At 69.1% G+C, this 57,220-nt stretch carries 55 protein-coding genes and 1 pseudogene (1 of these 56 running past the window's edge); 45 read left to right on the forward strand and 11 right to left on the reverse strand.

The genetic code is table 11. The features are described 5' to 3' along the window. Both clpX and mobA read left to right on the forward strand, forming a co-directional pair. Positions 1–558 carry the 3' portion of an ATP-dependent Clp protease ATP-binding subunit ClpX gene (gene clpX, locus ABFX36_RS05020; protein ID WP_006896638.1) on the forward strand. It extends 732 nt beyond the left edge of the window, so the window shows 558 of its 1,290 coding nt (coding positions 733–1,290); the start codon falls outside the window, past its left edge; it ends in the stop codon at positions 556–558. A gap of 149 nt (positions 559–707) precedes the next feature. Beyond that, positions 708–1,319 (forward strand): molybdenum cofactor guanylyltransferase, encoded by a 612-nt coding sequence (gene mobA, locus ABFX36_RS05025; RefSeq protein WP_006896639.1) that lies wholly within the window; start codon positions 708–710, stop codon positions 1,317–1,319. A gap of 7 nt (positions 1,320–1,326) precedes the next feature. Here the strand turns inward: mobA and ABFX36_RS05030 are convergent, their stop codons facing one another. Both ABFX36_RS05030 and ABFX36_RS05035 read right to left on the reverse strand, forming a co-directional pair. Next, positions 1,327–1,638, reverse strand: a complete 312-nt coding sequence (locus ABFX36_RS05030) for a DUF202 domain-containing protein (RefSeq protein ID WP_006896640.1) — start codon at positions 1,636–1,638, stop codon at positions 1,327–1,329. Next, positions 1,635–2,024, reverse strand: coding sequence for a YidH family protein (locus ABFX36_RS05035; RefSeq protein WP_039867498.1), 390 nt, complete (start codon positions 2,022–2,024; stop codon positions 1,635–1,637). Before ABFX36_RS05035 ends, ABFX36_RS05030 begins: the two co-directional genes overlap by 4 nt. 103 nt (positions 2,025–2,127) lie before the next feature. Between ABFX36_RS05035 and ABFX36_RS05040 the strand changes: the two genes are divergently transcribed. The 11 genes from ABFX36_RS05040 (at position 2,128) to proB (ending at position 15,278) form a co-directional block, all read left to right on the forward strand. Beyond that, positions 2,128–2,604: a MarR family winged helix-turn-helix transcriptional regulator gene (locus ABFX36_RS05040; protein ID WP_006896642.1), complete on the forward strand. Its 477-nt coding sequence runs from the start codon at positions 2,128–2,130 to the stop codon at positions 2,602–2,604. 89 nt (positions 2,605–2,693) lie between these two features. Next, a complete protein-coding gene (locus tag ABFX36_RS05045; RefSeq protein WP_045537006.1) occupies positions 2,694–5,369 on the forward strand; it encodes a valine--tRNA ligase in 2,676 nt (891 codons plus the stop codon). After that, positions 5,366–6,772 (forward strand): bifunctional tetrahydrofolate synthase/dihydrofolate synthase, encoded by a 1,407-nt coding sequence (gene folC, locus ABFX36_RS05050; RefSeq protein WP_222111800.1) that lies wholly within the window; start codon positions 5,366–5,368, stop codon positions 6,770–6,772. The genes ABFX36_RS05045 and folC overlap by 4 nt, the downstream gene beginning before the upstream one ends. Continuing rightward, the gene (locus tag ABFX36_RS05055) at positions 6,769–7,182 is read left to right on the forward strand and encodes a DUF4233 domain-containing protein (protein WP_006896645.1); all 414 of its coding nucleotides are present in this window, start codon (positions 6,769–6,771) and stop codon (positions 7,180–7,182) included. The genes folC and ABFX36_RS05055 overlap by 4 nt, the downstream gene beginning before the upstream one ends. 132 nt (positions 7,183–7,314) lie before the next feature. Further along, positions 7,315–7,740: a hypothetical protein gene (locus ABFX36_RS05060; RefSeq protein WP_346075221.1), complete on the forward strand. Its 426-nt coding sequence runs from the start codon at positions 7,315–7,317 to the stop codon at positions 7,738–7,740. Positions 7,741–7,826: 86 nt separating this feature from the next. Continuing rightward, on the forward strand, positions 7,827–8,243 hold the full coding sequence (gene ndk, locus ABFX36_RS05065) for a nucleoside-diphosphate kinase (RefSeq protein WP_278127075.1): 417 nt from the start codon (positions 7,827–7,829) through the stop codon (positions 8,241–8,243). A 323-nt stretch (positions 8,244–8,566) separates the two neighbouring features. Then, a complete protein-coding gene (locus ABFX36_RS05070) occupies positions 8,567–11,725 on the forward strand; it encodes a translation initiation factor IF-2 N-terminal domain-containing protein (protein ID WP_346075224.1) in 3,159 nt (1,052 codons plus the stop codon). Between the two features lie 224 nt (positions 11,726–11,949). Next, complete coding sequence (gene rplU / locus ABFX36_RS05075; RefSeq protein WP_006896649.1) at positions 11,950–12,261, forward strand: 50S ribosomal protein L21; 312 nt, start codon at positions 11,950–11,952, stop codon at positions 12,259–12,261. 34 nt (positions 12,262–12,295) lie between these two features. After that, positions 12,296–12,559, forward strand: coding sequence for a 50S ribosomal protein L27 (rpmA, locus tag ABFX36_RS05080; RefSeq protein ID WP_006896650.1), 264 nt, complete (start codon positions 12,296–12,298; stop codon positions 12,557–12,559). Positions 12,560–12,664: 105 nt separating this feature from the next. After that, positions 12,665–14,170 (forward strand): GTPase ObgE, encoded by a 1,506-nt coding sequence (obgE, locus tag ABFX36_RS05085; RefSeq protein ID WP_222111797.1) that lies wholly within the window; start codon positions 12,665–12,667, stop codon positions 14,168–14,170. Then, the gene (proB, locus tag ABFX36_RS05090) at positions 14,160–15,278 is read left to right on the forward strand and encodes a glutamate 5-kinase (RefSeq protein WP_222111796.1); all 1,119 of its coding nucleotides are present in this window, start codon (positions 14,160–14,162) and stop codon (positions 15,276–15,278) included. Before obgE ends, proB begins: the two co-directional genes overlap by 11 nt. 242 nt (positions 15,279–15,520) lie before the next feature. Here proB and ABFX36_RS05095 read toward each other — a convergent pair whose 3' ends face one another. The 4 genes from ABFX36_RS05095 to ABFX36_RS05110 form a co-directional block, all read right to left on the reverse strand. Continuing rightward, entirely contained in the window at positions 15,521–15,943 is a 423-nt protein-coding gene (locus tag ABFX36_RS05095) for an ectoine synthase (RefSeq protein ID WP_006896653.1), read from the reverse strand. Further along, the gene (ectB, locus tag ABFX36_RS05100) at positions 15,940–17,238 is read right to left on the reverse strand and encodes a diaminobutyrate--2-oxoglutarate transaminase (protein WP_006896654.1); all 1,299 of its coding nucleotides are present in this window, start codon (positions 17,236–17,238) and stop codon (positions 15,940–15,942) included. Before ectB ends, ABFX36_RS05095 begins: the two co-directional genes overlap by 4 nt. Positions 17,239–17,275: 37 nt before the next feature. Then, positions 17,276–17,800, reverse strand: coding sequence for a diaminobutyrate acetyltransferase (ectA, locus tag ABFX36_RS05105; protein WP_006896655.1), 525 nt, complete (start codon positions 17,798–17,800; stop codon positions 17,276–17,278). A 106-nt stretch (positions 17,801–17,906) separates the two neighbouring features. Then, positions 17,907–18,809 (reverse strand): Sir2 family NAD-dependent protein deacetylase, encoded by a 903-nt coding sequence (locus tag ABFX36_RS05110; RefSeq protein ID WP_006896656.1) that lies wholly within the window; start codon positions 18,807–18,809, stop codon positions 17,907–17,909. Positions 18,810–18,870: 61 nt separating this feature from the next. Here ABFX36_RS05110 and rsmD point away from each other — a divergent pair, with 61 nt between their 5' ends. The 7 genes and pseudogenes from rsmD to ABFX36_RS05145 form a co-directional block, all read left to right on the forward strand. Further along, positions 18,871–19,416, forward strand: coding sequence for a 16S rRNA (guanine(966)-N(2))-methyltransferase RsmD (rsmD, locus tag ABFX36_RS05115; RefSeq protein WP_346075229.1), 546 nt, complete (start codon positions 18,871–18,873; stop codon positions 19,414–19,416). A 51-nt stretch (positions 19,417–19,467) separates the two neighbouring features. Continuing rightward, on the forward strand, positions 19,468–19,956 hold the full coding sequence (gene coaD / locus ABFX36_RS05120) for a pantetheine-phosphate adenylyltransferase (protein WP_006896658.1): 489 nt from the start codon (positions 19,468–19,470) through the stop codon (positions 19,954–19,956). 147 nt (positions 19,957–20,103) lie between these two features. Continuing rightward, positions 20,104–20,892 (forward strand): DivIVA domain-containing protein, encoded by a 789-nt coding sequence (locus tag ABFX36_RS05125; RefSeq protein ID WP_006896659.1) that lies wholly within the window; start codon positions 20,104–20,106, stop codon positions 20,890–20,892. Positions 20,893–20,980: 88 nt separating this feature from the next. Continuing rightward, on the forward strand, positions 20,981–21,529 hold the full coding sequence (locus ABFX36_RS05130; protein WP_006896660.1) for a YceD family protein: 549 nt from the start codon (positions 20,981–20,983) through the stop codon (positions 21,527–21,529). Continuing rightward, on the forward strand, positions 21,526–22,230 hold the full coding sequence (gene rnc, locus ABFX36_RS05135; protein WP_006896661.1) for a ribonuclease III: 705 nt from the start codon (positions 21,526–21,528) through the stop codon (positions 22,228–22,230). The genes ABFX36_RS05130 and rnc overlap by 4 nt, the downstream gene beginning before the upstream one ends. Before the next feature lie 12 nt (positions 22,231–22,242). Continuing rightward, the gene (gene mutM, locus ABFX36_RS05140; RefSeq protein WP_062367617.1) at positions 22,243–23,118 is read left to right on the forward strand and encodes a bifunctional DNA-formamidopyrimidine glycosylase/DNA-(apurinic or apyrimidinic site) lyase; all 876 of its coding nucleotides are present in this window, start codon (positions 22,243–22,245) and stop codon (positions 23,116–23,118) included. 419 nt (positions 23,119–23,537) lie between these two features. Next, positions 23,538–24,177: pseudogene (locus tag ABFX36_RS05145) on the forward strand (IS256 family transposase); the annotation flags it as partial. A gap of 116 nt (positions 24,178–24,293) precedes the next feature. On the opposite strand, the gene ABFX36_RS05150 reads toward ABFX36_RS05145, so the two are convergent. From ABFX36_RS05150 to ABFX36_RS05155, 3 genes are all read right to left on the reverse strand, one after another. Continuing rightward, positions 24,294–25,376: an IS30 family transposase gene (locus ABFX36_RS05150; RefSeq protein WP_423201250.1), complete on the reverse strand. Its 1,083-nt coding sequence runs from the start codon at positions 25,374–25,376 to the stop codon at positions 24,294–24,296. Beyond that, the gene (locus ABFX36_RS19030; RefSeq protein WP_428832041.1) at positions 25,259–25,891 is read right to left on the reverse strand and encodes a transposase; all 633 of its coding nucleotides are present in this window, start codon (positions 25,889–25,891) and stop codon (positions 25,259–25,261) included. The genes ABFX36_RS05150 and ABFX36_RS19030 overlap by 118 nt, the downstream gene beginning before the upstream one ends. 76 nt (positions 25,892–25,967) lie before the next feature. After that, on the reverse strand, positions 25,968–27,575 hold the full coding sequence (locus tag ABFX36_RS05155) for a DUF222 domain-containing protein (protein ID WP_346075235.1): 1,608 nt from the start codon (positions 27,573–27,575) through the stop codon (positions 25,968–25,970). A gap of 295 nt (positions 27,576–27,870) precedes the next feature. Between ABFX36_RS05155 and ABFX36_RS05160 the strand changes: the two genes are divergently transcribed. The 12 genes from ABFX36_RS05160 (at position 27,871) to ABFX36_RS05215 (ending at position 44,786) form a co-directional block, all read left to right on the forward strand. Continuing rightward, positions 27,871–28,278 (forward strand): OsmC family protein, encoded by a 408-nt coding sequence (locus ABFX36_RS05160; protein WP_045540633.1) that lies wholly within the window; start codon positions 27,871–27,873, stop codon positions 28,276–28,278. After that, a complete protein-coding gene (locus ABFX36_RS05165; protein ID WP_006896669.1) occupies positions 28,278–28,547 on the forward strand; it encodes an acylphosphatase in 270 nt (89 codons plus the stop codon). Before ABFX36_RS05160 ends, ABFX36_RS05165 begins: the two co-directional genes overlap by 1 nt. 20 nt (positions 28,548–28,567) lie before the next feature. Further along, entirely contained in the window at positions 28,568–32,206 is a 3,639-nt protein-coding gene (smc, locus tag ABFX36_RS05170) for a chromosome segregation protein SMC (protein ID WP_346075239.1), read from the forward strand. 16 nt (positions 32,207–32,222) lie between these two features. Further along, entirely contained in the window at positions 32,223–33,620 is a 1,398-nt protein-coding gene (gene ftsY / locus ABFX36_RS05175) for a signal recognition particle-docking protein FtsY (protein WP_346075241.1), read from the forward strand. A 225-nt stretch (positions 33,621–33,845) separates the two neighbouring features. After that, entirely contained in the window at positions 33,846–34,472 is a 627-nt protein-coding gene (locus ABFX36_RS05180; protein WP_045539699.1) for a TetR/AcrR family transcriptional regulator, read from the forward strand. Between the two features lie 46 nt (positions 34,473–34,518). After that, positions 34,519–36,141, forward strand: coding sequence for an acyl-CoA dehydrogenase family protein (locus tag ABFX36_RS05185; protein WP_278127097.1), 1,623 nt, complete (start codon positions 34,519–34,521; stop codon positions 36,139–36,141). 86 nt (positions 36,142–36,227) lie between these two features. Then, complete coding sequence (locus tag ABFX36_RS05190; protein WP_346075244.1) at positions 36,228–37,745, forward strand: class I adenylate-forming enzyme family protein; 1,518 nt, start codon at positions 36,228–36,230, stop codon at positions 37,743–37,745. Between the two features lie 144 nt (positions 37,746–37,889). After that, entirely contained in the window at positions 37,890–39,224 is a 1,335-nt protein-coding gene (locus tag ABFX36_RS05195) for an ammonium transporter (RefSeq protein WP_346075246.1), read from the forward strand. A 43-nt stretch (positions 39,225–39,267) separates the two neighbouring features. Further along, positions 39,268–39,606 (forward strand): P-II family nitrogen regulator, encoded by a 339-nt coding sequence (locus tag ABFX36_RS05200; protein ID WP_006896676.1) that lies wholly within the window; start codon positions 39,268–39,270, stop codon positions 39,604–39,606. Beyond that, on the forward strand, positions 39,581–41,998 hold the full coding sequence (locus ABFX36_RS05205) for a [protein-PII] uridylyltransferase (protein ID WP_346075248.1): 2,418 nt from the start codon (positions 39,581–39,583) through the stop codon (positions 41,996–41,998). Before ABFX36_RS05200 ends, ABFX36_RS05205 begins: the two co-directional genes overlap by 26 nt. A 66-nt stretch (positions 41,999–42,064) precedes the next feature. Then, complete coding sequence (ffh, locus tag ABFX36_RS05210) at positions 42,065–43,642, forward strand: signal recognition particle protein (RefSeq protein WP_006897915.1); 1,578 nt, start codon at positions 42,065–42,067, stop codon at positions 43,640–43,642. Between the two features lie 70 nt (positions 43,643–43,712). Beyond that, positions 43,713–44,786 carry an amidohydrolase family protein gene (locus ABFX36_RS05215; protein WP_346075251.1) on the forward strand — a complete coding sequence of 358 codons (1,074 nt, stop codon included), beginning with the start codon at positions 43,713–43,715 and terminating at the stop codon, positions 44,784–44,786. 22 nt (positions 44,787–44,808) lie between these two features. Here ABFX36_RS05215 and ABFX36_RS05220 read toward each other — a convergent pair whose 3' ends face one another. Then, positions 44,809–45,465, reverse strand: coding sequence for a hypothetical protein (locus tag ABFX36_RS05220; protein WP_006897913.1), 657 nt, complete (start codon positions 45,463–45,465; stop codon positions 44,809–44,811). Positions 45,466–45,746: 281 nt separating this feature from the next. On the opposite strand from ABFX36_RS05220, the gene rpsP reads away from it, so the two are divergent. From rpsP to ABFX36_RS05285, 13 genes are all read left to right on the forward strand, one after another. Continuing rightward, positions 45,747–46,211, forward strand: coding sequence for a 30S ribosomal protein S16 (rpsP, locus tag ABFX36_RS05225; RefSeq protein WP_006897912.1), 465 nt, complete (start codon positions 45,747–45,749; stop codon positions 46,209–46,211). Beyond that, positions 46,208–46,450 (forward strand): RNA-binding protein, encoded by a 243-nt coding sequence (locus ABFX36_RS05230; RefSeq protein WP_006897911.1) that lies wholly within the window; start codon positions 46,208–46,210, stop codon positions 46,448–46,450. The genes rpsP and ABFX36_RS05230 overlap by 4 nt, the downstream gene beginning before the upstream one ends. Before the next feature lie 22 nt (positions 46,451–46,472). Then, complete coding sequence (gene rimM / locus ABFX36_RS05235; protein WP_006897909.1) at positions 46,473–47,000, forward strand: ribosome maturation factor RimM; 528 nt, start codon at positions 46,473–46,475, stop codon at positions 46,998–47,000. 1 nt (position 47,001) lies between these two features. Next, entirely contained in the window at positions 47,002–47,682 is a 681-nt protein-coding gene (gene trmD, locus ABFX36_RS05240; RefSeq protein ID WP_346075255.1) for a tRNA (guanosine(37)-N1)-methyltransferase TrmD, read from the forward strand. A gap of 71 nt (positions 47,683–47,753) precedes the next feature. Beyond that, on the forward strand, positions 47,754–48,983 hold the full coding sequence (locus ABFX36_RS05245) for a hypothetical protein (protein WP_346075257.1): 1,230 nt from the start codon (positions 47,754–47,756) through the stop codon (positions 48,981–48,983). 178 nt (positions 48,984–49,161) lie between these two features. Then, a complete protein-coding gene (rplS, locus tag ABFX36_RS05250; RefSeq protein ID WP_006897906.1) occupies positions 49,162–49,503 on the forward strand; it encodes a 50S ribosomal protein L19 in 342 nt (113 codons plus the stop codon). Positions 49,504–49,637: 134 nt separating this feature from the next. After that, positions 49,638–50,504, forward strand: coding sequence for a signal peptidase I (gene lepB, locus ABFX36_RS05255; protein ID WP_006897905.1), 867 nt, complete (start codon positions 49,638–49,640; stop codon positions 50,502–50,504). Beyond that, positions 50,504–51,163 carry a ribonuclease HII gene (locus tag ABFX36_RS05260; RefSeq protein WP_062366791.1) on the forward strand — a complete coding sequence of 220 codons (660 nt, stop codon included), beginning with the start codon at positions 50,504–50,506 and terminating at the stop codon, positions 51,161–51,163. Before lepB ends, ABFX36_RS05260 begins: the two co-directional genes overlap by 1 nt. Further along, complete coding sequence (locus tag ABFX36_RS05265; protein WP_006897903.1) at positions 51,163–51,474, forward strand: DUF2469 domain-containing protein; 312 nt, start codon at positions 51,163–51,165, stop codon at positions 51,472–51,474. The genes ABFX36_RS05260 and ABFX36_RS05265 overlap by 1 nt, the downstream gene beginning before the upstream one ends. A 111-nt stretch (positions 51,475–51,585) precedes the next feature. After that, positions 51,586–52,002: a YraN family protein gene (locus ABFX36_RS05270; RefSeq protein WP_082781265.1), complete on the forward strand. Its 417-nt coding sequence runs from the start codon at positions 51,586–51,588 to the stop codon at positions 52,000–52,002. 6 nt (positions 52,003–52,008) lie between these two features. Then, the gene (locus tag ABFX36_RS05275; RefSeq protein ID WP_062366794.1) at positions 52,009–53,526 is read left to right on the forward strand and encodes a YifB family Mg chelatase-like AAA ATPase; all 1,518 of its coding nucleotides are present in this window, start codon (positions 52,009–52,011) and stop codon (positions 53,524–53,526) included. Then, complete coding sequence (gene dprA, locus ABFX36_RS05280) at positions 53,523–54,653, forward strand: DNA-processing protein DprA (RefSeq protein WP_346075262.1); 1,131 nt, start codon at positions 53,523–53,525, stop codon at positions 54,651–54,653. Before ABFX36_RS05275 ends, dprA begins: the two co-directional genes overlap by 4 nt. Positions 54,654–54,750: 97 nt before the next feature. After that, entirely contained in the window at positions 54,751–55,608 is an 858-nt protein-coding gene (locus ABFX36_RS05285) for a siderophore-interacting protein (protein WP_346075264.1), read from the forward strand. Positions 55,609–55,620: 12 nt separating this feature from the next. On the opposite strand, the gene ABFX36_RS05290 is transcribed toward ABFX36_RS05285, so the two are convergent. Beyond that, positions 55,621–57,078: an MFS transporter gene (locus ABFX36_RS05290; RefSeq protein ID WP_346075266.1), complete on the reverse strand. Its 1,458-nt coding sequence runs from the start codon at positions 57,076–57,078 to the stop codon at positions 55,621–55,623. Between the last annotated feature and the right edge of the window lie 142 nt (positions 57,079–57,220).

The following is a 57,220-nucleotide window of genomic DNA, read 5'->3' on the forward strand; positions in this document are numbered from 1 at the left end:
GACACGACCAATGTGCTCTTCATCGTCGCGGGTGCGTTCGCCGGCCTCGAGAAGGTGGTCGACGAGCGGATCGGCAAGCGCAGCATCGGCTTCGGCAACGACGTCCCGAGTAAGGACAAGGTCGACACGACCGACCACTTCGCCGAGGTGATGCCCGAGGATCTGATCAAGTTCGGTCTGATCCCCGAGTTCATCGGGCGCCTGCCGGTGGTCGCATCGGTCGCGAACCTCGACAAGGAGGCGCTGGTCTCGATTCTGTCGGAGCCCAAGAACGCGCTCGTCAAGCAGTACGTGCGCCTGTTCGAGATGGACAACGTCGAACTCGAGTTCAGTCAGGACGCGCTCGAAGCAGTGGCCGACCAGGCGATCCACCGGGGAACCGGAGCGCGTGGTCTGCGGGCCATCATGGAAGAGGTACTGCTGCCGGTGATGTACGACATTCCGAGCCGCGACGATGTGGCCAAGGTGGTCGTCACGGGGGAGACGGTGCGCGACAACGTGCTGCCGACCATCGTGCCGCGCAGCGAAGACGAGGGGCCGCGCGAGAAGTCGGCCTGACCGAGAATCACGACACGGCCGGTGTTCCCGTCGAGACGGGGACGCCGGCCGTCGTCGTGCGCGGCCCGGCTCCCGTGCGATGCAGCCCGCGGCCGACCGTTTGAACCAAGACGGACCCGGTTCCGCGGAGTCTTTGGGACACTGGGCAGATGACGCGCACGGGCGAAGACAGACTGGCCGGAATCATCCTCGCGGGCGGGCGTTCCCGCCGCATGGGGCAGGACAAGGCGGCGATGGAGTGGGACGGCGCGCCGATGCTCAGCCGGATCGCATGGGCGATCAGCGCCCGGTGCGAACCGGTGCTGGTCGCGGCGCCGCGGACATCGCAGGCGTACCTCGAGCTGAGCGACGAGACGGACCTCGACTGGGTCACCACGGAGAAGGCGGGCAGCGGTCCCCTCGGTGGACTGGTGGCGGCGTTGCAGGCGGCGGCGGACGCCGGTGCCGAGGCGGCCTTCGTCTGCGCCACCGACATGCCGCTCGTGGACACCGGGCTGATCGACGAGCTCCTGGACGGGCTGACCGAATCGACCGACGTCGTCGTCGCGCACGAGGGCGGGCGCGATCACCCGATGGCCGGCGTCTACCGCACTCGCTCCGCGCAGCAACTCGCCGACCTCGTGGAGAAGGGCGAGCTCCGGATGGGTGCGGCCCTCGATGCGCTCGTCACACGCCGCATCGGGGTCTCGGACCCGGACTGGCTCACCAACGTCGACGCACCCGAGGACCTGCATCGATTGCGCAGTTCGCGCGCATCGTGAGGGCCGGTCAGCCGAAGACCATATCGGCTATGGCGAGTGCGGTACCCGCTAGCGCGATGACGACCACCACGCCAACGGTCGCGACCATCGTCGGCCAGACCGAACCGGTCCCGGCGACACGGTCAGGCCCCTTCGGAAAGTGCCGGACGGCGACGTGGCACAGGACGACACCGGCGACGAACGTGCAGAGGGCCGCCGCCGGGAATCCGTGACGCAGGGCGGCGAAGCCGGCGGCCGCGCAGGCGAGCAGGACGGAGAGGCCGGTCCGCTGCCAGGCCAATGCGGTGCGCTGCGGTTGGAGGCCCGGGTCGATGCTCACGAGAGACGCAGAATCGACACGACGCCGAAGCCGACGAGCCCAGCGGCGACGACCGCGATGCCCATGACGAGCCAGGGCAGCGGCAGCGGAGGCGGCAAGGGCAGGCCGAGTCGCAGGGCCCGCTCGTTGCGCCGCCACGAGAGCAGTGCGACGATAGCGAGCGCGCCGCCGGCGACGCATGCCACCAGAGACAGCAGGTGGACGACCATCGGAGACGAGGTCAGGCCGGCGACGGTCGTCAGCGTGATACCGCCGGCGATCAGGGCGAGAGCGGTGCGGACCCAGGCCAGTGCCGTGCGTTCGTTCGCGAGGGAGAAGCGGACGTCCGGCTCCTCACCGACGGAGTAGACGGCGGCGGGTCGGCGTTGCGGGAGGGTATTGCTCATTGATCTCAATCGTCGTGGCCGGTGCCGGGGTACCGGCGCGGAGGCGTGTCGACATGAACAGCGTCGACGTAAATAGTTCTGTAGCAGACAGAAGTAGATTAACATGACTGAAACCGAGCCCGGTGTGGACCGGGTCACAGAAGACGACGGCGCGTGGGAGTTGACCGCTGTGATCACGCAGCTGCGCCGGTCGCTGCGGTCGAGCGTGCGCGAGGACTTCGCGTGGGAGTCGCTGCCGATGGCGCAGGTCGAGTTCCTGCAGCGCCTCGCGCGGGAGCCGGGACTGCGGATCGGCGAGCTGGCCCGCAAACACCGGATGGCGACCAACACGGTCAGCACTCTGGTGAATCAGATGGTGAAGAACGGGCTGATCGTCCGAGAACCGGTCCCTGACGACCGCCGCGCTGTCCAGGTACGGCTCACCGAGGTCGGGCGCACCCGGCTGGACGAGTGGACGCGGGCGAACGAGCGGCGGATCTCGGAGGCGCTGGCCGGGCTGGACGGCGACCAGCGCGCGGCGATCAGGGTCGCGGTGCCCGCGCTCGCAGCGCTCGCGGCGCGACTCGACGACCTCGGCTGACACCGGGACCGGGGCTCGGGGAGTGAGCCAGGCCGCTTACGGCGACATGGCGGCGACGGCGGTGCGCGGTGTTCTCTAGAATCACCCAGGTGACCAGTGCGCAATCCCGTGACCCAGAGACCACCGCCGAAGCCCTGCCGAAGAGCTGGGACCCGAGTGCGGTAGAGGCAGACCTCTACCAGGGCTGGGTGGACGCCGGGTACTTCACGGCCGACGCCTCGAGTGCCAAGCCGGGCTACTCGATCGTCCTGCCGCCGCCGAACGTGACCGGCTCGCTCCACATGGGCCACGCTCTCGATCACACCCTGATGGACACGCTGACGCGCCGCAAGCGCATGCAGGGCTACGAGGTGCTGTGGCTGCCGGGCATGGATCACGCGGGAATCGCGACGCAGACGATCGTCGAGAAGCAGCTCGCGGCGGAGGGCACCAGCCGCGAGGAACTCGGCCGTGAAGCCTTCATCGAGCGCGTGTGGCAGTGGAAGGCCGAGTCCGGCGGCACCATCGCCGGCCAGATGCGCAGGCTCGGCGACGGCGTCGACTGGAGCCGCGACCGCTTCACCATGGACGAGGGGCTCTCCCGCGCGGTCCAGACGATCTTCAAGCGGATGTACGACGACGGGCTGATCTACCGGGCCGAGCGCCTCGTGAACTGGTCGCCCGCCCAGCAGACCGCCATCTCCGACATCGAGGTCAAGTACGAGGACGTCGAGGGAGAGCTCGTCTCGTTCCGGTACGGATCGCTCGACGACGCCGAGCCGCACATCGTCGTCGCGACCACCCGCATGGAGACGATGCTCGGCGACACCGCCATCGCGGTCCATCCCGACGACGAGCGCTACCGCGATCTGATCGGCGTCGAGCTCGATCACCCGTTCCTGGATCGGAAGATCCCGGTCATCGCCGACGACTACGTCGACCCGGAGTTCGGATCCGGCGCGGTCAAGATCACGCCGGCCCACGACCCGAACGACTTCGCCATCGGGCAGCGGCACCATCTCCCGATGATCACGATCATGGACGAGACCGCCAGGATCGAGGGGACCGGGACGCGGTTCGACGGACTCGACCGCTTCGAGGCCAGGGTCGCGGTTCGCGAGGCCCTGGCCGAACAGGGGCGCATCGTCAAGGAGGTGCGGCCGTACCTGCACAGCGTCGGGCACTCCGAGCGCGCGGGCGAGCCGATCGAGCCGCGGCTGTCGATGCAGTGGTGGGTCAGCGTCGAAGCCCTCGCCAAGGCCGCGGGCGACGCCGTCCGCGATTCGGAGACGGTGATCCATCCGGCGAGCCAGGAACCGCGCTGGTTCGCATGGGTCGACGACATGCACGACTGGACCATCTCCCGGCAGCTGTGGTGGGGGCATCGGATCCCGATCTGGTACGGCCCGAACGGCGAGGTGGAGTGCTTCGGTCCGGACGACACCGTGCCCGAGGGCTGGGAGCAGGACCCGGACGTCCTCGACACCTGGTTCTCGTCGGGACTGTGGCCCTTCTCCACCATGGGATGGCCGGACAAGACCGCCGAGCTGGACAAGTTCTATCCCACCTCGGTGCTGGTGACCGGTTACGACATCCTGTTCTTCTGGGTGGCCCGGATGATGATGTTCGGCACCTACGTCGGCAAGCTCGACGCGAGCGGGTTCTCCGGCCGAGACGCACGGGTGCCGTTCCACGACGTCTTCCTGCACGGTCTGGTCCGTGACGAGCACGGGCGCAAGATGAGCAAGTCGAAGGGCAACGGCATCGACCCGCTCGACTGGGTCGACCGATTCGGCGCCGACGCACTGCGCTTCACGCTCGCACGCGGCGCCAATCCGGGCAGCGACATCTCGGTGGGCGAGTCCCACGCGCAGAGCTCGCGCAACTTCGCCACCAAACTGTTCAACGCCACCAAGTTCGCCCTGATGAACGGTGCGCGCGTGGGCGAACTCCCCGCCGGCGAACAGCTGACGGTCGCCGACCGCTGGATCCTGTCCCGGCTCGACGAGGTGCTCGCGGAGGTCGACGAGGGCTTCGAGAGCTACGAGTTCTCGAAGGCGTGCGAGGCGCTCTACCACTTCGCGTGGGACGAGGTCTGCGACTGGTACCTCGAGCTGTCGAAGGTCCAGGTGGCCGAGGGCGGTGAGCGGGCCGAGCGGACCGCGCTGGTCCTGGGCACCGTTCTCGACAAGTTGCTGCGGGCGCTGCATCCGGTGATGCCGTTCGTGACCGAGGTGCTGTGGAAGACGCTCACCGGGTCGGAGTCGGTGGTCGTGGCGCAGTGGCCGACGCCGTCGGGCGCGCCCGCCGACGTCGACGCCGCCCGCCGCGTGGAGGACCTGCAGAAGCTGATCACGGAGGTCCGTCGGTTCCGCAGCGACCAGGGTCTCAAGCCGGGGCAGCGGGTCGCCGCGACCGTCGACGGACTCGACGCCGCGGGGCTGGCCGAACTGCGCCCGCAACTCGATTCGCTGGCCCGGCTCGAGGGCGCGGGCGACGGCTTCGCGGCCACCGCGACCGTGGAGGTCCGCCTCTCCACCGGCACCGCGACCGTCGCGATCGACACCTCCGGGACGGTCGACGTCGAAGCCGAGCGCAAGCGCGCCGCCAAGGATCTGGCCGCCGCGGAGAAGGAGCTCGCGGGCACGTCCGCCAAACTCGGCAACGAGCAGTTCCTGTCGAAGGCGCCCGACGCGGTCGTCGAGAAGATCAAGACGCGCCGGGATCTCGCCGAGGCCGAGGTGGCGCGGCTGAAGGCCAAACTCGAGGGGCTGGCCGGCCGGTGACGCGCTCACGCGATTCCGCCGACGATCTCGCCGAACTCCACGCGCTCGAAGCCGAACTCGACACGCGTTGGCCCGAGACCCGGATCGAGCCGTCTCTGACCCGGATCAACGCGCTGATGGAACTGCTGGGCAACCCGCAGCACGCGTACCCCTCGATCCACGTGGCGGGAACCAACGGCAAGACCTCGGTGACCCGGATGATCGATTCGCTGCTCCGCGCCTTCCATCGGCGTACGGGCCGGATCACCAGCCCGCATCTGCAGTCGGTGACCGAACGGATCGCCATCGACGGCGCGCCGATACCGGCGCGCACCTACATCGACACCTATCGCGACATCGAGCCGTACGTGACGATGGTCGACGACTCGTCGACGGCCGGCGGCGGACCTCGGATGAGCAAGTTCGAGGTGCTGACCGCCATCGCGTACGCGGCCTTCGCGGAGGCCCCGATCGAGGTGGCCGTCGTCGAGACCGGTATGGGCGGGCGCTGGGACGCCACCAATGTGATCGACTCGCAGGTCGCGGTGATCACCCCGATCGCAATGGACCACGCCGACTATCTGGGCGATACCCTGGCCGCCATCGCGGGCGAGAAGGCCGGGATCATCAAGCCGGGGCCGTCGGACGCGGTGATCCCGATGGATCCGGTCACGGTGATCGCACCTCAGCAGCCCGAGGTGACCGATGTGCTGCTGCGGGCCTCGGTGGAGGCAGGCACCATCGTCGCCCGGCAGGACTCGGAGTTCACCGTCCTCGAGGCCACCACCGCCGTCGGCGGACAACTGCTCACGATCCGCGGTCTCGGCGGCGTCTACGACGAGATCTTCCTGCCCCTGCACGGTGCGCATCAGGCGCAGAACGCGGCACTCGCACTCGCCGCGGTCGAGGCCTTCTTCGGTGCGGGCGCCGACCGCAGGCTCGACGTCGACTCGGTGCGAGCCGGTTTCGCCGATGTCGCCAGTCCCGGCCGTCTCGAGCGGGTGCGCAGCGCCCCGAGCGTCTTCGTCGACGCCGCGCACAATCCGCACGGCGCCCGCGCGCTCGCCCGAGCGCTGGTCTCGGAGTTCGACTTCCGCAGGCTCGTCGGGGTGGTCGGCGTCCTCGGCGACAAGGACGCGCGCGGTGTGCTCACCGAACTCGAGCCGGTGCTCGACGTCGTCGTCCTGACCAACAACGGCTCGCCCCGAGCGCTCGACACCGACGCGCTCGCCGACATCGCGAACGACGTGTTCGGAGCCGAACGCGTGGTGGTGGAACCGTTCCTTCCGGACGCGGTCGAGGCCGCCGTCTCGCTCGCCGAGGAGGGCGAGGGGGGAGCGGTCTCCGGAGCCGGTGTGATCATCACCGGATCCGTCGTCACCGCGGGCGCGGGCCGTACACTCTTCGGCAAGGAGCCGTCATGACCGAGAAATCGATTCCGGAGAACGCCGCGCAGTTCACCCCGCCCGCCGCCGACCCGTGGAAGGGCTTCCGAGGGGTCATGGCGGGGACGTTGATCCTCGAGGTGATCGTGGTCGCACTGGCGTTCCCGGTGGTGGCGAAGCTGGCCGGCGGCGTCACCTGGGCGTCGGGACTCTACCTCGGCATCGTGACGCTGATCCTGCTGCTGTTGTCCGGCCGTCAGGGCAGGCCCCGCGCGCTGGAGGTCAACCTGGTGATGCAGGTGTTCGTGATCGCGGGAGGATTCTTCCACTGGTCCATCGCGATCGTCGGCGTCATCTTCCTGATCGTGTGGATCTACATCGCGTACATCAAGCGCGACGTCGAGAAGCGGATCGAGCAGGGGCGGCTGCCGGGCCAGCACCCGATCTGATCGGCCCGGACGCGCTCGGCTCCCGCGGAATCGTCGATTTCTGCGACCGTCGGTTACACTCACTCACCACTGTGTCGTACGACACGGCAGCAATCGAATCGATGGAGGCAGTGGATGGGGAGGACCGACAGGGTGACGAGTCGCGCAGGCCGGGTGGGGATCGTAGTCGGGGCCGTCGCTGCGGCGACGGTGCTGGCGGCGCCGATCGCGAGCGCGGAGCCTTCGTCGCAGCCGTCGCAGCCGTCGCAGCCGTCGCAGACACCGGAAGCGAGCATTCCGATGCCGGTGCGCGAGGGGGCGCTCGGCTATCTCGCGACGCGGTCCTCGACCCTGTGGCTCGCCGACCGCGGCGTCGACCAGGTGATCGCCAACCTGCCCGCGCCGCCCGCGTACTCCAGCGCCAACCGGCAGATGGCCAAGACGCTCAAGCAGGAGCTCGATGCGGCCGTCGACACGCCGGGCGCGTGCCTGCAGATCATCGTCGACGGTCCCGGCCAGGCGGGCGGGGTGTTCAACTACGGGTTCTTCGCCGTCGAGAAGCAGTACTGCCCGAAGTGACTCGGGCGCGGTGAGTCAGGCACGGTGAACCCGCCCGCGGGGGTGGGACGGTGCGGGCGGTGTCGTGCATCGCTACAGTGTCCTGCGTGACTGAACAGACTCTCGTCCTCATCAAGCCCGACGGCGTCCAGCGCGGACTGGTCGGCGAAGTGATCGCCCGCATCGAGCGCAAGGGACTGCGCCTGGCTGCCCTGGAACTGCGTGACGTGACCGTCGAGGTCGCGAGCGAGCACTACGCCGAGCACGCCGAGCGGCCGTTCTACGGCTCGCTGCTCGAGTTCATCACCTCGGGTCCGGTCGTCGCGGCCGTCGTCGAAGGTCCGCGGGCCATCTCCGCATTCCGCCAGCTCGCCGGCGGCACCGATCCCGTCGAGAAGGCCACGCCGGGCACCATCCGGGGTGACTTCGCGCTGGAAACGCAGTTCAACCTCGTGCACGGATCGGATTCGCCCGAATCCGCGGCGCGTGAGATCGCTCTCTGGTTCCCCTCTCTGAACTCCTGATTCGACGACGCCGACACGGCGCGCGGGAGCCTTTTCGTCACTCGTGTGCGGGTTACGGCCCGTGATGTGGGATACTTGCCTAGTCGTCGGAGTCACGCTTTGGCACCGACGATCGACGCACAGCCGTTTTGAGTACCCGGTTCCGTCCGACCCCAGCCTGGGGTCCGGCTTCGGTCCCAGGCCTGCGTCACGCAAGGCGTCTTGACGACGCGAAGACCACATAACACCCGGCCGTAGAGGCCGGCACACATTGGAAAGGCCCTCGCGTGGCCGCGTTGTCGAGTTCATCTGTGCGACGCGCCCGGGGGTCTTGAGGAGACCACGTGACAGATAACGGGTCGTCGGCTGATGCCACTTCGGCAGATCAGCCAGCGGAAAAATTCCCCCTTCGACTCCGCGTGCATGCGCTCGCCCGCACGCTCGGACTGACCAGCAAGCAGGTGCTCGCGCACCTGCAGGAGATGGGGGTGACGGCGCGCACCGCGCAGTCGTCGATCTCTCGAGCCGACGCCGAAGCCGTCGAGCTCCGTATCAGTGGTGCCGTCGAGGATGCGGCAGATGAGGCCGGAGAGCCGGGGGCGCCGTCGCTGTTCTCGGCGGTCGAGACGCCGCAGCCGGTGTCGACGGCGAAGGCCGAGGCGACCGCGCCGCTGTTCCTGGCGGCGGACGCCGATGAGACCGCTCCGGCCGGTGAGAAGACGGCCGAAGCCAAGAACACCGAAGCCAAGAAGGCCGGCGGCAAGAAGTCGGACGGCAAGAAAGCCGACAGCAAGAAGTCAGACGGCAAGAAAGCTGACGGTAAGAAGGCCGAGAGCAAGAAGGCCGAGAGCAAGAAGGCCGAGACCACGGACATCCCGGAATCGGATGGGTCCGAGAAGCAGGCCGACAAGAAGCCGGGCAAGAAGAAGGCGTCGGCGAAGAAGCCCAAGAAGTCCGAGGTCGACGAGGCAGGCACCGGTGACGAGACGCCGGCCGCTCCGGAGACCGCCACAGCGCCCGTCGAGCCCGAGTCGGAGGTTCCGGCAGCCGGCGGGGAGGATGACGAACAGACGTCCGGCGAGAGCGAGAGCCGGTCCCGCAGGCGCAGGCGCGGGCGTCGCGGGCGCGGTCGCGGACGCGGCGATCAGGGCCCCGAGGGATCCGACAGTGAGTCGGACGACGCTCAGGACGGCGTGGAGTCGGACCAGAACACCGCCGAGACGAGCGGTCCCGAGAAGAACGGGCCGGACGACGACACGGCCGATGCGGACCAGACACAGGCCGATGCGACCGGATCGGAGTCGGACGAAGAGACCGAGGCGGACTCCGAGGCAGCGGTCCCGTCGAGCAAGCGGCGTCGCCGCCGGCGCCGCCGCCGTGGCGGGTCCGACTCGGATGAGACGGTCTCGGCGGACGATCCGCCCAACACCGTGGTCCACGAGCGTGAGCCGCGCGCCAAGAAGGTGCGTGACGAGGTGCAGGGCATCTCGGGTTCCACGCGGCTGGAGGCGAAGCGGCAGCGCAGGCGAGACGGTCGTGACGCCGGGCGGCGTCGTCCGCCGATCCTGACCGAGTCGGAGTTCCTGGCGCGCCGGGAATCGGTGGAGCGCGTGATGGTGGTGCGTGAGCGCGCCGCCTCCGGTGCGGGCGACGGCCACGATCAGCATGCGGCGCCGGTGGAGGACTACACGCAGATCGCCGTCCTGGAGGACGGCGTGCTGGTGGAGCACTTCGTCACCACCGAGACCTCGCAGTCGATGGTCGGCAACATCTACCTGGGGCGCGTGCAGAACGTGCTTCCGGGCATGGAAGCCGCCTTCGTCGACATCGGCCGCGGACGCAACGGCGTCCTCTACGCCGGCGAGGTCAACTGGGAGGCCGCCGGCCTCGACGGCGGTTCGCGCAAGATCGAACAGGCTCTCAAGCCGGGCGACCACGTTCTGGTCCAGGTCAGCAAGGACCCGATCGGGCACAAGGGCGCACGGCTGACGACGCAGATCTCCCTCGCCGGCCGGTACCTGGTGTACGTGCCGGGAGGGACGTCGACGGGTATCAGCCGCAAGCTCCCCGACACCGAGCGCAAGCGTCTCAAGCAGATCCTGGCCAAGCTCGTCCCGGACGAGGCCGGCGTCATCATCCGGACCGCGTCCGAGGGCGTCAGCGCCGAGGAACTCGGCGCGGACATCGAGCGCCTCGAAGCACAGTGGAAGAGCATCGAGGCGGCGGCCGACGAGCACCGGTCGAAGGCACCGGGCACTCCGAAGGCGCTGTACGAAGAGCCGGATCTGCTGGTTCGAGTGGTCCGTGACCTGTTCAACGAGGACTTCCGCAAGCTGGTCGTCGAGGGCGAACGCGCATGGTCGCAGGTATCGGGGTACGTCAACGACGTCGCTCCCGACCTCGCCGAGCGGCTCGAACGCTTCACCAAGGCGCATGCCGACGCGCCCGACTCGTTCACCGTGCACCGCATCGACGAGCAGCTGGCCAAGGCGCTCGACCGCAAGGTGTGGCTGCCGTCCGGCGGCACGCTGATCATCGAGCACACCGAGGCGATGACGGTGGTCGACGTGAACACCGGCAAGTTCACCGGCTCGGGCGGCAACCTCGAGGAGACCGTCACGCGCAACAATCTCGAAGCCGCCGAGGAGATCGTGCGGCAGATGCGCTTGCGCGACATCGGCGGCATGATCATCGTCGACTTCATCGACATGGTTCTCGAATCGAACCGCGACCTCGTTCTGCGACGGCTCACCGAGGCCCTGGCCAGGGACCGGACGCGGCACCAGGTCTCCGAGGTCACCTCGCTGGGACTGGTGCAGATGACCCGCAAGCGACTCGGCACCGGTCTCCTCGAGGCGTTCTCGACCACCTGTACCGCGTGCTCCGGTCGCGGGGTGATCGTGCACGCCAATCCGGTTGAGGTACGCCCGGCTGACGACGGAAGCCGCAACGGCGGCGACGGAGGTTCACGCAAGTCGCGCCGCTCGCGTCGGCGCGGGGGAGACCAGCAGCCTCAGCAGGAGGCGGCGCCGGCCAAGCCCGCACCGCACAAGCCGGCCGCCGAGCATCCGCTGTTCCGCGCCATGGCTCATCCGGACGACCACGACGAGCACGACGCGGCGGCCGAGCCGGCCGCCGATACCTCGGTGCCCGATGCGAAGGCGCCCGAGGTCGAGAATGCCGAGGTCGAAATCGCTGAGGTGGCCGTGGCCGAGGTCGCTGCCACAGACGGTGCAGTGAGCGAAGTCGCGGCGGAGGTCGTCGTCGAGACGATGACGCAGACACCGGAGCCGCCGGTGGCGGTGGTGACGCGTCGACGTCGTCGCGCAGTACGCCGTGCGGCCGCACCGACGACGGCCGTCGAGTCGGTGGACGAGGTCGTGGAGCATGAGCCGGTGACGACGGTGGCCGAACAGTCCGCCGAGCCGGTGGTCGCGGTCACGCGCTCGCCCCGGCGGCGCAGTGGTCGCCGCGCCGCGGGGCCGCCGCCCGCGCAGCAGTGACCTTCCTCTCGGCGCGCGGCCCGCGCGCCGAGAGTTTGACCTGGACAGGCCCGGTACCGTAGCCTTGACAGGTCGCCTCCCGCAGGCGCGTAGACAGTTGCGCGCATCGGCGGGAGAGGTTCGAGGGCCTTGAGGCCGCGGACCGCACACACCAGATTATGTCGGACACGCAGGATCGGCCTGCGCACTCCGGCCCGATGAGACGAGTTAAGAGGACAGCGGGAATGGCAACGTACGCGATCGTCAAGACCGGCGGTAAGCAGTACAAGGTCGCCGAGGGCGACATTGTGAAGGTCGAGAAGATCGACGGAGAGCCTGGCAGCACTGTGCAGCTGCCGGTTGCGCTGGTCGTCGATGGTGCGAATCTGACCACCGACGCCGACAAGCTCGCCGCTGTCTCGGTCACCGGTGAGGTCGTCGAGCACACCAAGGGCCCGAAGATCCGGATCCACAAGTTCAAGAACAAGACCGGCTACCACAAGCGCCAGGGCCACCGTCAGCAGCTGACGGTCCTCAAGGTCACCGGTATCAAGTAGAACTCGCTCTTCAGCATTTCAGGAGGACAGTCAGATGGCACATAAGAAGGGTGCATCGAGCTCGCGCAACGGTCGCGATTCGAATGCTCAGCGACTCGGTGTGAAGCGTTTCGGCGGCCAGGTCGTCAGCGCCGGCGAGATCCTGGTCCGTCAGCGCGGCACCAAGTTCCACCCGGGTGTGGGCGTCGGCCGCGGTAAGGACGACACGCTGTTCGCTCTCGCGGCCGGTGCGGTCAAGTTCGATGTGAAGCGCGGTCGCAAGACGGTGAACATCGTCCCGGAGCCGGTCGCAGTCTGACCTGGCATCCGAACTCATAGCTCTTTTCGACAGGGCGGGCAGGGTCTCTAGACACCCTGACCCGCCCTGTCGGCTTATCTGGACCCATTCGAGGAAGGCTGGAACATGTCACGCTTCGTCGACCGCGTGAAGATCGAGGTCGTGGCGGGCAACGGCGGCCACGGCTGCACGTCCGTGCATCGCGAGAAGTTCAAGCCGCTGGGCGGCCCCGACGGGGGCAACGGCGGCCGGGGCGGCGACGTCCGGCTGGTCGTCGACCCGCAGGTGCACACCCTCCTCGACTTCCACTTCCGGCCGCATGCGCGGGCGACCAACGGAAAGCCCGGCATGGGCGGCAACCGGAACGGCGGCGCCGGTGAGGACCTGATCCTCAAGGTGCCCGACGGGACGGTGGTGATCGACGAGGACGGCGAGATCGTCGCCGACCTGGTCGGTGCCGGTACCGAGTTCATCGCCGCGCAGGGCGGCCGGGGTGGTCTGGGCAACGCGGCGCTGGCCTCGCGGGCGCGTCGGGCGCCGGGATTCGCGCTGCTCGGCGAGCCCGGAGACGAGCGGGAGTTGACCCTCGAGCTCAAGTCGGTCGCCGACGTCGGGCTCGTCGGCTTCCCGTCGGCGGGCAAGTCGTCGTTGGTGTCGGTGCTCTCCGCGGCGAAGCCGAAGATCGCCGACTACCCGTTCACCACGTTGGCTCCCAACCTGGGCGTCGTGACCGCCGGTGCCGAGGTATTCACCGTCGCCGACGTGCCCGGCCTGATCCCCGGAGCGTCGCAGGGGCGCGGACTGGGACTGGACTTCCTGCGGCACCTGGAGCGCTGCGCCGTCCTGGCGCACGTCGTGGACTGCGCGACCCTCGAACCGGGACGCGACCCGGTGTCGGACATCGACGCGCTCGAGGCCGAACTCGCGGCGTACCAGCCGGCGCTGGACGCCGACCACTCGCTGGGCGACCTCGCCACGAGGCCGCGCGTGGTCATCCTGAACAAGATCGACATTCCCGAGGCGGCTGAGCTGGCGGATCTGGTGGAAGCCGACATCGCCGAGCGAGGCTGGCCGGTGTTCCGCATCTCCGCTGTGGCCCACCAGGGACTGTCGGAGCTGACCTTCGCGCTCGCGGAGATGGTGGCGCGGTACCGGGCCGAGCACGCCGAGCCCGTGGCCCGCCGCGCCGTCATCCGGCCCAAGGCAGTCGATGAGTCGGAGTTCACCGTGGTCGCCGATCCCGATGTCGAGGGCGGGTTCATCGTGCGCGGGGCCCGTCCGGAGCGGTGGGTGCGCCAGACGCAGTTCGACAACGATGAGGCCGTCGGCTATCTCGCGGATCGGCTGAACCGCCTCGGCGTCGAGGACGCGCTGGTGAAGCGGGGTGCCAAGCCGGGCGCGCCGGTGACGATCGGCGAGATGACCTTCGACTGGGAGCCCACGACTCCGATGGGCGAGGCCGTGCCGATCACCGGCCGCGGCACCGACATCCGTCTGGAGCGCAACGACCGAGTGGGTGCCGCAGAGCGCAAGCTCGCGCGCAAGATGCGCCGCCAGGCTTCCGATGAGAACGAGCTGGGTTGGGGCGCAGGGGATCTCGGACAGGAGGAGTCGGACGTCGATGACGAGTGATGTTCGGCAGTTCCTCGCGACGGCCCGCAGCATCGTCGTGAAGATCGGTTCGTCCGCCGTCACCGACATGGTGACCGGCATCGACCACGCCAGGCTCGATGCGCTGGTCGACGCACTCGAAGCACGGATGCGCGCCGGATCGGACGTCATCGTCGTGTCGTCGGGGGCCGTCGGCGCGGGAATCGCGCCGCTGGGCCTCAAGAAGCGGCCCCGCGACCTCGCGACCAAGCAGGCGGCGGCGAGCGTCGGCCAACTCCGCCTGGCGCACGCCTGGGGGACGTCGTTCGCTCGTTACGACCGTACCGTCGGCCAGGTGCTGCTGACCGCCGACGACGTGTCGAACAGGTCCCACCACGCGAATGCGCAGCGAACTCTCGACCGGCTTCGCGCGCTGCATGCGGTGGCCGTCGTCAACGAGAACGACACGGTCGCCACCAACGAGATCCGCTTCGGCGACAACGACCGGCTGGCCGCCCTCGTCGCGCACCTGGTGCACGCGGACGCGCTCGTGCTGCTGTCGGACGTCGACGGGCTGTACAACGGCGATCCCCGCAAACCCGGCCCTGACGGCCAACCGGCGCGGCTGATCGAACAGGTCGACGGACCCGACGACCTGGACGGAGTGATCGCAGGCAACGGCGGTGCGCTGGGAACGGGCGGCATGGCATCGAAGCTGGCGGCGGCGCGGCTGGCGGCCGACTCGGGTGTCCCGGTGCTGTTGGCCGCGGCCTCGGCCGCCGGTGAGGCGCTGTCGAACGCTTCGGTCGGCACCGTCTTCAAAGCCCGGCCGACCCGGATGTCGGCCAGACGGTTCTGGGTGCGCCACGCAGCCGAGGCGCGCGGCACGCTGACGCTCGACGACGGTGCTGTCGCCGCGGTCTGCGGTCGGCGACGGTCGCTGTTGGCCGCGGGTGTCACCGCGACGGTCGGCGACTACTCCGACGGCGACGTGGTGGAGCTGGTTGACGCGGCCGGAACAGTTCGCGCCCGAGGCGTCACATCGTATGACGCCGACGACGTCGCGCAGATGATCGGCCGTTCGACGTCCGAGCTGCCCGCCGATCTGCGCCGTCCGATCATCCACGCCGACGACCTGGTCCCGGCCTGACTCCGGGTTTCGTCGGAGGGGAGTGTCGAGGCGGTGGTGTCTCGATACGCTCGCTCACTTCGTTCGCGTGCGACTCGACTGGCCTTTGGGAGCGGCTTGTCGATTGACTGTGGGGGACGGCCCGGCAGGGTTGTCGAGTAGGCCCGGAGCGCAGCGGAGGGGCGTATCGAGACCGGGCGGACACGGAACCGAAAGCGCCCACCCGACCAGCGGTCGGGTGGGCGCTTTCGCTGCGGAAACAGTCAGTCGGCTCGGTGCTTGCCCTCGCCGGCGGGGACCGTGACGAGCGGGTAGACGCCGTTCTCGTCGTGGACCTCGGTGCCGACCACCGGCGGGTTGAAGACGCACAGCATCCGCATCTGCTCGTCGACGGTCACGGTGTGACGCTCGTGGCCGTCCAGCAGGTACATGCTGCCCGCGCGGAGCGGGTAGATCTTCCCGGTCTCCCGGTCGAGCAGGGTGCCCTTGCCCTCGACCAGCCAGACGGCCTCGACGTGGTTCGCGTAGTGGAACTCGTTGATCGAGCCGGCCGCGATCGTGGTCTCGTGGAACGAGAATCCGACCCCGTCGCCACCGAGCACGATCCGCTTGGAGACCCAGTTGCCCTTCGGGTCGGCCACCTCGCGATCGGTTCCGGTGATCTCTTCGGTGGTGCGGACGATCATGCTTCGGCCTCCTCGGGGGCGGTGTCGGCAGCGAAGGCCTCGTCGACCGATTCGCTCAGGATCTGCAGACCGTGGGCGAGATCCTCGCTGCTCATGGTGAGCGGGGGAAGGAGTTTGACGACCTCGGAGTCAGGACCCGACGTCTCGGCGAGCAGGCCCTTGGAGAACGCGATCTCGCACGTCCGGCCGGCCAGCTCGGGCTTGTCGAAGGCGAGGCCCTGGACCATGCCGCGGCCCCGGTGCGACAATCCGTCGTGGCGCTGGCACAGGTCCTCGAAGGACTGCGCGATCTCCATGCCCTTCGCCTTCACCTGGACCGAGAGCGCATCGTCGGACCAGTACTTGTTGATGGCGGCGGTCGCGGTCACGAACGCGGGGTTGTTGCCGCGGAACGTGCCGTTGTGCTCGCCGGGCTCCCAGACGTCCAGCTCCGGACGGAGCAGGGTCAGTGCGAGCGGCAGTCCGTAGCCGCCGATCGACTTCGACAGCGTGACGATGTCCGGCACGATGCCGGCCTCCTCGAACGAGAAGAACTCGCCGGTGCGGCCGCAGCCCATCTGCACGTCGTCGACGATCAGCAGGATGTCCTTGCGCTTGCAGAGGTCGGCCAGGCCGCGCAGCCACTCGGGACGCGCCACGTTGACGCCGCCCTCGCCCTGAACGGTCTCGACGATGACGCCGGCGGGCCGGTTGAAGCCCGAGCCGGAGTCCTCGAGAACACGCTCGAACCAGGCGAAGTCCTCGACGCTGCCGTCGAAGTAGTTGTCGAAGGGCATCGGCGTGGTGTGCACCAGCGGTACGCCGGCGCCGTTGCGCTTCATGGCGTTGCCGGTCACCGCCAGCGAGCCGAGCGTCATGCCGTGGAAGGCGTTGGTGAAGTTGATGACCGCTTCGCGGCCGGTCACCTTGCGGGCCAGCTTGAGCGCTGCCTCGACCGCGTTGGTCCCGGTGGGGCCGGGGAACTGGACCTTGTAGTCCAGCCCGCGGGGCTCCAGGATCTTGGCGGCGAAGGTCTCGAGGAATTCGCCCTTCGCGCGGGTCGACATGTCGAGTCCGTGAGTGATTCCGTCACGGACGATGTAGTCGACGAGCGCATCCTTCAGAACAGGATTGTTGTGGCCGTAATTGAGAGCGCCTGCGCCTGCGAAGAAGTCAAGATAGCGATTCCCGTCGACGTCTGTCAGCCAACTGCCCTGAGCAGTGTCGAAGACGGCGGGCCAATCACGGCAGTAGGAGCGGACTTCGGATTCGTGCTTGGTGAAAGTTCGGTCGTCCAGTGCAGTTTCGATTGTCATTTTCGAGAGTTTCCTCGTTTGAGTTCTGCCGGTTCCGCTATTGAGCGGAGCCCGGCGTCAGCAGATACAGGTCCTCGGGCTCATGGGAGTCGATGAACAGTTCCGCGCTGAAGAACGGTTCGCGTGTCAATTGCAAACCGAGGGCTCGGGCAGCGCCTGCGAACAGTCGCTGGGACGCCTGATTGTCGGGGCTTATCGTGGTGTTGATGGCGACGACACCGGCTTGAGCGCAGTGCCGGAACAACTCGCAGACCATCCGCTTGGCGATCTGCTTCCCGCGTTGCGTCTCGTCGACGGCCACCTGCCACACCATGAGGGTGTCGGGTGCCGCTGGTCGACGGTATCCGGTAGCGAAGCCGACGACGTCTCCGTCGAATTCAGCCACGATCGACGTCTCGGAAAAATCCTGTGACCAGAGAACGTAGGCATAGGGCGAATTAACGTCCAGCACGCGCGAATCGCGAGCGATCTCCCATATTCTCTTTCCGTCACGGGCCCGCGGTCGCCGGAAGGTGACCGTGTTTCCGTTGTCTGTCTCCGGTGAAGGATCATTCGGGTTCATGACGTGACCGAGGCTATCGGCCGTTCATAGGAAAGTCACCGCAGATCGAATATTGCCTGCGCGGAACCCCGCCTTTGTGCAGTTCAAGCAAACAATGTGGTGTACGTCACAGTAACGTTGAACGTGCGGCAGCGATGCGGTCTGCGACCGCGGGAAGAATGACCTCGCACCGGTGGTCGATCTTCAGGGTCGCCAGGTCGTCGCCGCGCGTTCGGCCGCGGTTCACGATCGCTACCGGCTTGCCCGCGGCCACCGCTCTGCGGACGAATCTCAGTCCGGACATCACGGTCAGCGACGACCCGGCCACGAGCAGCAGATCGGCGTCGTCGACCAGGGAGAACGCCTGAGCCACCACATCCGGGCCCACCGTCTCCCCGAAGTAGACGATGTCGGGCTTCAATACTCCGCCGCACCTCTCGCAGTCGAGCATCACGAAGTCGCCGATGTCCTCGAGCGCGGCGTCGGCGTCGGGGGCCACCTCGATCGCGCCTCGGGAGGCCACCCGATCGGCGTAGCCGGGGTTCGCCGCCTCCAGAGCCTCGGCGAGCCGGTGGCGGGAGACCTGTTCGCCGCAGCCCAGGCAGCGGACGCGACCGTAGGAGCCGTGCAGATCGACCACCGGGCGCGACCCGGCCTTCATGTGGAGCATGTCGACGTTCTGTGTGATCACCCCGGAGAGGACTCCCGCGTCCTGCAGGGTGCGCAGTGCCCGATGGGCGGCGTTCGGCGCGGCGGCGTCCATATGCCGCCATCCCAGATGGTTGCGGGCCCAATACCGGCGCCGGCTCTCTGGGGAGGAGAGGAAGGCCTCGATCGTCATGGGACGCCGCACGGGGGAGTCGGGGCTCCGGTAGTCGGGGATTCCGGAGGGCGTCGACAGTCCGGCGCCCGTCAGCGCCACCGCGCGGCGGCCGTCCATGAGTTCGGCGAGTTGCTCGGCACGGCCGTCCGGGTCCGGATCGGCCACCGTGGGCGCTGCCGGGGTCCAGGCCGTCGTGCGGATGCGCATGCCGACAACGCTACTGCGGGCGGGTTCGCGGCCGCGACCATCCACTACCATGGGCCTCGATATGACCAGAATCATCGCCGGTGACTTCCGCGGCCGTCGGCTCGCCGTTCCGGCCGACACCACCCGGCCGACCTCCGACCGCGTCCGCGAAGCCCTTTTCTCCATGCTCGGCTCCCGGATGGACCTGTCCGGAGTCCGGGTGCTCGACCTCTATGCCGGCACGGGTGCGCTCGGACTCGAGGCGGTGTCCCGGGGAGCGGCGTCGGCGGTACTCGTCGAGTCCGACCGCCGGGCTGCCGGGGTGCTGCGGGACAACGTCGCCGTCTGCGGCGCAGCGTCGCGGGTCCGGATCGTCAACCGCCCGGTGGAGTCGTTTCTGGCGGCGCCGTCCGGAACGTTCGATCTGATCCTCCTCGATCCGCCTTACGAGGTGCCTTCCGAAGAGGTCGACCGAATGATCTCGGCATGCGAACCGATTCTGGCGTCCGACGGCTGGGTGGTGGTGGAGCGCGGCCGTCGCAGCGCCGCCGTCACCTGGCCCGACGGACTGGAGGAAGTGACGTCCAAGCAGTACGGCGACACGGTGGTCGTGCTGGGCGGTCGCTGACCGCGGCCGTCGCCGCGGCGCCGGAGACGGCGTCGCGTAGATTCAGCAGACATGAGTGCTGCAGTCTGTCCCGGGTCGTACGATCCGTTCACTCTCGGCCACCGCTTCGTCGTCGAACGCACGGCTGCCCGGTTCGATCGGGTGGTCGTGGCCGTCGTGGTGAACCCGAACAAGCAGGGGATGTTCACCGTCGAAGAGCGCATCGCGCTCATCGAGCGGGACTGTGCCGACCTGGAGAACGTCGAGGTGCGCAGCTGGACCGGTCTGGTGGTGGATCTGCTGGTGGCAGAGGGCGCCGACACGATGGTCAAGGGGCTGCGTTCGGAGAGCGACTTCGCCTACGAGATCCCCATGGCGCAGATGAACCGGGAGCTGACCGGGTGTGAGACGTACTTCATGCTCACGGATCCGCGGTACGCGCACGTCTCCAGTTCGCTGGTGAAAGAGGTCGCCAAGCTCGGCGGCGACGTGACGCCCTATCTCTCCGAGCACATTCACCAGGCGCTGGCCGACCGTTTGTCGCAGACGCGCAGTGTCTGACGGATACGCCCACTGATAGTCCGGGGCCTGACGGGGCGACACGCCCGATGCGGCCCTCCGGCGTCACAGTCGCAACATTCGGCACAATGGCCTCAGTGATATCAAAGGCCGCCGAACCTACGGCTGTGCCGGATCGGAGATTGAATCGTGTACCGCGTATTTGAAGCGCTTGACGAGCTGGTCGCGATCGTCGAAGAGGCGCGCACCGTGCCGATGACCGCGGGGTGTGTGGTTCCCCGGGGCGATGTGCTGGAACTTCTCGACGATCTGCGCGATGCGCTGCCCGGCGAGCTCGACGACGCGCAGGACGTGCTCGACGAACGCGACACCCTCGTGTCGAACGCGCGTGAGCAGTCCGATCGCCTCATCACCGGTGCCGAACGCGACTCCGAGGCGATGCTCGCTCATGCGCGGGCCGAAGCCGATCGGATCCTCGCCGAGGCGAAGGCTCGAGCCGACCGGATGCTCGACGAGGCGAACGGCAACGCGCAGGCCGTCATCGCCGACGCGAACGACGAGGCCCAGCGGCTCGAGCACAGCGCCGCACGCGAGTACGAGGCCGTGACCGGCCGAGCCCGCGCCGAGGCCGGACGCGTCGTAGAGGCGGGCAACGCCAGCTACAACAAGTCCGTCGCCGACGGCATCGCCGAGCAGCAGCGGCTGGTGTCCGAGTCCGAGGTGGTCTCGGCCGCCAAGCAGGAGGCCGAGCGGATCATCGATGCGGCGCACGCCGAATCGGACCGGCTGCGCGGTGACTGCGACATCTACGTCGACGACAAACTCGCCGACTTCGAGGAGATCCTCACCGGCACGCTGCGGTCGGTGAACCGCGGACGCCAGCAGTTGCGGACGGGCGCGGGCATGCACGATTACGTCGAGTATCCGCACGGCATGGACGAGGGACCGCAGCCGGGTCCGGCGCAGATGGCGGGCTGAGGTCGCGCTCGATCCGGGACGCGGCCACTGAACTTCGTTCGAGCAGGGACTACTGAGTAACATCGTTCGGGTGACTGATTCTGGATTCGTGATCGATGTCCGGTCGGTGCCCCGCCGGGCCGGTTCGATGATCGAGAAGGCGTGGACCCTCGAAACCCCCGACCGCATCGGTGCGGAGATGATCGGCATTCCCGCCGGCGGCGAGGTGGCTTTCGACCTGCGTCTCGAGTCGGTGACCGAGGGTGTCCTCGTGACCGGTACGGTCACGGCCGTCGCCGAGGGCCAGTGCGGCCGCTGCCTGGACCCGCTGACCCAGGACGTCTCCGTGTACCTGACGGAACTGTTCGCGTACCCCGACAGTGAGACCGACCGCACAGCGGAGGACGAGGAAGAACTCGAGCGCATCGTCGACGAGCGGATCGATCTCGAGCAGGTGGTGATCGACGCGATCGCGACGGAGCTGCCGCTGTCGCCGCTGTGCACGCAGGACTGTCCGGGACTGTGCCCGATCTGCGGAGTGAAGCTGGCCGACGCCGAGGAGGGCCACGGCCACGACATCATCGACCCCCGATGGGCGAAGCTGGCCGACCGGCTGACCGAGACGGACGGGGACGCCGGCGAGGACGGTGACCGGTGAGCAAACGGCCCGACCCGTCGCTGCTCACCGATGTGCTCGGCGTCACGATCAGGAACGATCTGCTGAACCTGGCGCTGACCCACCGCTCGTACGCGTACGAGAACGGCGGGCTGCCGACCAATGAGCGCCTCGAGTTCCTCGGCGACGCCGTCCTAGGCGTGGTCGTCACCGAACGGCTGTACGTCGGCTTCCCGGACCGTCCCGAGGGCGAGCTGGCGAAGATCCGGGCGAGCGTGGTCAACATGCACGCCCTCGCGGACGTCGCCCGCGGCTTGGGCGACGGCGGGCTCGGCGCACATCTGCATCTCGGCCGCGGTGAGGAACTGACCGGCGGCCGCGACAAGGCGTCGATCCTCGCCGACGGCCTGGAATCGCTGTTCGGGGCGATCTTCCTCGACCACGGCATCGAGGTCGCGAAAACGGTCATCATGAAGCTGTTCGAGCCGATCATCGAACGATCGGGCCGGCTCGGTGCCGGACTGGACTGGAAGACCTCGCTGCAGGAGCTCTCGGCCGAGCGGAGCCTCGGCCAGCCGCAGTACCAGGTCACGTCGACCGGACCGGACCACAACAAGGAGTTCACCGCGATCGCCGTGGTCGGCGGCACTCAACTGGGCACCGGTACCGGCAGGACCAAGAAGGAAGCCGAACAGAACGCGGCCGAACTGGCATGGAAGGCACTCGAGGAACAGCCGCGTTGATCGGACCGTCCGGTGCCTGAACTTCCCGAGGTCGAGACCATCCGTCTCGGCCTGTCGACCCATCTCTCCGGTCGGACGGCGCGCGAGGTCGAGGTGCTGCATCCGCGCGCGGCCAGACGCCACGTCGGCGGACCCGTCGATCTCTCGAATCGATTGCGCGGCAAGACCTTCGAGGCCGTCGAGCGGCGCGGTAAGTACATGTGGCTGCTCGCCGCGGACCGCGCGGACGAGGTGGCCGTAGTGGTCCATCTCGGCATGAGCGGGCAGATGCTCCTCGCCGAGCAGGGTGCCGCCGATCCGGTGCACCTGCGCATCCGCGTGCCCCTCGACGACGGGAACGAACTGCGTTTCGTCGACCAGCGGACCTTCGGCGGCTGGCATCTGGACGAACTCGTCGACGCCGGGCCGCGCCGCGTACCCGAGTCGGTGGCGCACATCGCACCGGATCCCTTCGAGCCGGCTTTCGACCGCGACGGCGTGGTCACCGCGCTGCGGCGTCGGGACACGGAGATCAAGCGCGCGATCCTCGACCAGACCGTGATCTCCGGTGTCGGAAACATCTACGCCGACGAGTCGCTCTGGCGCGCCGGCCTGCACGGCCGGCGACGCACGCGCGGCATTCCGCGCGCCCGGCTGGGAGAACTCGTCGATCACGCAACCCAGGTGATGCGGGAGGCGGTCAAGGTCGGCGGCACGTCGTTCGACGACCTGTACGTGAACGTGAACGGGCAGTCGGGTTATTTCGAACGATCGTTGAACGCCTATGGGTGCGAAGGACTTCCGTGCCGTCGCTGCGAGACGCCGATGGTGCGCGAAGCATTCATGAACCGGAGCTCGTTCTTCTGCCCGACGTGTCAGCGGGTGCCGCGGCGCCGGAGGGTTGCCTGACCGACTACTCGCAATGTATTGGTGCCTGCTGTCGGTGTACGTCGCCTTCTATCGGGCGGTCCGTTCAGAATCCTTCCTTGGAACCTGCCGCGCTCGTGTGCGTCACTCGATGTCGGTACCGGCCGATAGGGTGTAGCCATCGAGTAGAGGCCAGCAGTCGCGGGCCGACAGGAGGGAGTAACTGATGAAGTCCAGGCACCGTGTGAAGGCCCACGGTGAGGTCTTCACGCCGCGCCACATGGTTGAGCGGATGCTTGACCTGGTGCGCGAGGACCTGGAGACCGGCACTGACTTTGTCGACAGGACTTTCCTCGAGCCTGCAGCCGGCGATGGCAATTTCTTGGCTGCGAATCGACAGACAGCGGTGAGGTCAGGGTAGATACGAGCGTCATCTGCCTCGTCGGCATGAACGACTCCAGCAGGTCGCCACCAGCGAAACCAAAGCCTCGTGGAACACCTTCCTCGCCGACCTGGTCGCCCGCGGCCTCGGCGGAGTCCGCCTGGTGACCTCTGACGCCCATGCCGGGATTGGTCGAGGCGATCGCCGCGACCCTGCCCGGCGCCGCTTGGGAGCGCTGCCGCACCCACTACGCCGCAAATCTGATGGCGGTGTGCCCGAAATCGATGTGGCCGGCTGTGAAAGCGATGCTGCACAGCGTCTACGACCAACCCACACCAGAGGCGGTGAACGCCCAGTTCGACCGGCTGCTCGAATACACCGAAGACCGGCTACCCGACGTCGCCGAACACCTCGGCGACGCCCGTGAAGACTTGCTGGCGTTCACCGCGTTTCCGGAAGATGTGTGGCGCCAGATCTGGTCCAACAACCCCACCGAACGGCTCAACCGCGAGATCCGCCGCCGCACCGACGTCGTCGGCATCTTCCCCAACCGCGACGCCATCATCCGGCTCATCGGAGCAGTGCTCGCCGAGCAGACAGATGAATGGGCCGAAGGCCGCCGCTACCTCGGCCTCGAGGTGCTCAGCCGTTGCCGCCTGACCGTCACCGACCACACGCCGGAGGTGAACACCGACCCACTGATCCAACTACCCGCCTGACCACCTACGAAGGACCACAACCAGTTACACCACTACCCGGGACTTGACCGATCAGCGGTGTGGCCGGTCGAGCTCGGCCGCGAAGAAAGCCGACGCGGTCTTCAAGATCGGCGGATTCAAGCGGTGGGCGCAAGAAGCTCTGCGAGCTTCTCTGATGGTGTCAGATAGCCCAGAGTCTTGCGCGGTCGGCTGTTGAGGCTGTCCTGGATCGCGTCCAACTCCTCGCGGGTGACGGCGCTCAGGTCGGTGCCCTTGGGCAGGTACTGACGCAACAGGCCGTTGGTGTTCTCGTTGCTCCCGCGCTGCCAGGGCGAGTGGGGATCGCAGAAGTAGATCGGGATACCCGTGGCAGTGGTGAACGCCGCGTGCTGCGACATCTCCGCGCCCTGGTCCCAGGTGATCGTTCTGGCCAACGAGGACGGTAGTTTGCTGATCGCGGCGCGCATCGCTGCCTCGACCTGCTCGGCTGTCTTGCCATCTGGGAGGTGCAACAGCAGCGTCATCCGCGTCGATCGCTCGACGAGCGTCCCGACCGCGCTGCGGCTGCCCTCGCCAAGGATGAGGTCGCCTTCCCAGTGTCCGGGCACGGCGCGGTCGTCGGCTTCTGCGGGGCGTTCGCTGAGCATCACCATGCCGGGGATCCGGCCGCGGCCGTCAGTGGTGCCGCGGGGCTTTCGGGCCGCTCTTCCGGACCGTAGACACCGCGCCAACTCGCGGCGCAACTCGCCTCGGCCCTGGACAAACAGGGACTGGTAGATCGTCTCGTGGCTCACGCGCATCTCCGGATCATCGGCGTGATCCAACCGTAGGCGCGCCGCGATCTCCTCGGGGGACCACAACTGCTCCAGCCGGCTGGAGACCTCCTCGAGCAACCGGCCTGACGCGAGCTTGAAAGACTTCGGCCGACGAGCTTGATCGCGAGCGCGTTCGTGCGCATGCCATGCCGAGTAGCCGCAGCGACCACCGCCGCGCTTCACCTCGCGGCTGATGGTCGACACCGCGCGCCCCAGGTGCTCGGCGATCGCGGTGAAGGTGTCGCCACGATTGATCCCCACCAGGATCTGCTCGCGCTCGTCAATCGTCAGGCAGCCCTGGCGTGGCTCCCAGCCGAACGGCTTGGCGTCGGCGTGCCTGCCGGTGCGGGCCATGATCCCGACCATCGGCGCGCTGCAGCCGATCTCCTTGGCGATGTCGACCAGCCGCCAACCCCTCGCATGCAGCCTGAGTGCCAGCCGCTTCTGCTCCCGACTGAGATGACCGTGCTTGCCCTGCATCCGGATCCTCCTGTGATCAGTGACTGCCTCATCTCACAGGACTCGTTGCACTGACCGCTTGAATCCGCCATCTCGTTCGCCCGACGCAGCTCTCGAACTTCCTTCTCCAACAAGCGGATCCGCTCGATATCTGAAACTGTCTCGACCCCAGGCGCTTCGGCTTGGCCGTCTTCGACGCGGCGGACCCAGGTCCGCAGGGTCTCGGGGTTGACGTCGAGTTGCTTGGCGATCCGCGCCAGAGCTCCGGGTGCGGTCTCGGGATCCTTCCGAGCATCGATGGCCATCCGTGTGGCACGGTCCCGCAACTCGGGTGAGTACTTCGGTGGGCGAGGCATGAAACAAGTGTCCCTTCCGGTCAAACCTGTCTCCATCAAACCCGGGACGATTCGATCGTCACTGACCTCATGCAACTGTTGCTGACCGAGGTGCTGCGTCTGCATCTGGACACGGCTCCCGCGGCCGGTCACGGCTGGTTGAGTCTGTGGCGATCGACCGGCTCCGCCGATGCCGCTGGACTCAGAACGGCGGCTCGCCGTCGGTGACCGTCGCGATTTCCCGCTGTCGGCGGTTGGCGGCGCGCCTCTGGGTGCGGTAGCGGTGCTTGGCCTGAGTGCGGATCAGTCGCCGTTCCGGTTCATTCTCGGCGTGTCGGTTCTCCGGGCGCGTCGCGGGCGAGTCCGACATGCCGAACGACACGCCGTGCCGGCACTGAATGTGCCCGAGCTCGGGCAGCAGCCACAGGTTCATCGCCTGTCGGCGGACGGTCACCCCGTCCGGCGTGGTGACTTCGGTCCAGATGACGCCGTTGGCGTCGACGATCTGATCATCGACCCACCCTTCGGCGTGGGTTTTCACGCCATGATGGAAACGGCACTTCGGATTCAGATTGCACACGCACGTCGGCCCGCCGTTGCCCGGATCGCGGTGGTCGAATTCGACGACGTGATCGAGGTCGGACTTCCACGCCGGGCGGTCGCAGCCGGCGACGGTGCAGGTGCCGAACAGGGCGCGGACGGCTGTGTCGACCGCCGCCGAGGGGCGGTACCGACCGGCGTGTCGCATGCAGTCGGCGATCACCGTGTCCAGATCCAACTCGCGAATCACCGCGTCGGGACGACGCACCAACTCCCGGGCGTGGTGGGCGGAGATCGGACCGACGCCATCCTCGTACGCCGGTAGCTGCGACACGCCGTCGAGCGCCTCCTTGCGCACCACGACGTGAACCATCACCTGGGCGCGCCGCGCGTCGATCTGCGCGGGCGCCAACTCCGAGACGCAGTCGTCCCGCTCGCACAGGCAGGTGAACTGGCTCTGCTGCAGCAGTGCGGTAGCGGCGTCGGACCGGCGGGCCTGCTTGGTTCGCGGGTCGAACGGGCACACGCCGTCGGCGAGCGCGTTGATCGCCCCGAGGGAGATCGCCGCGTCCTCGGTGGAGCCGACGATCACCATCTCCGACACGCCGTCGGCGACCGGCGTCACCGACACCTTCTTGCTCGACGCGACCTGCTCACGAGTCAGGGTCGCGGCGTCCGGGTCGTGCTCGGCCACGATCGCGGCGACGGTCGACTCCACCCGGTTCGCCGACAGTCCACCCATTCCGGCCAGACGATGTGCGATCTCCGCATCAATGAAGGCGAGCAGGTCGCCGTCGTCGACCAACGCGGTCTGCTCCACGGCTCGAACGAACCACCCCGGAGTGAGAACCCCGTCGCGCATCAGTCGGCCGATCGACGGAATCCGCTCGAAACACGCGATCGCCCGATCGACGAACAACTCACCCGCGTACTGCCGGACCCCGGCCGCTGTCGCATACGAGGCCGCCATCTGGCACTGCGGATCAAACAACCGCGTGTACGCATCGACCGACGCGTCGGCCTCTAATTCCGCTTGCTTCGCCCGATACAGCGAGTACACCGCCTGATAGCGATGCCACATCACCAACCCCTGATAGCAGTCAGCCCGCGCTGCGAAGGTCAACAACGCGGCACGATCAGCCCGCGACACCGCAGCCGCATCCGAACCGGACCCGTCGGTCGAACCTGCCGGACATCCGATCCGGATCACGATCGACCCGTCGTCGACCACCACCGACGAGCCGGAATGCTCCCTCACATGCATGTTCACGCCTCCCCTTCGAGTGCCTCGAACTTACATTCGATGATATCGGCAGGGTCTGACAAATCACTCGAACGGAACGAGGCGGATTCAGCGCACCGTTCTCGGCGACGCGCTCTCTTCGACGTCCTCAAGCCGATCCGCAGGGCGAGCCGGCCACCCGGTAGGTTGAACAGTCTTGGAACGCCGACGGCCGGGAAGGTCTGCGAGGCCGGCGGCGTTCGACCGGGGGAGGCGTGAACACCGAGACGTGAACACCGAGACGTGAACACCTCCACGAACGGCAGATGAAAGGCACGACGACATGACTGAACTGTGGGTCCAGCGGACCGGAACCCGGAGGTACACCGGGCAGAGCTCGCGCGGGGCGCAGGTCCTCATCGGCTCGGAGGACGTCGAGGGCGTCTTCACCCCGGGTGAACTCATGAAGATCGCACTCGCCGCGTGCACGGGGATGTCGTCGGACCGGCCGCTCTCGCGCCGACTGGGCGACGACTACGACGCCACCGTGCGGGTCTCGGGCGACGCCGACCGGGAGAACGAGCGGTACCCGCAGCTGGACGAGGTCCTGGAAGTGGACCTCTCCGAACTCGACCCGGAGGCCGCCGAGCGCCTGCTCGTGGTCGTCGAGCGCGCCATCGACAAGGTCTGCACGGTCGGCCGCACCCTGAAGGCGGGAACTCAGGTCTCGCTCACCATGGAGACCGAGTGATGCAGCGCCTCACCGCGTGGGTGCACGGGCGAGTCCAAGGCGTCGGATTCCGCTGGTGGACCCGGTCGCGAGCGCTGGAACTCGGTCTGGTGGGATACGCCTCGAACCAGCCCGACGGTCGGGTGCTCGTGGTCGCCGAAGGTCCGCATGAATCGCTGACGGCACTGCTGGCCGCGCTGCGCTCGTCCGACACCCCCGGCCGAGTCGATCTGGTGGTGGAGTCCTTCGAGGCGGCACGCGGTGGTTTGACGGGCTTCGTCGAGCGCTGATCCGGGTAGGCTGTCAGGTCGTGCACTTGAAGAGCCTCACCCTGAAAGGGTTCAAATCGTTCGCGTCGTCGACGACGCTGCGGTTCGAGCCCGGCATCACGTGTGTGGTGGGGCCCAACGGGTCGGGCAAGTCGAATGTCGTCGACGCCCTGACCTGGGTGATGGGGGAGCAGGGCGCCAAGGCCCTGCGCGGCGGAAAGATGGCCGACGTCATCTTCGCCGGGACCTCCGGTCGCGCCCCGCTGGGCCGCGCCGAAGTGACCCTGACCATCGACAACTCGGACGGCGCGCTGCCGATCGAGTACTCCGAGGTGTCGGTGACGCGGCGCATGTTCCGCGACGGCGCGGGCGAGTACGAGATCAACGGCAACTCGTGCCGCCTGATGGACGTTCAGGAACTGCTGTCCGATTCGGGCATCGGCCGCGAGATGCACGTCATCCTGGGGCAGGGCCGGCTGGCGGCGATCCTGGAGGCCCGGCCGGAGGAACGGCGCGCGTTCATCGAGGAGGCCGCCGGGGTCCTCAAGCACCGTCGCCGCAAGGAGAAGGCGGTCCGCAAACTCGACGCGATGGCCGCCAACCTGGACCGTCTCACCGATCTGACGACGGAACTCCGCCGCCAGCTCAAGCCGCTCGGCCGGCAGGCCGAAGTGGCGCGGCGCGCGGCGACCGTCCAGGCCGATCTGCGCGACGCCCGCTTGCGGCTGGCCGCCGACGACCTCGTGAAGCGACGCGAGGAGATGGCGCAGCACAGCGCCGTGGAGGCCGACGTCCGGCGACAGCAGGACGAGGTGGCGGCCGCGCTGGACGCCGCCACGGAGGCGCTGTCGGCAGCACAGGAGCATCTGGCGCAGGTGGCGCCCGCGGCGAGTGAGGCCGGACGCGTCTTCTACCAACTCGGCGCACTGTCGGAGCGGGTCGGCGGCACGTTGCGGCTCGCCGGTGAACGCGCGGCGAACCTGGCCTCGCCGAGCGTCGCCAACTCCGGTTCCGATCCCGAGGAACTGGAACGGCAGGCCGAACGCGCTGCGATGACTGAGGCCGAGCACACCGAGGCGGTCGAGGCGGCCGCCGAGCGGCTGGAGTACGCGACCGCCGCGCTGCAGGCCGCCGAGCAGGTGGCCAACGAGGCCGAGCGCGCGCACTTGGCCGCGGTGCAGGCCGTCGCCGACCGCCGCGAGGGTCTGGCGCGGTTGGAGGGCGAGGCCGCGAACCTGCGAACCAAGGTGGAGTCGGTGGACGCCGAGACCGCCCGGCTGACGGCGTCGATCGAGGCGGCCGCCGAGCGGGCCGACACCGCGCAGGCGGCCCTCGATCAGGAGGTGGCGCGGGTCAGGATCCTCGAGGACGCCGAACGCGGCCTCGATGAGCACCACGAACGATGTGCGGCGGCGCTGGCCGAGGCCACTGCGACCGTCGAACGGCTCCGCCAGAGTGAGCGCGAGACCGCCAGATCGATCGCGTCGCTCAGCGCGCGGATCGAAGCGCTCTCGGTCGGTCTGGAACGCGGTGACGGCGGGGCCTGGCTGATCGAACGCGGAACCGAGGGCGTCCTCGTGCCGCTGTCGGAGCTGCTGACGGTGAAGCCGGGCTACGAAGCCGCCATGGCGGGAGCGCTGGGGCCGGCCGCCGATGCGATCACGACGGTCGACGCGCTCGCCGCGGTGCGGGCCCTGCGCGAACTGCGCAGCGGCGACGGCGGGCGAGCGGCCCTCATCGTCGGGGGACTGCCCGGCGTCGACCCCGACCGTCGGCCGTCGCTGCCCGACGGTGCAGTGTGGGCCCGTGACCTGGTCACCGCACCCGACGAGGTGGCGGGCGCGCTCGACGTGCTGCTCGCCGAGACGATCGTCGTCGACGATCCCGAGACCGGGCTGGACCTGGCCCGTGAGCTCGGAGTGGTCGGCGTCACGCGCGACGGCGACCGCATCTCCTCGGCCAGCGTGGAGGGCGGATCCGCACGACGGCCGTCGACCATCGAGGTGCAGTCCGCGATCGATACCGCGACACACGACCTCGCGGCCGCCGAGGAGACGGCACTGCGTCTGGAATCCGAGCTGGCCGCGGCCATCGCCGAACAGGAACGGGCGCGTGAGGACGCCGAGGGGGCGCTCGCTGCCCTCCACGAGTCCGACGCGAACCTCGGGGCGGCCTACGAGTCGCTCGGGCGTCTCGGTTCGGACATCCGTGCTGCACGGGATGAGGCCGACCGGCTCGTGCGGCAACGCAACTTCGTCGAACAGGGCCGCGCGGAGAATCTCGAGAAGCTCACCGAGGTGGAGGAGCGCCTGGCCCGCGCCGTCGACGGTGCAGCCGAAGAGCCGGTCGCCGACGGCGACAGAGCGATGCGCGATGCCGCCGCGGCGGAAGTCGCGTCCGCTCGGTCCGCCGAGGTCGAGACGCGTCTGACACTGCGGACCGCCGAGGAACGCCTGGCGTCGGTGCGCGGAAAGGCCGAGAGTCTGCGTCGCGCGGCGGCCAACGAGCGGGCCAATCGGGAGCGCCAGCGGCGCCAGGACGCTCTCCGCAAGTACGCGGCCGGCGTGGCGAGTGCGGTGGCCGACACCGGAGAACGACTCGCGGACGCGGTGGCCGCGGCCGTGACCGACGCGGCGCAGGCTCGCGACGAACTCGAAGCCATCCGTTCCCAGCGCACGGCCGAGGTGGACGCCCTGCGGGCGCAGGTGGACCAGCTCAGCACGGTGATGAACAAACTGCGCGACGCCGTCCACCGCGACGAACTCGCCAGAGCGCAGGCCGCCTTGCGCATCGAACAGCTCGAGGAGCAGGTGCTCGAACAGTTCGCGATCGCGCCGGACGACCTGGTGGCCGAGTACGGACCGGATGTCCCGATGCCGCCGTCGGATCTGGAGGTGCGCGAGTACGAGGACGCCAAGGCTCGCGGCGAACAAGTGGTGGCCCCCGCGCCGATGCCGTTCGACCGCGCCACCCAGGAGATGCGTGCGCGCAAGGCGGAGAAGGACCTCAAGACACTCGGCCGCGTGAACCCGCTCGCCCTGGAGGAGTTCGCGGCCCTCGAGGAACGCTACAACTTCCTGTCGGCGCAGCTGGAGGACGTGAAGGCTGCGCGCAAAGACCTGATGGACGTCATCGACGACGTCGACGCCCGGATCCTCCAAGTCTTCACCGATGCGTACGCCGACGTGGAGCGAGAGTTCGTCCAGGTCTTCGCGACGCTGTTCCCCGGGGGCGAGGGCCGGCTGGTCCTGACCGATCCGGACGACATGCTCACCACCGGGGTGGACGTGGAGGCGCGGCCGCCGGGCAAGAAGGTGAAGCGACTGTCGTTGCTCTCCGGCGGCGAGAAGTCGTTGACCGCCGTCGCCATGCTCGTCGCGATCTTCCGGGCGCGGCCCTCGCCTTTCTACGTGATGGACGAGGTGGAGGCCGCCCTCGACGACGCAAATCTGCGCAGGCTCATCTCCCTGTTCGAACAGCTGCGGGAGAAGTCTCAGCTGATCGTCATCACCCACCAGAAACCGACCATGGAGATCGCGGACGCGCTCTACGGCGTGAGCATGCGGGGCGACGGGATCACCCAGGTGATCTCCCAACGACTGCGCGGGGTGGACGTGACCCCGGCCGCCGCCGCACCCGATCCTTCGACTTCACCAACCGACTCCGCTCCCACGAGCTGAAGGGACAACTTCTCCAGTGGACACCCAACTCATCGCCGGCATCGTCATCGCGATCGTCGTCATCCTCGCCCTGGTCGCCGGCGCCGGCTACGCGTTGAATCGCCGCCGCCGGATCTCGCTCCGGGACGAGCCCGCCGCCGGGACCGATCAGGTCACCGACGGATCGCAACGGCAAGTCGATCGTTCCGGGGGCTACAAGGCCGGTTCCGGATTCTCCTTCAGCCAGGGCGGGGCGGGATCGGCGACCCTCGACCGTCCGGAGCCGCCGACGCCGCCCACACCGGAGCCCGTCGCCGAGCCCGAGCCTGCCGCTCAGGTCGAGCCGGAGACCGACGAAACCACCGTCGTACAACCGCCGGCGGCCGAACCGGAACCGGTCGTCGAGCCCGAGCAGGTCGTCGAGCCCGAACCGGTCGCAGAACCCGAGCCCGTGGCCGAACCCGCACCTGTCGCCGAACCGGCACCCGTCGACACCGCTCCAGCGCTCGACGAGATCGCGCCGACCGCGGGACGGCTTTCCCGCCTGCGCGGGCGCCTGTCGCGGTCGCAGGGTGCGATCGGCGCGAGCGTGCTCGGGCTGCTCGGCGCGGGCGATCTGGACGAGGACAGCTGGGAGGAGATCGAGGACACGCTGGTGATGGCCGATCTCGGCACCGCCGCCACGTCGACGGTCACCGAACGGCTCCGTGAGGAACTGGCGACGGGCAAGGTCCGCTCGGCCGAGGACGCGCGCGCCGCCCTCAAGCGGGTCCTCGTGGAGCAGTTGCATCCCGAACTCGATCGCTCCGTTCGGGCCCTTCCCCATGCGGACCGACCGGCGGTCGTGCTGGTGGCCGGGGTCAACGGCGTCGGCAAGACCACCACCACCGGCAAGCTCGCGCGCGTGCTGGTGGCCGACGGCCGCCGCGTGCTGCTGGGCGCCGCCGACACCTTCCGTGCCGCCGCGGCCGACCAACTGCAGACCTGGGGTGAGCGCGTCGGCGCCGGAATCGTCCGCGGCAAGGAGGGTGCCGACCCGGCCTCGGTCGCCTTCGACGCCGTCAGCACCGGAATCACCGAAGGCGTGGACGTGGTGCTGATCGACACCGCGGGCCGTCTGCACACCAAGGCGGGCCTGATGGACGAGCTCGGCAAGGTCAAGCGAGTGGTCGAGAAGAAGGCCGTGGTGGACGAGGTGCTGCTGGTCCTGGACGCCACGGTCGGCCAGAACGGTCTGATGCAGGCCAAGGTGTTCGCCGAAGTGGTCTCGCTGACCGGCGTGGTGCTCACCAAACTCGACGGCACCGCCAAGGGCGGCATCGTGTTCCGCATCCAGGAGGAGCTCGGCGTCCCCGTGAAGCTGGTCGGGCTCGGCGAAGGCGCCGACGACCTCGCTCCGTTCGAGCCGGAGGCATTCGTCGACGCGCTGCTGTAGCGCGCTGCTTTTTCGAACCGACGTCTGTACCGAACCGGCGTCTGTACCGAACTGAGTCGCCAGGATCGTCCCTGTGACGGACAGTCGAGGACATATCGCCCTCGCCGGTCCGTCACAGGGACGATCTTGTTCTCCGACCCCCTTGTGACTTCGGTTGAATCGTGATTCAATTCTTCTAACAGTTGAATCGCGATTCAAAGTTTGACCCCGGGCTGAGAGGTGACGATGGCGTACCGACCGACCGCGGCCACCCGACGGAGTGCGGAGGCCAAACGTGCCTCGATCCTCGCGACGGCGCGCCGGATCGTGGCCGACTCCGGTTTCTCCGGCGCTACCGTCGCGGCGATCGCCGAGGGGAGCGGAGTCAGCGTCGGATCGGTGTACTCGTACTTCGACAACCGCGAGGCGCTCCTGGCCGAGGTCTTCCGGGACGCCGCCGGCTACGAGTTCGACCAGGTGCGCCGCGCGGTCGAGGCGGTCGGCGGCGATCCCGGCCGGGAGCTGGGCACGCTCATCGACGTCTTCGCCGACCGCGCTCTTCGCGGCCGCCGCCTGGCGTGGTCGCTGCTCTTCGAGCCGGTGATACCGACGGTGGAGGCCGAACGTCTGCATCTCCGGCAGTCGTACCGCGAGCTCGGCGAGCGGATCATCGCCGACGGCGTCGCCGCCGGAGTGTTCGTCGACCAGGACGCGCCGGTCGTGGCGTCGGCCGTGATGGGAGCGATCTCCGAAGCGCTCGTCGGAGCGCTCGACCCGGACACGGCACCGCTTCCGCACTCCGACCCGGCCGAGCTGGTGGCGACCATCCGCCGATTCTGCTTTCTGGCGCTGGGTGCCACCGCGCCGGTCTGAACCGAACCGACAGACCCCGATCGATCAACCGAAGGAGCCCGCCGCCATGCCCGCCACACACGAGGTCTTCAATCAGGCGCCCGCCCGCGTCGACGTCAACGAGTTCACCAGCCACACAGCGCTGGTGGAGGCGGTGAACGTCTACGGCGCCGGATGGGCCGCCGATGCGCTCACCGAGGCAGGCGCCCTGGTGGGCCGGGCCGATTTCCAGCGCGACGCCGAACTCGCCAACACGATCACCCCCGAACTGCACACCCACGATCGCTGGGGCAACCGGATCGACGACATCGACTTCCACCCGGCCTATCACCGCATCATCGGCGACGCGATCGCCCACGGCGCCCACACCAGCTGCTGGTCGGACCCGCGCGCGGGTGCGCACGTGGCGCGGGCCGCGATGTTCATGCAGTTCGGGCAGATCGAGCCGGGCCACGCCTGCCCGGTGAGCATGACGCATGCCGTCGTCCCGTCGCTGCGAGTGGACGAGAAGCTCGCCGAGCAGTGGCTTCCGCGTGTCTTCTCGCGCGAGTACCGGCACGACCTCGGTTCCGGACAGAAGACCTCGGCGATCTTCGGCATGGCGATGACCGAGAAGCAGGGTGGCTCCGACGTCCGCGCCAACACCACCCGCGCGGTGGAGTTGTCGGACGGCATGTACTCGATCACCGGCCACAAGTGGTTCTGCTCGGCACCGCAGTCGGACGCCTTCCTGGTGCTCGCCCAGACCGCTCCGGGCGTCACCTGCTTCGTGGTGCCGCGCGTGCTGCCCGACGGCACCCGCAACGTCTTCAACGTCCAGCGGCTCAAGAACAAGCTCGGCAACAAGTCGAACGCCTCGAGCGAGGTGGAGTTCGACGGCACCGTCGGCTGGCGCCTCGGCGACGAGGGCGCGGGCGTACGGACCATCATCGAGATGGTCAACCAGACCCGGCTCGACTGCGTGATCGGCAGCGCCGCGGGCATGCGCCAGTCAGTGGCCGAGGCGGCGTGGCATGTGCGCCACCGCTCGGCCTTCGGCGCGAGGCTCGTCGACCAGCCGGCGATGACCGCCGTCGTCGCCGACCTGCAGGTGGAGGCCGAGGCCGCGATCTGGACCGCGATGCGACTGGCCGCCGCCTATGACGACGACGCCGACGAGTCCGCGGCCTTCCGCAGGCTCGCGACCGCCGTCGGCAAGTACTGGGTCTGCAAACGCGGTCCCAACCACGCCTACGAGGCGCTCGAATGTCTCGGCGGCAACGGCTACTGCGAGAACGGTTTCCCGCTCTCGCGCCGGTACCGGGAACAGCCGGTCATGGCGGTCTGGGAGGGGTCGGGCAATGTCATCGCACTCGACGTCCTGCGTGCCATGATGCGTGACCCGATGTCCGTGGAGGCGGTCGACAACGAGTTCGAGCGCGCACTCGGGGTGTATCGCGAGTACGACCTCCACGTCGAGAAGACCCGCAAACTCGTCGCGCAGGCGTCCGCCGACCCCGCGGGCGCTCCCGCAGTGGCCCGCCGGCTCACCGAATCGATGGCGATCGCGCTGCAGGGCTCGATCCTCATCCGGCAGGCGCCCGAGTCGGTGACCGACGCATTCGTCGCCGGACGGATCGCCGATCCGGGCCACATGTACGGCGTCCTCGACTCGGCACTCGACCTCGCGGGAATCGTCGCCCGCGCCTGAATCCGGCGCGACCGGCCCACGGTCCACACCACCGCACCCTCCCTCCCCGGCCTCCCGAGGCCGTCGTCTTTCGAAAGAGCGTCTCGATGCATCTGACCGCCACTCTGGAGCGCAGCGCGCGCCTGAATCCGACCAAAGCCGCCGTCGTCCACGGCGAGGAGGAGATCACGTACAGCGAGCTCCTCGACCGGGCGCGACGTGCGGCGTCGGTGCTCATCGGCGCCGGTGTCGGGCCGGGCGACCGGGTGGCGGTCATGACGTACAACACGCCGGGGTTCGTCGTGGCGGCGTTCGGCGCCTGGTTCGCGGGTGCCGCGCTGGTTCCGGTCAACCACAAGTTCGCCGCGCCGGAGGTGGCCTACGCGCTCGAGCACAGCGGCGCGGTCGTCGGCGTCGTCTCCGGATCCCTCGCCGAGACCGCGGTGGCCGGCGCGCCGGGGTTCCGGTGGTTCACCACCGAGAGCGCTCACGACGGCCTGCCCGACTTCGACGAGTCGGTCCGCGCCGCCGCTCCTGTCCCGGGCGCCGTCGACTCGGACCTCGACTCGGTGGCGCAGGTGCTCTACACGTCGGGGACCACCAGTTCGCCCAAAGGCTGCCTGCACACGCATCGCACCCTGTCCGGCCTGGCGCCGGCGCTCGCGGCCACCCTGGGGTTCACGCAGGACGAGCGGTTCCTGCTCGCGATGCCCATCTGGCACGCCGCGCCGCTCAACGACTGGCTGCTGACGATGATCGCCCTCGGTGCGACGACTGTTCTGATGCGCGAGTTCCATCCGGCCGAACTGCTGCCCGCCGTCGAGCGCTACCGGATCACCGCCTTCTTCGGTTCGCCGATCGCGTACCTCCTGCCGGTGCAACTGGCCGACGCCGGCGCGCTCGACTTCGCCGACCACGACCTGTCGACCGTGTCGAAGTGGCTGTACGGCGGCGCGTCGCTCGGCGAGGCCACGGCCCGCAGGCTGGTGGCGGCCTACCGCAGTGACCGCTTCTTTCAGGTGTACGGCATGAGCGAGATGGGGCCGGCGGGCACGGCCCTGTATCCCCACGAGCAACTGGCGAAGGCCGGCTCGATCGGCCGAGGTCCGATGGTCGGCGTCGACCTGCGCTTGGTCGACGCCGACGGACGCGACGTCGGTCCCGGCGACACGGGCGAGATCTGGCTGCGCGGCGACACCCGGATGATCGGCTACCTGAACAACGAGACCGCCACAGCCGACTGCTTCGTCGGCGACTGGTTCCGCACCGGCGACGTCGCACGGATGGACCGGGACGGCTACCTCTACATCGTCGACAGACTGAAGGACGTGATCATCGTCGGGGGCGAGAACGTCCACTCGCAGGAGGTGGAGGAGGTGCTGCGCGCGCATCCCCGCCTGGCGGACGTCGCGGTGATCGGCCGTCCGCACCCCGAATGGGGCGAGACGGTCGTCGCGATGTGCGTCACCGTCGACGGGACCGAACTGACGCTCGACGAGGTGCGCGAGTTCCTCGCCGACAAGCTCGCTCGCTACAAACTGCCGCGCGAGGTGGTGACGGTCGAGACACTGCCGCGCAATCCCAGCGGAAAGATCCTCAAGCACGTACTGCGCGGACAAGTGTGACCCGGCCGCCGCGCAACACCCGCGAAACATTTCCGCGGATTCCTTGACGGCCCCGAAACTTCTGCGCGACGCGGCACGCAACACCAGCGTTGCACTCTTATCGCGAGACGTCGATCGGCGACGTCTCGCGAGGAGGTGCGAGGAGTGCAGACTGCATTGCCGGACAACGTGTTCGGAACCGTTGATGCGGGTAATACCGCTTGGGTGATCGTGAGCGCATCGCTCGTGCTGTTGATGACACCCGCGCTGGCGTTCTTCTACGGAGGGCTCTCGCGTGCCAAGTCCGTGCTGAACATGATGATGATGTCGTTCGCGGCGCTCGGCACGGTCACGGTGATCTACGTGCTGTGGGGATTCTCGATGTCCTTCGGGAACTCCTTGACCGGCACCGGCGACATCGGGGGACTGTTCGCCAATCCGTTCTCACTGTTCGGGTCGGACCAACTGATGCAGACCAGGTCGGTCGGCGATGCGACGCAGTTCGTGGTGTGGGGGAGCACCCAGATTCCGGCGACCGTCTTCATGGCGTTCCAACTGACCTTCGCCGTGATCACAGTCGCGCTCATCAGCGGTGCGATCGCCGAACGCGTCAAGTTCGCCACCTGGGTGGCGTTCACCGTGCTGTTCGCGACCATCGTCTACTTCCCGCTCGCCCACATGGTGTGGGGCGGCGGACTGATGTCGAACGCGAAGGACTCGATCGCCTCCTGGCTGTTCGGCGTCGCCGACGGAGTGGCGAAGGTCGCGCCCATCGACTTCGCCGGAGGCACCGTCGTCCACATCAACGCCGGCATGGCCGGCCTGGTGCTGGCGCTGGTGGTCGGCAAACGCCGCGGGTTCGGCCGCACCTCGTACCGTCCGCACAACATTCCCTTCGTGATGCTCGGCGCGGCCCTGCTGTGGTTCGGCTGGTTCGGCTTCAACGCCGGCTCCGAGCTCGCCGCCGACGCCACCGCCGGCCTCGTGTGGATCAACACCGCCGCGGCGACGGCCGCCGCGATGATCGGGTGGCTGGCCGTGGAATGGATCCGAGACCGCCACCCGACGAGCGTCGGTGCGGCCTCCGGCGTCGTCGCCGGACTGGTGGCAGTCACGCCCGCCTGCGGCGCCCTCACCCCGGTCGGCTCGTTGTTCCTCGGTGTGGTCGCCGGTGCGCTCGCGGCCGTCGCGATCGGGCTGAAGTACCGGCTCGGCTTCGACGACTCGCTGGACGTGGTGGGCGTGCACCTCGTCGCCGGTCTGTGGGGCACGATCGCGATCGGTCTCCTCTCCAAGGACTCGGGTCTGTTCTACGGCCATGACTACAGACAGCTGGTGGTGCAGGCGGCGATCGCCCTGTTCGCGCTCGTGTTCACCGGAATCCTGACCTTCGCGATCGCGATGGTGCTCAAGCCGCTCGGCTGGCGTGTGGACCGGGAGGCGGAGTTCACCGGCATCGACAGCGCCGAGCACGCCGAGAGTGCGTACGAGCCGGCATGAGTTCAGCAGACACTAGTCTCGATCGGGAGAGAAGGGTTTATCCATGAAACTGATCACCGCAATCGTCAAGCCGTTCACCCTCGAGGACGTCAAAGCCGGTCTGGAGCACATCGGGATCGTCGGGATGACCGTCAGCGAGGTACAGGGCTACGGGCGGCAGAAGGGGCACACCGAGGTGTACCGCGGCGCCGAGTACGCCGTCGACTTCGTCCCGAAGGTCCGGGTGGAGGTCGTCGTCGACGATGAGGCAGTGGACCAGGTGGCCGAGGTGATCGTCGAGTCGGCCCGCACCGGGAAGATCGGTGACGGGAAGGTCTGGGTGACACCGGTGGAGTCGATCATCCGGGTGCGGACCGGTGAACGCGGACCAGAGGCCATCTGAGGCCGGGCGGGCGCCGGGGTCCACCTCCGGCGCCACGCTCGGTGCGGCGAGATCGGTGCTGCTGCAGGACGATTCCCTGGTCGGAGCGCGTCAGCGCGAGGCGATCGGCGCACTGTTCGAGGACTGGCTCGTGGAGCGGGCACGGTCGCTCGGGATCGTCGAGCGCAGCGGATTCGCCGTTGTCGCGGTCGGCAGCCTGGGTCGCCGGGAGATGGTCGGCTACTCCGACCTCGACCTGATCCTGGTGCACGACGACCGGTACCCCGAACGACTGTCGGAGGTGGCGGACGGACTCTGGTACCCGCTGTGGGACGCGGGAATCTCCCTCGACCACAGTGTGCGATCGGTGCCGGAGGCCATGCGGGTGACGCGCGAGGACGCCACGGCCGCGCTCGGGCTCCTCGACTCCCGGTTCATCGCCGGCGACGAGGACCTCGCCCGGTTGATGACCGTCTCGGTGCGCAACCTCTGGCGGTCGGAGGCGCGGATGCGGTTGCCGCAGGTGATCGAAGCCGCGGAAGACCGCTGGCGGCGCACCGGCGACATCGCCCACCGCGCCGAGCCGGATCTGAAGAACGGCCGCGGGGGACTGCGCGACATCCAGTTGCTGAATGCGCTCGCGCTCGCGCAGTTGACCGACGGGCTCGCCCGTCTCGATCCCGGCACCGAGGGTTCGCCGCTGCCGCGTGCCTACGACTTCCTGCTCGCCGCGCGCGGCGAGGCGCATCGGATCGCCGGCCGGGCACGTGACCAGATCCGCGCCCAGGATGCCGACGACATCGCCGCGGCACTCGGTGTCGCCGATCGCTTCGAGCTCTCCCGGCGGATCAGCGATGCCGGACGGACCACCTCGTACGCTGTCGACGCCGGTTTGCGCACCGCCCAGAACGCCGTGAGCCGACGCGGGTTCTCTCGGTTGCGCCGCGCCGCGGCATTGCGGCACCCGCTCGACGAAGGGGTGGTCGAACAGGGCGGCGAGGTGGTACTCGCACGCTCGGCCATTCCCAGCCAGGATCCGGGTCTGGTGCTGCGGGTGGCCGCGGCGGCCGCCCGGAACCGGCTGCCGATCAACGGCCCGGCGCTCGAGCGCCTGGCCACCTACGGTGCGCCGATGCCGGAGCCGTGGTCGTCGGAGGCCCTCGCCGATCTGCTGGTGCTGCTGGCGTCGGGGCACGACATGGCCGGCCCGATCGAGGCCCTCGACCGGGCCGGACTGTGGGGCGCACTGTTCCCCGAATGGGATCGGGTCCGCGACCTGCCGCCCCGCGACGGCATTCACACCTGGACCGTCGACCGGCATCTCATCGAGACGGTCGCCGCGGCGGCGGAACTGACCACCAGCGTCTCGCGTCCCGATCTGCTGCTGCTCGGCGCGTTGCTGCACGACATCGGCAAGGGGCGCGGCGGCGACCACTGCGCCGTCGGCGCCGAACTCGCCGAACACATCGGGCGGCGTCTGGGCCTGTGGGAGCCGGATCGGCGCCTGCTCGCCGAACTCGTCCGCCACCATCTGCTGCTCCACCGGGTGGTGACGCGTCGCGACCCGGCCGATCCGGAGGTCGTGGCGCACGTGGCCGACGTGCTCGGCGGGAGCGCGGTCCTGGCCGAACTCCTGGGAGCCCTCTCGGACGCCGACTCCCGCGCCACCGGCCCGGGGGTGTGGGGGGAGTGGAAGGCCACCCTGATCTCCGGGTTGGTCGAACGCGTCGTCGCGCACATCGGCGGAGCGCCGGTGCCCGCACCCGACCCGATCCCGCCGGACCTGCGTGAGCTGGCCGACCGCGGCGGTCTCCACGTGAGCCTGCGTCCCGGGGACGGTCCGAACATGACGATCGTCACCATGATCGCGCCCGACCGGCCGGGACTGCTGTCGAAGATGGCCGGTGTGCTCGCACTGTCGGGCCTGCACGCGCACTCGGCGACGGTCGCCGGTCATGCCGGGCACGCCGTCGACTCGTTCGTGGTGATGCCGACCTTCGGCGGTCCGCCCGATGCGCCGCTGCTGCGGCAACGTCTGGCCGCGGTGCTCGACGGCGATCGGGACCCGGTGGCCGAGCTGGCGGCGCGGGCGGCAGCCCGCCTGCCCGAGGCGGGGGTCTCCGGCCGACCCGCGGTCCCGGTGAGCCGCACCGCGGCGCCGCCGCGGGCACGCTGGCTCGCGGGCCCGCACGGGCGTCCGCTGCTGGAACTGCGCGCGGCCGACGACGAAGGCCTTCTCGCGCGCGTCGCCGCCGAGCTGGAGAAGGCGCGTGCCGACGTCGCCTGGGCGAAGGTCTCCACCCTGGGTGCGACGGCCGTCGACACCTTCTGCCTCAGCCTCCCGGACGACGGACCGGCGGCGCGCCACGCGGTGGCGGCGGCGGTCCTGGCGGTCTGCGCGCCCACGCGGTGAGGCCCGGCCCGGAGCCGATCACGATCCGCGCGACATCGCCGTGCCCGGACGTGGAAGGATGGAGGAATGTTCGAATCCCTCTCTGACCGGTTGACCGGTGCTCTGAAGGACCTGCGCGGCAAGGGACGGCTGACCGACGCGGACATCGACGCGACCGCGCGCGAGATCCGCCTCGCACTGCTCGAGGCCGACGTCTCGCTGCCCGTGGTCCGCGCCTTCATCAGCCGCATCAAGGAACGCGCGAAGGGCGCCGAGGTCTCCGGCGCCCTGAATCCGGCTCAACAGATCGTCAAGATCGTCAACGAGGAACTGGTCGGCATCCTGGGCGGCGAGACGCGGCGCATCCGCCTCGCAAAGAACCCGCCGACGGTCATCATGCTCGCCGGTCTGCAGGGCGCCGGTAAGACGACCCTCGCGGGCAAGCTGTCGGCGTGGCTGGTCAAGCAGGGTCACACGCCGCTGCTCGTGGCCTGTGACCTACAGCGCCCCGGCGCCGTGCAGCAGCTCCAGATCGTCGGTGAGCGGGCCGGAGTGCCGGTCTTCGCGCCGCATCCGGGCACCTCGGTCGGCGGCGAGGGCGAACTCGGCGTCGACGGCTCGGCCGATCCGGTCGCCGTCGCACGGGCCGGCGTGCAGGAGGCCCGCGACAAGCAGCACGATGTGGTCATCATCGACACCGCGGGCCGTCTGGGCATCGACGCGGAACTGATGCGGCAGGCCTCCGACATCCGGGACGCGACCGACCCGGACGAGGTGCTGTTCGTCCTCGACGCCATGATCGGCCAGGACGCGGTCACCACCGCCCAGGCCTTCGCCGACGGCGTCGACTTCACCGGCGTGGTCCTCACCAAGCTCGACGGCGACGCCCGGGGCGGCGCCGCGCTCTCGGTCCGCGAGATCACCGGACGGCCGATCATGTTCGCCTCGACCGGTGAGAAACTCGACGACTTCGACGTCTTCCATCCGGACCGCATGGCCAGCCGCATCCTGGGGATGGGCGACGTCCTCTCGCTCATCGAGCAGGCCGAGCAGCACTTCGACCAGGCCGAGGCGGAGAAGACCGCTGCCAAGATCAGCCAGGGCGAGCTGACGCTGGAGGACTTCCTGCAGCAGATGCTGATGATCCGCAAGATGGGACCGATCGGGAACCTGTTGGGCATGCTTCCCGGCGCAGGCGACATGAAGGACGCGCTCTCGCAGGTCGACGACAAGCAGCTCGACAAGATCCAGGCGATCATCCGGGGCATGACGCCCGCCGAGCGCGACAACCCGAAGATCATCAACGCCTCCCGACGGATCCGCATAGCGAACGGCTCCGGCGTCACGGTGACCGACGTGAACCAGCTCGTCGACCGGTTCTTCGCCGCACGCAAGATGATGTCGCAGATGTCGGGCCGGATGGGCATGGGCGGCGGCCGCAAGAACGCGCGCAAGGGCAAGAAGGGCAAGAAGGGGAAGGGCAAGGGTCGCGGACCCACGCCGCCCAAGGCGATGCGCGGCGGATTCCCGGGCATGCCCGGCATGCCGCCGGGCATGGGACTGCCGCCCGGTCTGGATCTGAGCAACATGCCTCCCGGCCTCGACGAACTGCCGCCCGGTCTGGAGGGCATCGACCTCAACGACCTGAAGTTCCCCAAGAAGTAGGTTTCCCGAGAAGTCAGCGGTCGCCGGCCGTCGCCGAATCGCGAACGGCTCGGCCGCGAAAGGCCCTGTGATGACTCAAGCGCTCGAATTCACCGGTACCGATCCGTTCACCGGCGAGGCCCTGACCTTCTGGGTCGTCGACGGAGCCGTCTCGACCGAGCCGGTCGCCGGCGCTGAGAAGGCCGGGGGCGGATGGATCGTCCCGGGTCTGGTGGACGCGCACAACCACGTCGGCATCGCACCCGGGCTCGGGGTCACCATCGACCGGGCGCGCGAGTACGCGAGGGCCGACGCCCGGGCCGGTGCGCTGCTGATCCGCGAGGTGGGATCGCCGCTCGACACCCATCCGCTCGACGCCGACCCGACCGGGCCCCGTTTCATCCGGTCGGGCAAGCACATCGCCCGGCCCAAGCGCTACCTGCGCGACTACGGTGTGGAACTCGAGAACCCGGACGATCTGGCGGACGAGGTGGCACGTCAGGCCCGCGACGGAGACGGATGGGTCAAGCTGGTCGGCGACTGGATCGACCGCGAGGTGGGCGATCTGGCTCCGCTGTGGACCCGCGATCAGCTCGACGCGGCCGTCGCCGCCGCGCACGAGAACGGTGCCCGGATCACCGCCCACGTCTTCGGAGCGGACGGGCTCGACGACATCATCGGGGCGGGGTTCGACTCGATCGAGCACGGCACCGGTCTGAGCGAGGACCTGATCGACGAGATGGTGCGCAAGGACATCGCGTTGGTGCCGACCCTGATTCAGCTGGAGAACTTCCCGGAGATCGCCGACGGTGCGGACCGATTCCCGATGTACCAGGCCAACATGCGGGCGCTGTACGCCGGTCGAGGCGAGGTCTTCGCCCGGGCCCGCGAGGCGGGGGTGCGGATCTACGCGGGCACCGATGCGGGCGGGTTCATCGGGCACGGCCGGATCGTCGACGAGATCGAGGCCCTCGTCGGTGTCGGTTTCAGCCCGCTCGACGCGCTGGCCGCGGCCTCGACCGCCCCGCGCGAGTGGCTGGGAGCGTCCGGGCTCGAGCACGGTGCACGCGCCGACTTCATGGTCCTCGACGCCGATCCGGCTGCCGACCTGACGACGTTGCGGCGACCGCTCCACGTGGTCTGCGGCGGCGAGAAGATCGCATAGCCCACGGCGTGAGCCGCGCCGGTCAGCCGAGGATCTGCAGCACGCCGATCACGATCAGCAGCACCGTGACGAACCAGCCCGCATAGCGGATCACCACTTCGCGGTTGCGCCGGCCGTAGGCGAACACCCGTCCGATCCACCAGTGTGGGCGGGCACGCACCACCACCAGCGCCAGGCCGGCGAGCAGGGGCAGGCTCAGGGCCACCGTGGCGTACAGGACCACACCGAGATACCGCTCGGTGAGCGGGATGTCGGTCGCCGACAGGACCGCCAGGCCCGCGTAGAACGGCACGGACGTGGCAGACTGGACCACGCCGAGCACGAATCCGACCAGCAGGGTCAGGGGGGACGGCGCCCGCAGCGGCGTGAGGATCTTGTCGACTAGGTCCGACGAGTCACCGCCGCGCCAGGTGAGGAATGCGGTGAGCAGACCGGTCAGGATCAGCAGGATCCCGAACAGCGGTGAGGAGATCACGGCGTCGACCACCGATTGGAGGCCGTCGAACACCAGCATCACGGCGATCGCCAGAACGAGAACCCCGAGCCAGTCGCCGATCAGCACCAGCGGCGCGATCCGCCGGTACTGGCCGGGGCCCAGTATGAGCGCCAGCGTGACGAGAACCCCGATCAGGAGCACGTTCACCGAGTCGACGAATGCGAGCGACAGGGCGTGCAGCATGGATTCTCAGGTCTCCGGGGCGTCGTGCGGCGGCCGGTGCGGCCGCCGATGTCCGATGTCACGCTACCGGCTGCACGCGCCGGGACCGATTTCCGGTGGTCGGGACCCAGTGAGCCGGTGCTCCGGTTTGGGTGGCGGCTCGTAGCTCTGGCAGAATGAGTCGCTGGTTCGCCGGAGCCGGCCACGGCCGACCGGCGGTCACCCCGATAGAGAACGCAAAACCGGGCTCGTCGCCGATCGGCGGGTCGCTGAATTGCGCTGTGACACAAGGAGACGCCCACATGGCTGTCAAGATCAAGCTCACCCGGCTCGGCAAGATCCGCAACCCGCAGTACCGCATCGTCGTCGCCGACGCCCGCACTCGCCGCGACGGCCGCGTCATCGAGACCATCGGCAAGTACCACCCGAAGGAAGAGCCGTCGCTGATCGAGGTCGACTCGGAGCGCGCTCAGTACTGGCTGGGCGTCGGCGCGCAGCCGACCGAGCCGGTCGCCGCCATCCTGAAGATCACCGGTGACTGGCAGAAGTTCAAGGGCCTGCCGGGCGCCGAGGGCACCCTGAAGGTCGCCGAGCCGAAGACCTCCAAGCAGGATCTGTTCAACGCCGCCCTCGCCGCTGCCGAGAACGAGCCGGCCGCCGCCGCGACCACCGCCAAGAAGAAGGCCAAGAAGGCTGACGAGAAGGCCGACGACGCCGCTGCCGAGGCTCCCGCCGAGGAGGCCGGTGACGCCAAGGCGGACGCGTGAGCGCCGTCGTCGCGGACGCCGTCGAACACCTCGTTCGCGGCATCGTCGCCAACCCGGACGACGTCCGGGTCGACCTCATCACCGGCCGTCGCGGCCGGATGGTCGAGGTTCATGTCAACCCCGACGATCTCGGCAAGGTGATCGGCCGCAACGGCCGCACCGCCACCGCGCTGCGCACCCTGGTCTCCGGCATCGGCGGCCGCGGTGTGCGCGTGGACATCGTCGACACCGATCGCTGATCGAAAGCAGGACTCGGATCTGATGGATCTGGTGATCGGTCGTGTCGTCAAGACGCACGGAGTCCGCGGTGAAGTCGTCGTCGACATCCGCACGGACGATCCCGCCGGACGTTTCGCGGTCGGCACGCGCCTGCGCGGCCGTGCCCCGCGGACTGCCGGCGGCGGGGAGACCGAGTACGAAGTGACAGCCGCCCGGATGCATGCCGGGCGGCTGTTGCTGTCGCTTGCCGGCGTAGGCGGTCGCGACGAGGCGGACCGGCTGCGCGGCACCCTGTTCGTCATCGACGCCGCCGACGTCGACTCCGGCGACGACCCGGACGAGTTCTACGACCACGAGCTCGAGGGACTGCCCGTCGCGACGGTCGGCGGTGAGAGCGTCGGCACGGTCAGAGAGGTGCTGCACCTGCCCGGTGGCGAACTGCTGTCGGTGACCACCGGTGACGGTCGCGAGGTGCTAGTGCCGTTCGTGCGCGAGATCGTCCCCACCGTGACCCGCGAGGGCATCGAGATCGATCCGCCCGACGGCCTGATCGACCCAGTCGAGGACTGACATGCGCATCGATGTCGTGACGATCTTCCCGGAGTACCTCGAACCGATGCGGGCGGCACTCCTCGGAAAGGCGATCGACGCCGGACTGATCGAGGTCGGCGTCCACGATCTGCGGCAGTGGACGTACGACGTCCACCACAGCGTCGACGACGCGCCCTACGGCGGCGGTCCAGGGATGGTGATGAAGCCACAGGTGTGGGGCGAGGCGCTCGACGCCGTCTGCCCGGACGACGCGCTGCTGGTGGTGCCGACGCCGGCGGGCGTGCCCTTCACACAGGCCACGGCCCAGCGCTGGAGTTCCGAGCGGCATCTGGTCTTCGCGTGCGGCCGTTACGAGGGGATCGATCAGCGGGTCTTCGACGACGCCGCCCGCCGGGTGCGTGTGGAGGAGGTCTCGCTCGGCGACTTCGTGCTGATCGGCGGCGAGGTGGCGGTCCTCGCCATGGTCGAGGCCACCACCCGTCTGATGCCGGGTGTGCTCGGCAATCCGCAGTCGCACCAGGAGGATTCGTTCTCCGACGGGTTGCTCGAAGGTCCGAGTTACACCCGTCCCAGAGTGTGGCGCGGACTGGAGGTGCCCGCGGTGCTCCTGTCCGGAGACCATGGCCGAGTCGCGCAGTGGCGGCACGAGCAGTCGCGTGAACGCACGCGTGAGCGGCGCCCGGACCTGATGGAGGACTGATCCGGGCGGGCGGACGCCGTGTGCTGCGGCGTGTCGCGGAACCGGTGCGGCCGCCGCTGCGTCCAACGAGTATGAGCACCACGTGGACGGTGGCCGCCGAGGAACTCCTCGCCCGGCTCGATTCGATGGATCCCGGCGCAGCCGCGGCCGACGCCGCGGAGATCGCCCGCATCGTCGACGCCGCGCGGGCGATCGGGGAGCGGATGGCCGCCGTGTTCGGCACCGGTTCGCTCGTCGGTGCGGCCGCGGACGGCGGGGCGAGGGCCGGTGTCGATCTCGCGGAGCGGATCACATCCACCTCGGATCGTCTCGCGAGCGGCCGTAGCTCGCTGGCCTCCGCCTCGGGCGTGCTGGCCGGAGCGGTGGCGTATCGGCCCAGGATCGTCGCACTGAGCGTCGTCGGCACCACCCAGCCCGCAGTGCTGTCGGCGCTGCTCGGCGTCGGCACCGAACTGGCAGGGGTGTACAACGCTCCGATGGACTCCTCGGCCCGCGGCCTCCTCTCCGGCGGTCCGGACGCGTCGCCTGCCTCGCACGGAGCACCCGCGGCCGCCGACACGGCCGACCGAGCGGCAGTTCCGGCAGTGGCCGGACCGATGGCTGCGGACGTCCCGTCCGGCGACGGACCGCCGGTCGGGGACGGTCCGGTCGCCGCCGCACCCGATCAGGGCGCCGGCGCCGCGCCCGCGGCCGGCCCTCCGCGACCCGGTGTCGCCGCGGATGCGGGCCCGAAGCAGTCGTCGGCGGGTCCCGGACCCTCACCGGGAGCGGCTCCGGCCGCTGCGAGAGGCCCGACCGGCCCGTCCGCGGGCGACGGCGGTACCGGCCCGCCGGGCAGCACCGCCCGCCCTGGCCCGTCTCGTCACACGTCTTCGGCTCGGTCGGCGGAGCTCTCAGCCGCGCCTGGCGTCCTCGCCACCGTCCCGCCGCCGGTGCGGGCCGCCCCGTCGGTGCCGGCCGCGCCGAGGTCGGTCGTGTCTGAGACGACCTCGCCCGCGTCGCGAGCGGCGTCGGTGCCGGCAGGGCGCCCGGCGACGGCAGGCAATGCCTCCGCCTCCCGGCCGGGCGGCGGGCCGTACGGAGCCGCACCGTCGGCGCGACGCTCCGAGGACGAGGACGGCCACAGGCCCGCCGACTATCTGCGCTCGGCGACGGAGGGGATCCTCGTGCTGGGCCCGCAGCCGCTCGTCGCGCCGGCGGTCATCGGCGATCTCGAGGAAGGCGTTCCCGAGGCCGGGCCCGGCACCGACGTGCAACCGCCCGGCGACGATGACGACCAGGAACTCGACCTGACGCTGTGATCGCGGATTTCCCTCATGCCGGGTGGAGGTGGCACAATGTTTCAGGTTGCCTGCCGGAGACCTCGCGTCGACCGCTGCAGCGCACGGACCCCATGCCACGGGCATGAACCGGTCGAACCCCGCCGAATTCGCGTCGGGGCCGCCAGGTTCCTCTGTCCCCGCCCAGATTGGACGAGAAATGAACACCCTGGACCTCATCGACAAGCAGTCCCTTCGCGACGACATCCCCGAGTTCGGCCCCGGCGACACCCTCGACGTGCACGTCAAGGTCATCGAGGGATCGAAGGAGCGCGTGCAGGTCTTCAAGGGCGTCGTGATCCGCCGCCAGGGCGGCGGCATCCGCGAGACCTTCACGGTCCGCAAGGTCTCGTTCGGTGTCGGTGTGGAGCGCACCTTCCCCGTGCACAGCCCGAACATCGCCAAGATCGACGTCCTGACCCGCGGTGACGTCCGTCGCGCGAAGCTGTACTACCTGCGCGATCTGCGCGGCAAGGCTGCGAAGATCAAGGAGAAGCGCTGAGCTTCTGCTCGCCCCGGCGAGAAACGAACATCCAGACCCCGTCCCGCACGGCGCCGACCACTTCGGCCCGCGGGGCGGGGTCTGTTCGTGTCGGCCCGGCGGCGCGTCGAAAGTGAACCGGGTGGTCGGGAGCGGTGACGGACATCAGTACCCTGTTCTACGTGGACGACAACACCCGCGGGGACGACCCGTCGCAGGCTAACGACGAGCGCGGCAGCAGTGGGGGCGCCGAGTCCGATTCCGGATTCACCTTCCGGGACGACGCCCCCGAGGACGAGCAGAAGGGCAAGAGCCGCTGGCTCCGCGAACTGCTGATCATCGTCGGCATCGTGCTGGTGCTCATGTTCGTGTTCACCCAGTTCTTCTTCCGGCAGTACGTGGTGCCGTCGGAGTCCATGGAACCGACCCTGCACGGCTGCTACGGGTGCACCAACGACCACATCGTGGTCGACAAGATGGTGTACCGGTTCAGTGACCCGAAGCCAGGTGACGTGGTGGTCTTCAAGGCCCCGACCAGTTCGTGGGACGAAGGGTGGTCGTCGCCTCGCTCGTCGAACCCGGTGGTGCACAAGATCCAGGACGTGCTGTCGCTGTTCGCTCTCGCGCCGCCGGACGAGAACAACCTCGTCAAGCGGGTGATCGCGGTCGGCGGGCAGACCGTCCAGTGCCGCGAGGCCGACGGCAAGGGTGTCACGGTGGACGGCAAGCCCCTCCACGAGCCGTACATCGACAAGCAGTTGCAGGCGCAGACCTACCAGCAGTCGGGCGGGGTGCTCGGTCAGGGCTCGTGCTACGGCAGCGACTTCGGCCCGATCAAGGTGCCCGAGGGCAATCTCTGGGTGATGGGCGACAACCGCAGCAACTCCGCCGACTCACGGGCCCACATCGACGACGAGTTCCACGGCACGGTGCCGGTCTCCGACGTCCGCGGCAAGGTCCGGTTCATCATCTACCCGTTCTCCCGGATCGGGGGCGTGGGCTCGGTCGACCCGCAGAGCTGATGCCCGGATCGACTCGATGGCCCCCGCGGTCGCCGGTTCGGAAGGCAGCGGGATTGCGGACACTGGAGTTCACCCTGGCCCGCCAGGGGCTCGGCCCGGTGGCCGGCGTCGACGAGGCAGGCCGGGGTGCGTGCGCCGGCCCGCTGGTGGTGGCGGCGTGCGTGCTGAGCACTTCGCAACTGAAGTCTCTCGCTGCGCTGGACGACTCCAAAAAGCTCTCGGAGCCGGTGCGCGAGAAGCTCTACTCGGCGGTCGTGCGGCATGCGGTCAGTTGGAAGGTGGTGGCGATCCCGGCGGCCGAGGTGGACCGGCTCGGGGTCCACGTCGCCAACATCGAAGGCATGCGGCGCGCGGTGGCCGGACTGTCGGTGCGGCCCGGGTACGTCCTGTCCGACGGATTCCACGTGCCGGGGCTGCCTGCGCCGTCGCTACCGGTGATCGGGGGCGACGCGAACGCGGCGTGCATCGCCGCCGCCTCGATCCTCGCGAAGGTGACCCGCGACCGGATGATGGTGGCACTCGACGACGAGGTGCCGGGCTATCAGTTCGCGGTGCACAAGGGCTACAGCACGGCCCTGCACATGGAGTGTCTGGACGCGCGCGGTCCCTCGGCGGAGCACCGTATGTCGTACCGGAACGTCCGCGATAGGCTGGCCTGATGAGCGCTGAGGATCTCGAGAAGTACGAAGCCGAGATGGAGCTGTCCCTGTACAAGGAGTACAAGGACATCGTCGGTCAGTTCACCTACGTCGTGGAGACCGAGCGCCGCTTCTACCTCGCGAACGGTGTGAATCTGGTTCCGCGCAATGCGGACGGCGAAGTCTATTTCGAGATTCACATGACCGATGCGTGGGTGTGGGACATGTACCGGCCCGCTCGCTTCGTCAAGCAGGTTCGCGTGGTGACGTTCAAAGACGTCAACATCGAGGAACTGGAGAAGCCGGAACTGCGGCTGCCCGACGAGCCCTGAGCCCCGGGCGGGTGGTCGCGGACTGTGCAGAACACCCGCGGTATGCACACTCGCCGAGGAACGGGTGATCGGGACCTGTCACGGTCGCCGCAGCGGCGCATCCTGTCCCGCATGGGGGAACAACGGGAGCAGCGAAAGCGGGAGAAGCGGGGCGTGGACCGCCGCGGTCTGATCGGGCGGGTCGGCGAGGATCTGGCCGCGGCGCGCCTGGCGGATCTCGGCTGGCGGATCCTCGACCGGAACTGGCGGACGAGGTACGGCGAGCTCGACATCGTCGCCGCCGACGGTCGGACTCTGGTGATCGTGGAAGTGAAGACGCGGGCCAGCCGGACGTTCACCGATCCGCTCGGTGCGGTGACCCCCGACAAGCTGCGCCGGATGCGGCGGCTGGCACAGCAGTGGCTGGCTCAGCAGGACGCGTTCTGGGAGGTCGTCCGTTTCGACGTGGTCTCGGTGCAGTTGGACATGACCGATCCGGAGGACCTCGAGCGCGCGATGTGGTGGCACCACGTCGGTGTGTGCGAGTAGCGCCCGATGTCCGGACTGGGGAGAGTGCACTCGGTGGGGCTCAACGCCTTCGCCGCCGATGTGATCGAGATTCAGGCCAACATCAGCGCGGGGCTGCCCGGGCTGACCATCAGCGGGAGTGTGGACACCTCGCTGCGTGAGGCGAAGGAGCGCGTGCGGGCCGCGATCGCGAACAGCGCGATACAGTTCCCGACCACCAAGGTCACGATCGCGCTGGCACCGGCCCGACTGCCCAAGAGCGGGCCGGGCTTCGATCTGCCGATGGCGGTCAGTGTGCTGATAGCGGCGCAGAAGGTGCCCACCACGAGGCTGCCGGGGACGGTGATGCTCGGCGAACTGGCGCTCGACGGCCGGGTGCGTCCGGTGCGCGGGGTGCTGCCACTGCTGCTGGCAGCGCGGGAGGCCGGGTTCGAGCGGGCGGTGGTGCCGGCCGAGAACGTCGCCGAGGCGGCTCTGGTGTCGGGGCTCGACATCGGCGGGGCGCGGTCGCTGTCGGACGTGCTGTCGTGGTTGAGCGGAGATCGCGCGCTCGACACCGTCGACGGCGAGACCGCGGAGCCGGCGCCGCCGGAGATCCCCGATATGGCCGACGTGGCCGGCCAGGCGACGGCACGGCGCGCGCTCGAGATCGCCGCGGCCGGATCGCATCACCTGCTGATGACCGGTCCGCCCGGCATCGGCAAGACGATGCTGGCGTGCCGGTTGCCGGGTATTCTGCCGAGCCTCACCGAGGAGGAGTCGCTGGAGGTGACCGCGATCCATTCGATCGCGGGAACGCTGCCCGAGCATCGGCCGTTGATCACCCTGCCGCCGTTCGTGGCACCGCACCACAGCACGAGCATCACCGCGCTGCTGGGCGGCGGGACCGGGATCGCGCGGCCGGGATCGGTGTCGCGGGCGCACCGCGGAATCCTCTTCCTCGACGAATGCGCGGAGATGGGACCGAAAGTCCTCGATTCGCTGAGGCAGCCGCTGGAGGAAGGGGAGGTCCGGATCTCGCGTCGCGACGGGACCGCCCGCTATCCGGCGCGCTTCCAGTTGATCCTCGCGGCCAACCCGTGTCCGTGCGCGCCCGCGAAGGACGTCGACTGCATCTGCACGTCCATCCAGCGCCGCCGCTATCTGGGCCGGCTGTCGGGCCCGCTGATGGACCGGATCGACATCCGCGTGGCCATGGACCCGCCCGGCGACGTCACACTGCTGACCGAACGCGGTGAGCCGAGCGCGGCGATCGCCGAGCGGGTGCTGCGGGCGCGCGAGGCGGCGCGGGAGAGGTGGTCCGAATTCGGCTGGCGCACCAACGCCGAGGTGCCGGGCAGCGCGCTGCGGCACCGATTCCGGCCGGGGCCGCAGGTGCGCCGGCCGCTGGAGGCGGCGTTGCGCACCGGACGGATCACGGCGCGCGGCGCCGATCGGGCGCTGCGTCTGGCCTGGACGTTGACCGATCTGCGGGGCGGCGACGCGCCGGGGGAGGACGACATCGTGTCGGCGCTGCTGTACCGCGACCGGGGAGGGCGACCGTGACCGACGACAAGGCGGCCCGCGCGTGGGCATACCTCGCGGCGGTGGCCGAGCCGCCGTGTGCGGCACTGATCGCGTTGGTGGCCGAACTCGGCCCGCTGGACGCCGCCGCGGCGGTTCGTTCGCGGAAGGTTCCCGCCGCGCACCGCGGCGTTCTGGCACCCACGCAGGCGCGCGCCGCGACCGACACCGCGGCGGAGGACCTGGCCAGGTGTGAGCGCATCGGTGCGCGCCTGCTCACCAGAGACGATCCGGACTGGCCCGGATGGCAGCTGCTGGCGCTCGATCAGGCGGACAGTGCCGCGCGGGGCGGAGCTCCGCTCGCACTCTGGGTGCGCGGGCCGGCCTCGTGCGGTGACGCGGTGGGCAGGTCGATGGCGCTGGTCGGCTCGCGCGCCTCATCGTCGTACGGCGATCACGTCGCCGGAGCGATGGCGGCCGCGCTGGCGGACGAGGGCTGGTCGGTGGTGTCGGGTGGGGCGTACGGGATCGACGGGGCAGCGCATCGAGGAGCGCTCGGTGCGGGAGGCACCACCGTGGCTGTCCTCGCGTGCGGCATCGACCGCACGTATCCGTCCGGGCACGCGCAGTTGCTGCACCGGATCGCCGAGACCGGGCTCGTCGTCAGCGAGTATCCGCCGGGCACATCCGCGGCCAAACATCGATTCCTCACCCGGAATCGTCTGGTCGCGGCGTTCTCGTCCGCGGTGATCGTGGTGGAGGCCGGACGGCGGTCGGGCGCGGCCAACACCGCGGCGTGGGCCAAACGGCTGGGCCGGCCGCTCGGGGCGGTGCCCGGGTCGGTCACCAGCGCCACCTCGGTGGGTGCCAACGCCATGATCGCCGACGGCGACGCCGTGCTGGTCGCCGATTCGGGCGCCGCGATCTCGCTCGCGAGCCCGGACGGATGCGACACGCGGGAGGCGGCGCCGCGCCGCCGCACCGACGATCTGCGTCCGGATCAGCTGCGCGTGGTGGAGGCGCTGCCCGCGCGCGGCGGTCTCACCGTCGACGAGATCGCGTTCGCCGCGGGGCTGCCGATCGACGACGTCCTTCGGGCCCTCGCGGCGCTCGACCTGTCCGGTCATGTCGCCGGCTCCGACGGCACGTGGCGGTTGGGAGCTCGATGAGTGGGACACCGCCGGTGGTGGGAACGTCGGGGGACGCCTACGATGGAGCGAGCATCTTAGGATGCCCTAATCTTGTTGTGCCGAAAGAGGAGACCAGATGGCGAAGCCGGTGACCACGTTGACGGTCCTGCGGACAGAGCGGCTGACCCCGCACATGGTGCGCGTGTGGCTGGGCGGTGACGAGTTCGCCGCCTTCCGCCCCGCGGGCGGACAGGACGGTCACTACGACACCGACATGTACGTGAAGATCGTCTTCGCACCCGAGGGCGTCGATTACCCGCGGCCGGTCGACATGGACGCGATCCGGGACACGTATCCCGCCGAACAGCAGCCGATCCTGCGCACGTACACGGTCCGTCACTACCGGCCGGACGCCGCGGAATTGGCGATCGACTTCGTGGTCCACGGTGACGAGGGCGTCGCCGGACCGTGGGCCGCAGGCGTGCGGCCGGGCGAATCGGTGACCCTCCTGGGACCGGGCAGCGGCTACCGGCCCATGGCCGACGCGCCCTGGCACCTGCTGGTGTCGGACGAAGCCGGCCTGCCCGCGCTGGCCGCGGCGCTCGAAGCGATGCCGCAGGACGCGGTGGCCAAGGTGTTCATCGAGGTCGCCGGCCCCGAGGACGAGGTGGAGCTGACCGCTCCCGCCGGTGCCGAGATCACCTGGGTGCATCGCGGGGCGCCGTCCAACGAGGCCCCCGACGACCGGTCGGGCGACAACGCGCCGGTCATCGCCGCGGTGCGCACCGCGCAGTGGCTCGACGGTGAACCGCAGGTGTTCATCCACGGCGAGGCACAGGCGGTGATGAAGAATCTGCGCGGCTACGTGCGGAAGGAACGTGGCGTGAGCGCCAAGCGCGCGGCGTCGATCTCCGGCTACTGGCGCCGAGGCCGCACCGAAGAGGGCTTCCGCCAGTGGAAGGCCGAACTGCGCAAGGCCGAATCGCACGTGTGACGGGCGGGCGGCTCAGACGACGCGTTCGTCGCGGAGCCGGCTCGCGGGCACGCCCAGCGCGGCGACAGTCGCCAGGGCACACGTGACGAGCGCGACGATCGACGCCCACACATAGGCGTCCGTGGAGGGTACGGCGACGGCCCCGCCGGTCGTCGAGACGGTCTCGACGGACGCGGCCAGGATCATGCCGATCACGGCCGTGGCAGTGGACGTGCCGACCGATCGCATCAGTGCGTTGACGCCGTTGGCCTCCCCGGTCTGCGTCACCGGGACCCAGTCCATGATGAGGGCGGGCATCGCCGAATACGCGACGCCCAGGCCGGCACCGACGAAGCAGTTCACGATGACCATGAATCCCCACGTCGGATGCCAGGGCCCCGCGATCATCAGCAGGAAGCCCAGGTAACCGACCCCGATCACCACGCCGCCGGAGGCCAGTGAGACCCGTGCGCCGAAGCGCCGCGTCATCCACGCGCTGACGTAGGAGAACGCGAACATCACCAGCCCGGAGGGCATCAGCACGAGGCTGGCCTCCACGATGGTCAGTCCGACGCCGGTCTGGGTGGAGGTCGGGGCCTCGAGCACCTGGATCGGCATGATCTGCATGGCGTAGAACGCGAAACCGGTGGCGACGGAGGCGATGTTGGTCAGCAGGATGGGACGTCGAATGCTGGTGGCGAGGTCGATCAGCGGATTGTCCACGCGCTTCTCCCATCGCCACCACAGCACCGAGGAGACGACGAACGCGGCGAACAGGCCGAGCACGGCCGGGCTCGACCAGCCCCAGGCGTCGCCCTTGGAGAGAGCGAGCAGAATGCAGCTCAGCAGGACGGTGAGCCCGATCGCGCCCACCAGGTCGAAGCGCCCGCCCGTGGCGATCGAACTGCGCGGGACGGCCGCCGCGACGGCCGACGCGGCGATCACGCCGACCGCCGCGCTCACCCAGAACAGTGCGTGCCAGCTCACCTGCTGGGCGATCACCGCGGCGAACGGGAGGCCGAGTGATCCGCCGACGCCGAGCGAGGCCGACATCGCGCCGATGGACGAGCCGAGGCGCGCCGGGGGCACGATGTCGCGCATCAGGCTGATGCCGACCGCGATGGTGCCGATGCCCAGACCCTGAACTCCGCGTCCGATGAGGAACAGTGCCAGCCCCGACGAGAGCGCGCAGACGACCGATCCCGCCGCTACCGCGCCGAGACTGGCGATGAGGACCAGCCGCTTGCCGATCATGTCGCCGAGGCGGCCCGAGATGGGCGTCACCACCGCACCGACGAGCAGCGTGATCGTCAGCGCCCAGGACGCATTGGTCGGTGAGGTGCCGAGGATGGCCGGCAGGTCGGGGATCAGCGGCACGATGATCGTCTGCATCAGCGCCACCACGATTCCGGCGGCGCAGAGGATTGCGACGGCCAGGCGCGGGTGTTCGGCCGTGTCGTGGTGGTCGGCGGAGGTACTGGGGGATGTCACGGGGCGGTGGAGCTTTCGAAAGAAGGATGACGCCAGGCCGGGGAACGCGAGGCATCAGGAAACTTAGCGCGAAATAGGTAACCGAGGTTAAGTACTTTTCGCACGAGTGGGGGATACCACACCGGCATCCGCTGCTAGCTTC

The sequence above is a fragment of the Gordonia cholesterolivorans genome (assembly GCF_039531975.1).
Lineage (GTDB): Bacteria > Actinomycetota > Actinomycetes > Mycobacteriales > Mycobacteriaceae > Gordonia > Gordonia sihwensis.

Bases quoted from the DNA above. Each gene is read 5' to 3' on its own strand.
- mobA (WP_006896639.1), top strand. From the start codon at position 708: ATGACGCGCACGGGCGAAGACAGACTGGCCGGAATCATCCTCGCGGGC.
- ABFX36_RS05035 (WP_039867498.1), bottom strand. From the start codon at position 2,024: ATGAGCAATACCCTCCCGCAACGCCGACCCGCCGCCGTCTACTCCGTC.
- ABFX36_RS05040 (WP_006896642.1), top strand. From the start codon at position 2,128: ATGACTGAAACCGAGCCCGGTGTGGACCGGGTCACAGAAGACGACGGC.
- ABFX36_RS05055 (WP_006896645.1), top strand. From the start codon at position 6,769: ATGACCGAGAAATCGATTCCGGAGAACGCCGCGCAGTTCACCCCGCCC.
- rplU (WP_006896649.1), top strand. From the start codon at position 11,950: ATGGCAACGTACGCGATCGTCAAGACCGGCGGTAAGCAGTACAAGGTC.
- rpmA (WP_006896650.1), top strand. From the start codon at position 12,296: ATGGCACATAAGAAGGGTGCATCGAGCTCGCGCAACGGTCGCGATTCG.
- obgE (WP_222111797.1), top strand. From the start codon at position 12,665: ATGTCACGCTTCGTCGACCGCGTGAAGATCGAGGTCGTGGCGGGCAAC.
- proB (WP_222111796.1), top strand. From the start codon at position 14,160: ATGACGAGTGATGTTCGGCAGTTCCTCGCGACGGCCCGCAGCATCGTC.
- ABFX36_RS05095 (WP_006896653.1), bottom strand. From the start codon at position 15,943: ATGATCGTCCGCACCACCGAAGAGATCACCGGAACCGATCGCGAGGTG.
- ectB (WP_006896654.1), bottom strand. From the start codon at position 17,238: ATGACAATCGAAACTGCACTGGACGACCGAACTTTCACCAAGCACGAA.
- ectA (WP_006896655.1), bottom strand. From the start codon at position 17,800: ATGAACCCGAATGATCCTTCACCGGAGACAGACAACGGAAACACGGTC.
- ABFX36_RS05110 (WP_006896656.1), bottom strand. From the start codon at position 18,809: ATGCGCATCCGCACGACGGCCTGGACCCCGGCAGCGCCCACGGTGGCC.
- rsmD (WP_346075229.1), top strand. From the start codon at position 18,871: ATGACCAGAATCATCGCCGGTGACTTCCGCGGCCGTCGGCTCGCCGTT.
- coaD (WP_006896658.1), top strand. From the start codon at position 19,468: ATGAGTGCTGCAGTCTGTCCCGGGTCGTACGATCCGTTCACTCTCGGC.
- ABFX36_RS19030 (WP_428832041.1), bottom strand. From the start codon at position 25,891: ATGCAGACGCAGCACCTCGGTCAGCAACAGTTGCATGAGGTCAGTGAC.
- ABFX36_RS05160 (WP_045540633.1), top strand. From the start codon at position 27,871: ATGACTGAACTGTGGGTCCAGCGGACCGGAACCCGGAGGTACACCGGG.
- ABFX36_RS05165 (WP_006896669.1), top strand. From the start codon at position 28,278: ATGCAGCGCCTCACCGCGTGGGTGCACGGGCGAGTCCAAGGCGTCGGA.
- ABFX36_RS05180 (WP_045539699.1), top strand. From the start codon at position 33,846: ATGGCGTACCGACCGACCGCGGCCACCCGACGGAGTGCGGAGGCCAAA.
- ABFX36_RS05185 (WP_278127097.1), top strand. From the start codon at position 34,519: ATGCCCGCCACACACGAGGTCTTCAATCAGGCGCCCGCCCGCGTCGAC.
- ABFX36_RS05190 (WP_346075244.1), top strand. From the start codon at position 36,228: ATGCATCTGACCGCCACTCTGGAGCGCAGCGCGCGCCTGAATCCGACC.
- ABFX36_RS05200 (WP_006896676.1), top strand. From the start codon at position 39,268: ATGAAACTGATCACCGCAATCGTCAAGCCGTTCACCCTCGAGGACGTC.
- ffh (WP_006897915.1), top strand. From the start codon at position 42,065: ATGTTCGAATCCCTCTCTGACCGGTTGACCGGTGCTCTGAAGGACCTG.
- ABFX36_RS05215 (WP_346075251.1), top strand. From the start codon at position 43,713: ATGACTCAAGCGCTCGAATTCACCGGTACCGATCCGTTCACCGGCGAG.
- ABFX36_RS05220 (WP_006897913.1), bottom strand. From the start codon at position 45,465: ATGCTGCACGCCCTGTCGCTCGCATTCGTCGACTCGGTGAACGTGCTC.
- rpsP (WP_006897912.1), top strand. From the start codon at position 45,747: ATGGCTGTCAAGATCAAGCTCACCCGGCTCGGCAAGATCCGCAACCCG.
- rimM (WP_006897909.1), top strand. From the start codon at position 46,473: ATGGATCTGGTGATCGGTCGTGTCGTCAAGACGCACGGAGTCCGCGGT.
- trmD (WP_346075255.1), top strand. From the start codon at position 47,002: ATGCGCATCGATGTCGTGACGATCTTCCCGGAGTACCTCGAACCGATG.
- ABFX36_RS05245 (WP_346075257.1), top strand. From the start codon at position 47,754: ATGAGCACCACGTGGACGGTGGCCGCCGAGGAACTCCTCGCCCGGCTC.
- rplS (WP_006897906.1), top strand. From the start codon at position 49,162: ATGAACACCCTGGACCTCATCGACAAGCAGTCCCTTCGCGACGACATC.
- ABFX36_RS05260 (WP_062366791.1), top strand. From the start codon at position 50,504: ATGCCCGGATCGACTCGATGGCCCCCGCGGTCGCCGGTTCGGAAGGCA.
- ABFX36_RS05265 (WP_006897903.1), top strand. From the start codon at position 51,163: ATGAGCGCTGAGGATCTCGAGAAGTACGAAGCCGAGATGGAGCTGTCC.
- ABFX36_RS05270 (WP_082781265.1), top strand. From the start codon at position 51,586: ATGGGGGAACAACGGGAGCAGCGAAAGCGGGAGAAGCGGGGCGTGGAC.
- ABFX36_RS05275 (WP_062366794.1), top strand. From the start codon at position 52,009: ATGTCCGGACTGGGGAGAGTGCACTCGGTGGGGCTCAACGCCTTCGCC.
- ABFX36_RS05285 (WP_346075264.1), top strand. From the start codon at position 54,751: ATGGCGAAGCCGGTGACCACGTTGACGGTCCTGCGGACAGAGCGGCTG.